Origin of the sequence: Rhizobium sp. BR 249, assembly GCF_047445895.1 — a bacterium.
Taxonomy (GTDB): Bacteria; Pseudomonadota; Alphaproteobacteria; order Rhizobiales; family Rhizobiaceae; genus Rhizobium.
In genome coordinates this window covers 56,147-113,817 of sequence record NZ_JARWKX010000011.1, presented here as the reverse complement: position 1 = coordinate 113,817, position 57,671 = coordinate 56,147, and the positions used below count along the sequence as shown (strand labels likewise).

At 58.1% G+C, this 57,671-nt stretch carries 51 protein-coding genes and 1 pseudogene (2 of these 52 running past the window's edge); 22 read left to right on the top strand and 30 right to left on the bottom strand.

What is annotated here, in order from left to right; translation table 11 throughout:
* The 7 genes from QD408_RS12780 to QD408_RS12750 all read left to right on the top strand — a co-directional run.
* Positions 1 to 92, top strand: partial view of an ABC transporter substrate-binding protein gene (locus tag QD408_RS12780; protein WP_245313560.1) — the final stretch only. It extends 1,489 nt beyond the left edge of the window; the window shows 92 of its 1,581 coding nt (coding positions 1,490–1,581); the start codon falls outside the window, past its left edge; it ends in the stop codon at positions 90 to 92.
* 68 nt (positions 93 to 160) lie between these two features.
* On the top strand, positions 161 to 1,132 hold the full coding sequence (locus QD408_RS12775) for an ABC transporter permease (protein WP_414139543.1): 972 nt from the start codon (positions 161 to 163) through the stop codon (positions 1,130 to 1,132).
* 17 nt (positions 1,133 to 1,149) lie between these two features.
* Complete coding sequence (locus QD408_RS12770) at positions 1,150 to 1,986, top strand: ABC transporter permease (RefSeq protein WP_088682538.1); 837 nt, start codon at positions 1,150 to 1,152, stop codon at positions 1,984 to 1,986.
* Positions 1,979 to 3,589: an ABC transporter ATP-binding protein gene (locus QD408_RS12765; protein WP_088682539.1), complete on the top strand. Its 1,611-nt coding sequence runs from the start codon at positions 1,979 to 1,981 to the stop codon at positions 3,587 to 3,589. The genes QD408_RS12770 and QD408_RS12765 overlap by 8 nt, the downstream gene beginning before the upstream one ends.
* A 13-nt stretch (positions 3,590 to 3,602) precedes the next feature.
* The gene (locus QD408_RS12760) at positions 3,603 to 4,406 is read left to right on the top strand and encodes an IclR family transcriptional regulator (RefSeq protein ID WP_088682540.1); all 804 of its coding nucleotides are present in this window, start codon (positions 3,603 to 3,605) and stop codon (positions 4,404 to 4,406) included.
* Positions 4,403 to 5,347, top strand: a complete 945-nt coding sequence (locus QD408_RS12755) for a Gfo/Idh/MocA family protein (RefSeq protein ID WP_414139542.1) — start codon at positions 4,403 to 4,405, stop codon at positions 5,345 to 5,347. The genes QD408_RS12760 and QD408_RS12755 overlap by 4 nt, the downstream gene beginning before the upstream one ends.
* Positions 5,348 to 5,494: 147 nt before the next feature.
* The gene (locus QD408_RS12750; RefSeq protein WP_414139541.1) at positions 5,495 to 6,412 is read left to right on the top strand and encodes a hypothetical protein; all 918 of its coding nucleotides are present in this window, start codon (positions 5,495 to 5,497) and stop codon (positions 6,410 to 6,412) included.
* 17 nt (positions 6,413 to 6,429) lie between these two features.
* Here QD408_RS12750 and QD408_RS12745 read toward each other — a convergent pair whose 3' ends face one another.
* The gene (locus QD408_RS12745) at positions 6,430 to 7,254 is read right to left on the bottom strand and encodes a helix-turn-helix domain-containing protein (protein ID WP_088682542.1); all 825 of its coding nucleotides are present in this window, start codon (positions 7,252 to 7,254) and stop codon (positions 6,430 to 6,432) included.
* 130 nt (positions 7,255 to 7,384) lie between these two features.
* Between QD408_RS12745 and QD408_RS12740 the strand changes: the two genes are divergently transcribed.
* The gene (locus QD408_RS12740; protein WP_245313562.1) at positions 7,385 to 8,392 is read left to right on the top strand and encodes a Gfo/Idh/MocA family protein; all 1,008 of its coding nucleotides are present in this window, start codon (positions 7,385 to 7,387) and stop codon (positions 8,390 to 8,392) included.
* 15 nt (positions 8,393 to 8,407) lie between these two features.
* Positions 8,408 to 9,289, top strand: a complete 882-nt coding sequence (locus tag QD408_RS12735; RefSeq protein ID WP_414139540.1) for a sugar phosphate isomerase/epimerase family protein — start codon at positions 8,408 to 8,410, stop codon at positions 9,287 to 9,289.
* Positions 9,290 to 9,390: 101 nt separating this feature from the next.
* On the opposite strand, the pseudogene QD408_RS12730 reads toward QD408_RS12735, so the two are convergent.
* The 9 genes and pseudogenes from QD408_RS12730 to QD408_RS12690 all read right to left on the bottom strand — a co-directional run.
* A pseudogene (locus QD408_RS12730) lies at positions 9,391 to 10,262 on the bottom strand (integrase core domain-containing protein); the annotation flags it as partial.
* 836 nt (positions 10,263 to 11,098) lie between these two features.
* A complete protein-coding gene (locus QD408_RS12725; RefSeq protein ID WP_414139579.1) occupies positions 11,099 to 12,742 on the bottom strand; it encodes a GMC family oxidoreductase in 1,644 nt (547 codons plus the stop codon).
* Positions 12,743 to 12,747: 5 nt separating this feature from the next.
* Complete coding sequence (locus QD408_RS12720) at positions 12,748 to 14,244, bottom strand: FAD-dependent oxidoreductase (RefSeq protein WP_414139539.1); 1,497 nt, start codon at positions 14,242 to 14,244, stop codon at positions 12,748 to 12,750.
* Positions 14,245 to 14,258: 14 nt separating this feature from the next.
* Complete coding sequence (locus tag QD408_RS12715; RefSeq protein WP_088682547.1) at positions 14,259 to 15,359, bottom strand: ABC transporter ATP-binding protein; 1,101 nt, start codon at positions 15,357 to 15,359, stop codon at positions 14,259 to 14,261.
* Between the two features lie 4 nt (positions 15,360 to 15,363).
* A complete protein-coding gene (locus QD408_RS12710) occupies positions 15,364 to 16,242 on the bottom strand; it encodes a carbohydrate ABC transporter permease (protein WP_414139538.1) in 879 nt (292 codons plus the stop codon).
* Complete coding sequence (locus QD408_RS12705; RefSeq protein ID WP_088682549.1) at positions 16,232 to 17,128, bottom strand: carbohydrate ABC transporter permease; 897 nt, start codon at positions 17,126 to 17,128, stop codon at positions 16,232 to 16,234. The genes QD408_RS12710 and QD408_RS12705 overlap by 11 nt, the downstream gene beginning before the upstream one ends.
* Before the next feature lie 73 nt (positions 17,129 to 17,201).
* Positions 17,202 to 18,452 carry an ABC transporter substrate-binding protein gene (locus QD408_RS12700; protein WP_088682550.1) on the bottom strand — a complete coding sequence of 417 codons (1,251 nt, stop codon included), beginning with the start codon at positions 18,450 to 18,452 and terminating at the stop codon, positions 17,202 to 17,204.
* A 70-nt stretch (positions 18,453 to 18,522) separates the two neighbouring features.
* Entirely contained in the window at positions 18,523 to 19,839 is a 1,317-nt protein-coding gene (gene hisD, locus QD408_RS12695) for a histidinol dehydrogenase (protein WP_088682551.1), read from the bottom strand.
* A 101-nt stretch (positions 19,840 to 19,940) separates the two neighbouring features.
* Entirely contained in the window at positions 19,941 to 21,743 is a 1,803-nt protein-coding gene (locus tag QD408_RS12690) for a thiamine pyrophosphate-binding protein (protein WP_088682552.1), read from the bottom strand.
* A 551-nt stretch (positions 21,744 to 22,294) separates the two neighbouring features.
* Between QD408_RS12690 and QD408_RS12685 the strand changes: the two genes are divergently transcribed.
* The 5 genes from QD408_RS12685 (at position 22,295) to QD408_RS12665 (ending at position 27,346) form a co-directional block, all read left to right on the top strand.
* The gene (locus tag QD408_RS12685) at positions 22,295 to 23,758 is read left to right on the top strand and encodes a glucoamylase family protein (RefSeq protein ID WP_348626691.1); all 1,464 of its coding nucleotides are present in this window, start codon (positions 22,295 to 22,297) and stop codon (positions 23,756 to 23,758) included.
* A complete protein-coding gene (locus tag QD408_RS12680; protein WP_414139537.1) occupies positions 23,755 to 24,741 on the top strand; it encodes an aminotransferase class IV in 987 nt (328 codons plus the stop codon). The genes QD408_RS12685 and QD408_RS12680 overlap by 4 nt, the downstream gene beginning before the upstream one ends.
* 146 nt (positions 24,742 to 24,887) lie before the next feature.
* Entirely contained in the window at positions 24,888 to 26,093 is a 1,206-nt protein-coding gene (locus QD408_RS12675) for an MFS transporter (protein WP_414139536.1), read from the top strand.
* Positions 26,094 to 26,136: 43 nt separating this feature from the next.
* Complete coding sequence (locus tag QD408_RS12670; protein WP_245313564.1) at positions 26,137 to 26,919, top strand: sugar phosphate isomerase/epimerase family protein; 783 nt, start codon at positions 26,137 to 26,139, stop codon at positions 26,917 to 26,919.
* Between the two features lie 40 nt (positions 26,920 to 26,959).
* On the top strand, positions 26,960 to 27,346 hold the full coding sequence (locus tag QD408_RS12665) for a VOC family protein (RefSeq protein ID WP_414139535.1): 387 nt from the start codon (positions 26,960 to 26,962) through the stop codon (positions 27,344 to 27,346).
* 262 nt (positions 27,347 to 27,608) lie between these two features.
* Here QD408_RS12665 and QD408_RS12660 read toward each other — a convergent pair whose 3' ends face one another.
* The 5 genes from QD408_RS12660 to QD408_RS12640 all read right to left on the bottom strand — a co-directional run bounded on the left by QD408_RS12660 (position 27,609) and on the right by QD408_RS12640 (position 31,832).
* Positions 27,609 to 28,658 carry a glycoside hydrolase family 3 N-terminal domain-containing protein gene (locus tag QD408_RS12660; protein WP_414139534.1) on the bottom strand — a complete coding sequence of 350 codons (1,050 nt, stop codon included), beginning with the start codon at positions 28,656 to 28,658 and terminating at the stop codon, positions 27,609 to 27,611.
* 103 nt (positions 28,659 to 28,761) lie between these two features.
* Complete coding sequence (hisN, locus tag QD408_RS12655; protein ID WP_088682558.1) at positions 28,762 to 29,547, bottom strand: histidinol-phosphatase; 786 nt, start codon at positions 29,545 to 29,547, stop codon at positions 28,762 to 28,764.
* 273 nt (positions 29,548 to 29,820) lie between these two features.
* Positions 29,821 to 30,411, bottom strand: coding sequence for a DUF1349 domain-containing protein (locus QD408_RS12650; RefSeq protein WP_088682559.1), 591 nt, complete (start codon positions 30,409 to 30,411; stop codon positions 29,821 to 29,823).
* A gap of 259 nt (positions 30,412 to 30,670) precedes the next feature.
* The gene (locus tag QD408_RS12645; protein WP_210191800.1) at positions 30,671 to 31,492 is read right to left on the bottom strand and encodes an alpha/beta fold hydrolase; all 822 of its coding nucleotides are present in this window, start codon (positions 31,490 to 31,492) and stop codon (positions 30,671 to 30,673) included.
* A 49-nt stretch (positions 31,493 to 31,541) separates the two neighbouring features.
* Positions 31,542 to 31,832: a DUF1330 domain-containing protein gene (locus QD408_RS12640; protein ID WP_414139533.1), complete on the bottom strand. Its 291-nt coding sequence runs from the start codon at positions 31,830 to 31,832 to the stop codon at positions 31,542 to 31,544.
* Positions 31,833 to 31,936: 104 nt separating this feature from the next.
* On the opposite strand from QD408_RS12640, the gene QD408_RS12635 reads away from it, so the two are divergent.
* Positions 31,937 to 32,560 carry a TetR/AcrR family transcriptional regulator gene (locus QD408_RS12635; protein WP_190237447.1) on the top strand — a complete coding sequence of 208 codons (624 nt, stop codon included), beginning with the start codon at positions 31,937 to 31,939 and terminating at the stop codon, positions 32,558 to 32,560.
* 80 nt (positions 32,561 to 32,640) lie between these two features.
* On the opposite strand, the gene QD408_RS12630 is transcribed toward QD408_RS12635, so the two are convergent.
* From QD408_RS12630 to QD408_RS12585, 10 genes are all read right to left on the bottom strand, one after another.
* Positions 32,641 to 33,534 carry an amidohydrolase family protein gene (locus QD408_RS12630; protein ID WP_088682562.1) on the bottom strand — a complete coding sequence of 298 codons (894 nt, stop codon included), beginning with the start codon at positions 33,532 to 33,534 and terminating at the stop codon, positions 32,641 to 32,643.
* 70 nt (positions 33,535 to 33,604) lie between these two features.
* A complete protein-coding gene (locus QD408_RS12625; RefSeq protein WP_088682563.1) occupies positions 33,605 to 34,582 on the bottom strand; it encodes a substrate-binding domain-containing protein in 978 nt (325 codons plus the stop codon).
* A 43-nt stretch (positions 34,583 to 34,625) separates the two neighbouring features.
* Complete coding sequence (locus QD408_RS12620; RefSeq protein ID WP_088682564.1) at positions 34,626 to 35,636, bottom strand: ABC transporter permease; 1,011 nt, start codon at positions 35,634 to 35,636, stop codon at positions 34,626 to 34,628.
* A complete protein-coding gene (locus QD408_RS12615) occupies positions 35,633 to 37,135 on the bottom strand; it encodes an ATP-binding cassette domain-containing protein (RefSeq protein WP_088682565.1) in 1,503 nt (500 codons plus the stop codon). The genes QD408_RS12620 and QD408_RS12615 overlap by 4 nt, the downstream gene beginning before the upstream one ends.
* Before the next feature lie 10 nt (positions 37,136 to 37,145).
* Positions 37,146 to 38,405: a TRAP transporter large permease subunit gene (locus tag QD408_RS12610; protein ID WP_088682566.1), complete on the bottom strand. Its 1,260-nt coding sequence runs from the start codon at positions 38,403 to 38,405 to the stop codon at positions 37,146 to 37,148.
* Positions 38,402 to 38,932 (bottom strand): TRAP transporter small permease, encoded by a 531-nt coding sequence (locus QD408_RS12605; protein WP_414139532.1) that lies wholly within the window; start codon positions 38,930 to 38,932, stop codon positions 38,402 to 38,404. Before QD408_RS12605 ends, QD408_RS12610 begins: the two co-directional genes overlap by 4 nt.
* 27 nt (positions 38,933 to 38,959) lie before the next feature.
* On the bottom strand, positions 38,960 to 39,967 hold the full coding sequence (locus QD408_RS12600; protein ID WP_414139531.1) for a TRAP transporter substrate-binding protein: 1,008 nt from the start codon (positions 39,965 to 39,967) through the stop codon (positions 38,960 to 38,962).
* A 59-nt stretch (positions 39,968 to 40,026) separates the two neighbouring features.
* Complete coding sequence (locus tag QD408_RS12595; RefSeq protein WP_088682568.1) at positions 40,027 to 41,064, bottom strand: transketolase family protein; 1,038 nt, start codon at positions 41,062 to 41,064, stop codon at positions 40,027 to 40,029.
* The gene (locus QD408_RS12590; protein WP_088682569.1) at positions 41,061 to 41,900 is read right to left on the bottom strand and encodes a transketolase; all 840 of its coding nucleotides are present in this window, start codon (positions 41,898 to 41,900) and stop codon (positions 41,061 to 41,063) included. The genes QD408_RS12595 and QD408_RS12590 overlap by 4 nt, the downstream gene beginning before the upstream one ends.
* A 32-nt stretch (positions 41,901 to 41,932) precedes the next feature.
* On the bottom strand, positions 41,933 to 42,694 hold the full coding sequence (locus QD408_RS12585; RefSeq protein WP_088682570.1) for an SDR family NAD(P)-dependent oxidoreductase: 762 nt from the start codon (positions 42,692 to 42,694) through the stop codon (positions 41,933 to 41,935).
* A 139-nt stretch (positions 42,695 to 42,833) separates the two neighbouring features.
* Between QD408_RS12585 and QD408_RS12580 the strand changes: the two genes are divergently transcribed.
* A complete protein-coding gene (locus QD408_RS12580) occupies positions 42,834 to 43,697 on the top strand; it encodes a LysR substrate-binding domain-containing protein (RefSeq protein ID WP_414139530.1) in 864 nt (287 codons plus the stop codon).
* A 687-nt stretch (positions 43,698 to 44,384) separates the two neighbouring features.
* On the opposite strand, the gene QD408_RS12575 is transcribed toward QD408_RS12580, so the two are convergent.
* The 5 genes from QD408_RS12575 to QD408_RS12555 all read right to left on the bottom strand — a co-directional run bounded on the left by QD408_RS12575 (position 44,385) and on the right by QD408_RS12555 (position 50,780).
* On the bottom strand, positions 44,385 to 45,179 hold the full coding sequence (locus tag QD408_RS12575) for an inositol monophosphatase family protein (protein ID WP_414139529.1): 795 nt from the start codon (positions 45,177 to 45,179) through the stop codon (positions 44,385 to 44,387).
* Between the two features lie 81 nt (positions 45,180 to 45,260).
* Positions 45,261 to 46,322 carry an ABC transporter ATP-binding protein gene (locus QD408_RS12570; protein WP_088682573.1) on the bottom strand — a complete coding sequence of 354 codons (1,062 nt, stop codon included), beginning with the start codon at positions 46,320 to 46,322 and terminating at the stop codon, positions 45,261 to 45,263.
* Positions 46,319 to 48,541 (bottom strand): ABC transporter permease, encoded by a 2,223-nt coding sequence (locus QD408_RS12565; protein WP_414139528.1) that lies wholly within the window; start codon positions 48,539 to 48,541, stop codon positions 46,319 to 46,321. The genes QD408_RS12570 and QD408_RS12565 overlap by 4 nt, the downstream gene beginning before the upstream one ends.
* Before the next feature lie 67 nt (positions 48,542 to 48,608).
* The gene (locus tag QD408_RS12560; protein ID WP_414139527.1) at positions 48,609 to 49,637 is read right to left on the bottom strand and encodes an ABC transporter substrate-binding protein; all 1,029 of its coding nucleotides are present in this window, start codon (positions 49,635 to 49,637) and stop codon (positions 48,609 to 48,611) included.
* 120 nt (positions 49,638 to 49,757) lie between these two features.
* Positions 49,758 to 50,780, bottom strand: a complete 1,023-nt coding sequence (locus QD408_RS12555; protein WP_414139526.1) for an ABC transporter substrate-binding protein — start codon at positions 50,778 to 50,780, stop codon at positions 49,758 to 49,760.
* Between the two features lie 215 nt (positions 50,781 to 50,995).
* Between QD408_RS12555 and QD408_RS12550 the strand changes: the two genes are divergently transcribed.
* From QD408_RS12550 to QD408_RS12525, 6 genes are all read left to right on the top strand, one after another.
* Positions 50,996 to 51,736, top strand: a complete 741-nt coding sequence (locus QD408_RS12550; RefSeq protein ID WP_088682721.1) for a response regulator — start codon at positions 50,996 to 50,998, stop codon at positions 51,734 to 51,736.
* Complete coding sequence (locus QD408_RS12545) at positions 51,733 to 53,826, top strand: two-component system sensor histidine kinase NtrB (RefSeq protein ID WP_414139525.1); 2,094 nt, start codon at positions 51,733 to 51,735, stop codon at positions 53,824 to 53,826. Before QD408_RS12550 ends, QD408_RS12545 begins: the two co-directional genes overlap by 4 nt.
* A 290-nt stretch (positions 53,827 to 54,116) precedes the next feature.
* Positions 54,117 to 55,841 (top strand): putative bifunctional diguanylate cyclase/phosphodiesterase, encoded by a 1,725-nt coding sequence (locus tag QD408_RS12540; protein ID WP_414139524.1) that lies wholly within the window; start codon positions 54,117 to 54,119, stop codon positions 55,839 to 55,841.
* Positions 55,842 to 55,890: 49 nt separating this feature from the next.
* Positions 55,891 to 56,409, top strand: a complete 519-nt coding sequence (locus QD408_RS12535) for a ubiquinone biosynthesis methyltransferase UbiE (RefSeq protein ID WP_088682579.1) — start codon at positions 55,891 to 55,893, stop codon at positions 56,407 to 56,409.
* Positions 56,406 to 57,572 carry a class I SAM-dependent methyltransferase gene (locus tag QD408_RS12530; RefSeq protein ID WP_414139523.1) on the top strand — a complete coding sequence of 389 codons (1,167 nt, stop codon included), beginning with the start codon at positions 56,406 to 56,408 and terminating at the stop codon, positions 57,570 to 57,572. Before QD408_RS12535 ends, QD408_RS12530 begins: the two co-directional genes overlap by 4 nt.
* Positions 57,569 to 57,671: the 5' end (the start) of a SpoIIE family protein phosphatase gene (locus QD408_RS12525; RefSeq protein ID WP_414139522.1), read on the top strand. It continues 2,258 nt past the right edge of the window; the window shows 103 of its 2,361 coding nt (coding positions 1–103); its start codon is at positions 57,569 to 57,571; the stop codon falls past the right edge of the window. The genes QD408_RS12530 and QD408_RS12525 overlap by 4 nt, the downstream gene beginning before the upstream one ends.

The window sequence follows — 57,671 nt, the reverse complement described above, 5'->3', positions numbered from 1 at the left end:
ACGCCGCGAACGTCCGCGTAAAGGGGCTTCTTCCCTCCAGCCAGCGTAATCTTGGCTATTACCGCTTCGAAGGGATTTCCCTGCAAGCCTAGTCAGCTTTTGCCTTGCCTACGATGCTCCGCCTGGCGATGAGGCGGAGCACCAAAAGAAGGGAACACGGATGATTATTGCACGCTTTTCCAAGCTGCTGATCGGAAGACTGGCGCTTTCGATTCTGACACTGGTAGCTGTCTCGGCGGTGGTCTTCACTGCGACGCTCTACCTTCCAGGAGATCCGGCAAGGGCCGCGCTCGGCGCAAAAGCTGATCCTGCCGCCGTTGAGGCGCTGCGTGTTGAGTTCGGCTTGGACCGCCCTGCATTTTCCCAGTACGTTTCTTGGGCGACAGGCGTTGTCTCCGGAGATTTTGGAAAGTCCATTCCGTCGGGTCGTCCGGTCTGGGAGATGATCCGACCGAAGGCGATAAATACCGTGATCCTGACAGCCTCTTCGCTTCTGTTGTTGATTCCTCTGTCGTTTTTACTGGGAATCGCAGCAGCGATATGGAAAGATCGATTTCCTGACCACATCATCACCGTCCCGACCATAGTCCTCGTGGCGCTGCCGGAATTCGTTGTCGGCACTGTGCTGATCGTTGTCTTCGCCGTTGGTCTACACCTGCTCCCGCCGGTATCGCTTATCCAGGGGAACAGAACGCTGCTGTCACAGTCGACCCTCTTTTTTCTGCCGGTCGTCACTCTCCTGTGCACCACGCTGGCCCAAGTCGTCCGTATGGTGCGGGCCGTCGCCATCGAGGTGCTGTCGGCAGAGTATGTATATATGGCTCGTCTCCGTGGCCTTGGCTCAGGCCGCGTGCTCATACGCCATGTCTTCCCCAACGTCGTAACCCCATCAATTCAGACCATTGCACTGAACGCGGCTTGGCTTGCAGGTGGAGTCGTCGTGACGGAGGCGGTATTTCAACTGCCCGGCATCGGCAGTGCGTTCGCAGACGCTGTCATCAACCGGGACATGCCGACAGTATTGGCCGTGACCCTGTTGATCACGGCAACATACGTTCTGATCAATCTGATCTCTGAGATCCTGATCATGTTTCTCAACCCGCGTTTGCGGGCACAGCACGCCGTGCTTTGATTTCGTGAGGAAGATCAATGCTTCGAACTTTGCACCTTATGTTTTCAAATCGTGCCTCATGGATATCTTTGCTCCTCATAGTAGCGGTCGTCGGCGTCGCCGCCGTCGGGCCCTGGCTGGCGCCTTACGCGTACGATGAGATCGTTGGCCCGCCTTTTTCACAGCTATCACGGGACCACATCCTGGGGACGGATTTCCTTGGGAGAGACGCTTTCAGCCGGTTTCTCACCGGCGGCCAAACCATCTTGACGATCGCCGTGCTTGCAACGACCCTGGCATTTATGATCGCAGTGCCGATTGGAATATTATCAGGTCTTCGGCGCGGCTCGTTTGACCACGCTCTCGTAGCGCTGTCGGACATCGTCTATGCCTTGCCGCCCGCCATCTTTCTGCTCGTGCTCCTCGCAGCAACCGGGCCCAGCCTGACCACGGTGATTTTCGGCATTGTGTTTATCCACGTACCCCGTGTCCTGAGGATCGTTCGGCTGATTACGATCGACATATCTCGAAACGAATATGTCGAGGCAGCATTCGTCAGAGGGGAAAGCTGGTCGGCAGTGTGCCTCAAAGACATCCTGCCGAACATCCTTCCTCCGATATTTGCTGACTATGGCGTCCGGCTTTGCGGATCGATCATTCTCTATGCCTCGCTCAGTTACCTTGGCCTGGGACTGCCGCCGCCTGCCGCAGACTGGGGAATGATGATCAGCGAGAATCGCTTGGGCATCACGATCTCCCCCTGGCTTGCGGTAGCACCGGCGGCCGCGATAGCGATCTTCTCCGTCGCAGTGAACGTCCTGACCGACAACTTCGCGCGTTCCATCGGCCATTCGAAGAGGCAGGGAAATGCTTGATTCTCCATTGATCGTTAAGAACTTGTCGATGCGCGACACCGAGGGCCGCATCATAGTAGACGACGCCTCGATAGCTGTCGGCGAGGGCGAAGTGCTCGCTATTATCGGGGAATCGGGGTCCGGGAAAACCTCATTGGCTCTTGGCCTGCTGGGCTTTGCGCGGCCCGGTATGCTGATCAGCGGCGGCGAGGTGATGATCGATAATGAAGATATCCTGAGTGTCTCGGAGCAAAAGCTGCAAACATACAGGGGAAGCAAGGTTTCGTTGGTCCCACAGAATCCGACGACGAGTTTCAGCCCGCGCATGAGAATCGGCGATCAGATCGCAGAACTGCTGAGCGTTCACGGCTACTCAGCGGCGGAGACCCCGGCCTTGAGGCGGGACATGCTCGAGAATGTCGGCTTACCCACAGATGGTGGCTTCCTGCGCCGTTACCCGTTTGAACTCAGCGGCGGCCAGTTGCAAAGGGTCGCGATCGGGATGGCGTTCATTACTCGCCCTCGCGTGATCGTCATGGACGAGCCCACCACGGGGCTCGACGTCTCGACGCAACAAACCATTTTGAACTTGATACGCGAACTGGTCCAGACGTCGAAGGCGAGCTTCGTATATGTGACGCACGACCTTGCAGTCGTGCATAACATCGCCGACAGCGTCGCCGTCATGCTTGGCGGAAAGATCATTGAAACGGGCACGAGAGAGCAAATCTTTGCGGAGCCCGCAACTGACTATACGCGCACGCTGCTCAGCACAATTCCGGAGTTACCCGATCGGTGTAACGTCGTCGAGGAGGTTGGCGCTTCCAACGGGGCTCTCCCCGCTGTGCTTAAGATTGAAGATTTGAGCGTTTCCTATGGTGATGTCAGGGTCGTCCACGGGATTTCATTTTCAATCGATCGTGGAGAATGCCTAGCTCTTGTCGGCGGGAGTGGTAGCGGCAAGACAACGACGGGGCGGTGCATTGCCGGTCTTCATGCAAACGGTCACGGCCGAATGACTTTTCAGAATGCGGCGCTGAGCTTCGGCTACCGTAACCGTTCGCGGGCGCAACTGGCCGCGCTTCAGATCGTGTTTCAGAACCCTGATCGTTCTCTTAATCCGCGTGAATCCATCTATAATGCGGTGGGTCGCGCAGCAAAACTTGCGGGCGCGGACGAAGGCTCAATGGACTCTAAGGTGACACAGCTGCTCGACAGAGTGCGTTTGCCACGACGCGTTTCCACCTTGTATCCGGCGGACCTATCAGGTGGAGAGAGGCAACGTGTTGCGATTGCCCGGGCTCTTGCAATGAGCCCCCACCTGCTGATCTGCGACGAGATCACCTCAGCCCTCGATGTTTCCGTACAAGCAGCCGTTGTCGATCTCCTTATGGAGCTGAAGCGTGACGGGTTATCAATGTTGTTCATAACCCACAACCTTCCATTGGTGTCCGAGATTGCCGAATCTATCATCATAATGAAGAATGGTATGGTGACAGAACGCGGAAGCACGAACCAGGTTTTGCGTTCCCCCCAGGACGAATATACGCGACTTCTCTTGGAGGCAGCTCCGAGGGTTCAGGCGAAATACCTCGCATCTCGCGTGGTTCGGTTTCCTAGTTAATAAGGACGGGCGGATGGAAGTGGAAAGCGGAAAGTCGACACGATTTGATGCTGTCGACCGGGCAGCTGCAATTCTCGCTGCTCTCGGCGCTGCCAACGGACCGAGTTCTTTGTCGCAAATTGCCCGTGAGGTAGGATTGGGGCAGCCGACTACGTCGCGGTATCTAACGAGCCTGGTCGGCCACGGGTACGTCGAACGGGACGGCAATGGGCGATACGTGCTTGGCATCGGGCTTTACCTTCTGGGGCAGAAAGCCCTCCAACATCGTGATGTACGCAATCTGGCGCGTCCCCAGCTCGAAGCGCTTCACCGCCGTTACAACGAGACCGTCAGTCTCGCGCTGTGGGTTCATAATGAACTTGTCGTAATTGATTGTATTGAGGCCACTCAGGCACTTAAACAGGGAGCAACCGTCGGACTGCCGAATCCGTGGCACGCAAGTTCACTTGGCAAATCGATTTTGGCTTGGCTGGACGAGAAGACGCTTAACGTTTTGCTGCCCACGCCAGCGCTGGAAGTATTCACCAAGAATACACTCTCAACCAGATCTCTGCTGCGGGCTCAGTTCCAAACCATCCGTGCGCTGGGCTTTGCGGTCGATGACGAAGAATCGTCACTCGGGGGACGTTGTATCGGCGCGCCTGTATTCGATGCGACGGGGCGCCCAATTGCAGCAATCAGCATGAGCGGCCCCGTTAGTCGCATCGTTTCGGAGGACATTGCATCGATCGGTGATGTTATCTCGGCGGCTGCAAAGGAAGTTTCTCGCGCTTTAGGCTATCAGGAATCGCCGCAGAAGAGGATGCAAACGGCATGAAGATCGGGCTTGTCGGTGCCGCGCACTGGGCATCGGAAATTCACGCCCCCGGGCTCGCCGGTGATCCTGATGTGACCTTCGTTGGAGTTTGGGCGAGAGATCGGGGCAAAGCAACTGCACTGGCCGACACCCACATGGTCGAGGCGTTCGACAATTTTGACGAGCTATTGGACGAAGTGGATGCCGTCAGCTTCGCCGTCGCGCCCGGCGCTCAAGCCACGTTAGCAAAAAGGGCCGCAGAACGGGGAAAACATGTGCTGCTCGAAAAGCCGATAGCGCTCAATCTGGGGGATGGCATCGCGTTGAACGATGCAATACTCAACAGCGGTGTACGCTCTGTTGTTTTTCTGACCCGCCTGTTTCACCCGAGGCTCCGATCGCAGCTTGCATCGGCTGCTCAAGCACACGGTTTGATGCATGGGAGAGTGAGGATCGTGGCGAACTCCATGAGAGTTTCATCGCCATACAACAACTCGCAGTGGCGCCACGATCCGCATGCTGCCCTTTGGGACTTGGGGCCACACGCACTTTCCGTCTTGCAGTCCGTCCTTGGGGGTATCTCAGAGGTTTGCGCTAAGTTTGATGCCAAGGGCCATGTTTTGCTGTTCGCTCGCCACAAAGGCGGCGCTACATCATATTCGGAACTCGCATTAACTGCGCTCGACGCTGACCTCGCAAGTGACACCGCTTTTGTTGGGAGTGAAGGCAAGGTTGAGCTGCCGCAGATCGACATGATCAACGGGGGTGCAGCAGAGGCCTATCGCGAAGCAATTCGTCAGTTGGTCAGCGGAAAAGAGGAAAAACCATATTGCGACGCCACCTATGGTTTGCAGCTTCTGCGGCTTATGGCTGAATGCGATGAACAATTACGCATCCCGAATTCGCATCGCGCTTCAACCCTGACGCTCGGCGGTACGGACTATGGTCACCACGCCGGCTAGCTTATTCTGACGCGCGCCCATGGGCTGACGTTGCAAGCCCTCGAAACTCCACCACTGTCTGCGCAGCCGAATGAGTTCGATCTTGAAGGGTGGCTAACCATCCGGGCGAGCGCATTATAGGGGGCGAACAATTCCCATTGAAGCTCGATGCCCACCGGGCCCGCATCGACCGCAGGCGACGGCGCGGCTCCGCCTTCCAATTGGTATCGCCGCCGGCTCGGACTGTGCAAGCTCGTCCTCATGCCGACTTCTGACGCAATGTGGCGCAAACCAAGCAGCGTGTCACTTCAGAAAAGCGGCGCCCGCGCACTGTTTTCGAGTACCCATCCGTGGCTTCATATGCTTGAGCTTTGGAATTTATGGGATCCGACGACCGTGAAGAACGCAACAAGAGACCTTGCATTCGCAGATGAGTTTATCTCCGCCAAGCTGGTGGAAAACGTTGTCGATTATGACGTGAGCGACGCGGTTGTTGTCAACCTCGGCCCCTCGCCCATGGTAACGGGTACGGAACATCCAGCGATCGTTCCCGCCTGGAAATCGACCTGGCTGAAAGGCGGGAGAATCAAGTCGGCGGAACGCGCAGCATTGATCAAGGTCGTCAAAGCCACGAACCTTGGCGGCGCGCAATTCCGCGGTTGGGATTGGCTCGGAAATCGTATCCGTAGCTTCCCGCGCGACACGCCCCTCTTCATTTCCGCTCAAGACGAGATCGGTCAGGTGAGGGTGGACCCCCGCGTTTTCACCAACGAAACCGCCGAGTCTATCGCCGAGCAAACTTTTACGCTGAAGTTGAACCTGTGGTGGTCCCCTGGCGACACGGACTGCTTCATTCACAATGAACATCCTTTCCTCGAGGTGCACACACAAATCCACGGCCTGGGGCGGATGCAGAAATTCGCCGAACGCGATCAGTTAACGCTCTATGAAGACGTCGTCATGCCGATTGGCTATTCGCACGACCCGTTTTGCAGGGTGACAGGATATAATCAGTGGACCTATCCTTGGCATAGATATTACGCAGACACTGATTCCGTCTGGTTGGCTGTTGAGCTGCATCCTTGATGGCCTTCGGGCGAGTCTCAAGACATCTGGATCATGTCCGAGCCATCTCCTAGATACTGAAGGGCCTCGCGAGGTATTGCGGGGTCATTTTTATCCATTACCGTAATCCCCTTGATTTGCTCCCTCCTAAGCAGCCCAGGCCCTCGATAGTGAAGGGCTACTTTGGTTGAGTAAGGCTGCCGGAAGACGGTTGCGGCAATACCGCTTGAAATCCCGAACATGAACTTTTTGGAGTTTCGCTTCACCTGCGCATAGACACCGAAGGTCAGTTCGTTTGACTGAATTCCTTCAAAGTCTGCGGTAAAGAGGCGATCTGCGATCGGAAAGCAAAACCCATAATATTTGAAGACATACTCCATCTTCTTCGGGTCGTCGAAACTGGGGAACCGTTCGACATAATAATGTTGCAGGAACTGGTTGGATCGGTAGATGCAGAATGCCGACTTCAGCACAAAACCTTTGTAGATCGACGAGAATTGGTATCGATCGTAGACGCCGATCAGGTCGCTATCGGGTACCGAGTTTTCCACCAACATGGTCGATACAAATCGCGAAAACTCAGGCAATTGCCGCGCCGCCGACATAGCGTGGAAAAAGTTGCCATCGACCAGGGTTCTGAACTCTTCGGGGTCGGAGAAAAGAATGGGAACACTGAGGCCGAAGTAGTTTGCGATGATCCTCATGTTCGCCGCCGACGGAACATGAGATCCAGACAGATATTTATTAAACTGCTGCCGATTTACCTTTATTTTCCTGCATACAGCTGCCACTGACCCTTGTTGATTGCAAAGAGTTCGAAGATTGGCAGCGAAGAAGGCCGTATCGCTGATAAGATGGTTCATTGGCCGTCCAGAAAATGACGCGTATTGACGCTATAGCTACGCTATATCGCGAAAGCCTTAGACGCAATGCGAAATTGCTCCGGCCGTCATTCCCCTTACATTTTATTGCGAATATGAAGGGGATCGATCATTGCCAGCAAGCGCCGAAATCGGTTGGGCGATTATGGGCACGGAAACCATTGCTACGGAGCACATGGTATCTGCGATCCGGTCGATCGGCCATTTGCCTCTATGGGTTTTCAGCCGAAACCTTCAATATGCGCAGGCTTTTGCAGGCGATCTAGATATTTCGAACGCTACCAGTGATCTGACAACTGTCTGGGCTGCGCCCCAGGTCCGGTTTGTCTATGTTAGCGCGACGAGAGATCGGCGCCCCTATCACGTGGCTGCAGCAGCGAGAGCCGGAAAGCACATCTTATGCGATGGGCCCCTCTGCGATGATCGCGAGCAAGCCACGGAACTAGTGAAACTCTGCCATGACATGAAGGTCACCTTAGCAGTACATCACGTCGCCCGCGCATCCAATGTGCACCAGACGATGAAGAGGCTAATCCGCGACGGCGACATCGGCCAACTGCAATCTATAATCGTCATTCGTGGCGGTCCCCACGAGCCACCGCCGCAACGGCGCGGTAAGGTCGAACGCGCTGCCGGCGACATCTTCTTCGATGCAGCCATCGAAAGTGTCGACCTTGCCCGATACCTTACCGACGCCGAACCTCGCCAAATCAGCGGTCTCAAAAAGGTACAGGATCAACTCCCGCTGCATCTGGCGTTCTTATTGCGCATGAACGACGGCTGCATCGTTCAGGGGCATGAGAGTTTCGCAACCTCCGAGATCGAGGATATGGTGCTGGTGGCCGGCAACAAAGGCTCGCTCATTGCGAATGGAACGTTGAACGGCCGCGGAGCTGGAACGCTTACGCGACGGATCGCGGGTAAGAACGAACTGATCCCAATACGCGAGCGCGATGTGCACGCCGCTGCGATGCATGATTTCGTTACCGGTTTGCATGGAAGGCCCACATGGCTTTCGACCGGAGAAGACAGCATATCAAATCTTCAAACTATCGAGGCACTGCGAACGTCAGTGAAAACGGGTGAGGTCGTTGATTTGAACAATATATCGGCCAATTAGCGCAGGAGCAGGTTCGTGACTACCACTCAAAAAATCATCCTTCACTCTCTGGTTGCCAGACACTCGACCATGGCGATCGATCTGGAGATTGCGAAGCAGCTTGAATTTGATGGGCTGGAGGCATCGGGGTCGAAAATCAGCGACTGCCTGGCCGCCGGCGTTTCCAAAGCGTCGCTGCGGGAGATGGTCGATGGTATGTTTATCCCCGGGATTGGCTTCCTGATCAACATTGAACGCCAAAACGACGAACGACCCCAGTTGTTCAGTGACGCCGTACGACTTTTCGAGTTGGCGACGGCAGTCGGCGCAAAGGGTGTCGAGGTTATAACGGGGCCGCTCAGCCTTGATGCTGTAAGATCAAAAACTCCGATTCAGGGGCTATATCGCGGTCTGATCGATCGCCCAGAACAGGAGCAGATTGACCTTACTGCAGCGAATTTGCGGGAACTCGCCGACGTGGCCGCATCACATGATCTTACGCTGTACCTTGAATCGCTATCCTGGACACCACTGAATACCATCGACAAGCAGCTCAAGGTCATCGAGAAGGCGGGACGGACCAACATCAAGCTGCTCATAGATTATTGGCACTGCTATACCTCCGGCGATACTCCTGAAAGAGTTGCCAAAATCGACAAGGATCTCATCTATGGTGTGCACGTGTGTGACTCCCTGGAGTTCAAAGGCGGCATACCTGACGAGCCCATTTTGCGCGACGTACCAACCGGTGACGGCGTTTTGAACCTGAAGGAATGGACAGATGCGGTGAAATCAACTGGCTATGAAGGCTGGTGGAGCTGCGAACTTTTCTGCAATCGAAATCACCAGGAAAACAGCTTTGACGTTGCAAGACAGCTTAAATCCCTGATGCAATCGCTCATTGGCCCAGCAGTTTGAGATCAAATCTTGAGCTACTTTTTTCAGGTTTCCTCAAACACGCATCGGTCGCGGCGTGCCCTAAGAGGCGCCTGGGTCGACTATGACCTGCCACTGAACTTTCATCCAGCGGCGATTAGAGCCTCGGCGGTTTTCGATCCGGCAAGTGGCGCAGGGTGAGCAACCGGCGGAAACGCGAAGCTTTCATCTCGCGTAGCGTTGTAGCCGGTTGCGGCAATATCATCGGCAAAAGCCGCCGGGGTCTGTATCCCCGCGATGAATGCGGCCGGAAGTGGTTGTAATCGGTCGGCCCATTAAGCATTGCGCTTCGGGCATGGTCGAGGCCGAAGAACAGGCTTTCGTTGAGCAGTTCGTCGCGCACGCGGTCGTTGAAGGATTCGACATAGCCGTTCTGCATCGGCTTTCCCCGTGCGATGTAATCCCGCTCGACCTTGTGTTCCTTTGACCAGACGAGGATCGCGTTCGACGTGAATTCCGTGCCATGGTCGGAGACAATCATGCGGGGCTTTCCCGCAGCTCGATGAGCGCCGCCAATTCGCGAGCAACGCGACGACCGGAGATCGAGGTGTCAGGTATCGCCGCCAGGGCGCGTGACGCGTCATCGACGACATTGAGCACGCGGAAGCGTCTGCCGCAGGCGAATTGGTCGTGGACGAAATCCAGGCCGGCTCTCCCTCCCACCAAAGCAGGACAAACAGTCGCCGATAACTAAAACGCCGTCTCGGTTGCGAGTTCTCGCAGCCTTGCACGCAGCTCAATCTCCGGCGGTCGGCATGACCGATAGCGCACCGTCTTGCGCTCGGCGGATATGATCTGGCGGGACGGCCGTTCCGAAAGCCCCATGACGGCCTTCAGATGCGCGACGGCTTCACGCTTAGCGGCAGGCCCACCATTTTTTCTGCAGAAGCTCGCGTTGTGCTGTGGCATCCAGCGGTTTCGCCGACGATTCCCATCTTGTACGCGCATTTCGGTCAAAATGGCGCACGACGCCGTCGAACTTCCGAAAATATGGCTCCGCAACAGGGAATTCAGAATTGAATGTACCGACAAAAGTGTTAGCCTGAAAAGAGTTTCGCCAAATCGCGCTTCACGGACGCTAGGCACCCACAAAGGCCTGATGCCTTTTTTTAGGAGCGTTATCATCGTTGCCTGAAAGAGATGCTCGATAGCCACCTGAGAAAAATTTTGTGTTTCAAAGACATCGAGGCAATTCCAGACAAGATTACAAAGCTCTGCCAAATGCGAGCCTCTCGCCGTCGTGAGATCCACGATCGGATCGAATTCCAAATCTCTTGTGACAGGGCCATTCAGCAGTTCACTCGCTTTCTGGACCATTGCCGCCTTTTTGAAAGCCAGGCCGATATAGCTGCAATTTTCGTGAACTGTCGCCTCCTGCAAGCGCATGAGACTGCCTAGAAATCCGGTGGCTTGAGTCGATGGCGCGCTTCTGGCCCCAACAACTGTTCCGCTCAACAAAGGCATGCGAAAAGGGTAAGCGTCGGGCGCGCCGAACGCCGCCATCATATTTGAACTATGGTTTCCCTTCCATGCGCTGAAATTACCAACGATGTAGTGTTGATTTTTCCCTGGAACTCCAATGGACACGGCCCAGCACCTCAGCCGCATGGGCTGCGTCATTCCCGATAAACAAGGAGGGCAACATTCTGCAATCGACCCCGCTAAACCTTGGCAGTCGGTCGCTCAACCGCGACCGACAATGCTCGGTTGCTATGTGGACCTGCAATGTGAGCGGGTAAGCAACGAACTTAATCCACTCAATCGGCCGACCTGGGAGTTCGGGCCAATGCGCTAAGCGCAAGCAAGCATAAAATCCGCGGCTCGCTCCCCAATCATGATACATACCGCGTTGGGATTTCCCGAAATTAAAGTGGGCATGACTGAAGCATCGGCGACCCGAAGTCCTTCGATTCCCCGCACGCGAAGCTTTGGATCGACAACGGCCATTTCGTCCGTGCCTATTCGGCAGGTGCCCGACGGGTGGAGAGCTGCATGTGCGTTACGCTGGCAGAATGCTCTCACCTCATCCCGCGTCAGGACGCTCCGGTCGGGCACGTATCTGGAGTGAAGGTATTTCGCGATGGCAGGTTTGGACATGATATCCATTGCCTTCATCGTGCCATCCGTAATTGCATCCAAGTCGTAAGGATCAGAAAAATAATTGGGAGACACCCGGGGGTCAGCGGCAAAGTCGGAGCTGGTCAATGTAACTTCACCGCGTGACTTTGGCCGAATCTGCCCGAGGTTGATGGTGCATCCATTACCACCCGGAACAGCATCGACTCCTTCCTCGATACCCGCGCCGACCACCATGAAATATTGGATATCCGGAACCTGTTCCTCCTTGTTGCCCCACCAGAAAGCTCCTCCCTCAATGAGGTTTGAGGAGGCAGGCCCCCCCTTAAAGAGCGCGTAATTGAGACCCGCTGCGGCTTTCCAATGCAATTTCTTGTATTTGTCGTAACTGTGGGGTCCATTTAGCTGGTAGATAAGCGATATTTCGACGTGGTCTTGAAGGTTTTTTCCAACGCCGGGGAGATCAGCCTGTACCGCGATGCCATGACGGGACAGTTCTTTTTCTGCACCGATGCCAGATAGCATCAGCAACTTCGGCGTGCCGATCGCGCCGGCCGAAACAATAATCTCTCGTTCAGCCCGAAGCACGTGCTTTTCGCCGTTTCGAACATATTCAACGCCGACCGCTTTGCCGTCTTCGATAATAATACGAGTAACGACGGTACGAGTAACAACCTGCAGATTTGGCCTTTCCCGTGCGGGCTTAAGGTAGGCTACAGCTGCGCTGCTGCGTCGACCGTCCTTCGCTGTGATCTGATAGAGACCGCACCCAGCCTGATTTCCGGAATTGAAATCCGCATTGTAAGGCAAGCCTGCCTGCTGGCAAGCCTGCAGCCAGCTGCGAGTGAGCGGGTGAATGTAGTCAATGTCAGAGACGCCTAGCGGCCCCCCAACGGCATGAACTTCGTTGCAAAAGCGATTGTTGTCCTCTGCGCGAAGAAAATAGGGTAGAACATCATCATATCCCCAGCCCTCAGCGCCGAGCTGAACCCATTGCTCGTAGTCAAACGGTACGCCGCGAATATAGATCATCGCGTTCACAGAGCTGCCGCCGCCCAAGACGCGGGCCTGAACCATTGTCTGCTTTTCGTTTCGGGCCAACTCGGGACCGGCTTCCCAGCTTAACCGCTTGAGCAAGCTACCTTGCGCTGTTTTGTAGTACGCTCCAGGGATGTGTATGTATGGGCTGGCATCAGGCGGCCCCTCTTCGAGAAGAGCCACTTTGACGGATTCGTTTTCAGAAAGGCGCGATGCAATCACGCAACCGGTCGAGCCACCTCCGACAACGATATAGTCATAGCGGCTTTCCTTGCCTGAGATCGGCTTCACGCCGTAACGAGCAGAACCGAGACAGTTCATGAACATTAGCGGCTCCCTATCGATGCGCCTGCCTTAATTGCGAGGGCAGCAATGGTAAGGGCCGGGTTGACGGCTGCCGAGGTCGGCAATACCGACGCGTCAGTGATGTATAGGTTCGAGATATCATGGCTCCGGCAGTTCAGGTCGACAACCGATGTTTTGGGATCACTTCCGAGCCTGGCGGTTCCACACTGATGGGACGTCGTCTTTCTTCCAAATGTATGGGTCAATACGACCGGGAAGCCGGCCTTCCGCATCACCTGCTTCGTCTTTTTGATTAACGCTTGATGCGCGCGCATGTTTGAACGCACCCAGTTGACGACGATCCGATCGTGCCTGACCATAACCCGGCTTTCCGGGTTGGGGAGATCTTCGCTCGTAAGGAACCACCCATATGCGTGCCTTGCGATGATGTTGATGAGCCAGGATGGTGCGGGTACGGGAAAATTCGCTTTCAGGATGTTACCGGTGATGTGACCAAGCAGTTGCACGTTTCCCAAGGGCGCTCCGAATTCGTTGTTCTCATTGTAGAAATCATTGAAAGCCAAGGTCTTCTGATAGACTGAGGCGTTCCGTTTGTAGTCCAGTACGAGCATCGCGGAGGTGTTATGGTTCATGAAATTCCGGCCCAATTGGTCCGAACTGTTTGCCAGGCCCATCGGATGAGCCGCGTTCGCAGACCGAAGAAGCAACGCGGAAGTCTGAACAGCGCCGGCGGCCACAGCGAAGACATCCGCCGTAACAGAATGTACTGCTCCGTCCTTGGTGAACGTCGCTGATATGATGCGCTTACCTGTTTCATCGGTCTCCAGGCGAGATACGCTTGCGCCGGTGATGACACTCACGTTCGGATGCTGAAGGGCGCGAGTTAAAGGTCCGACTTCGGCGTCGATCTTGCCTAACCCGGTATTTGGAAAGGCGTCCCAGCCGGTTTTTGCACGTCCAAGCCACGCCTCGAGGTCGATGGCAAGCGGAAGGCTGGCGGGATGGATCCCCGCCCTTTTTAGACGCGCTCGCACTGATGCGATGGATGGCTCGTCCGGAACGGCCGTGTAGGAATAAGGTCGGCTATGGGGAGGTTCGGTTGGATCCTCCCCAGTGGCACCACGCACGCGAAACACCTCTTCAGCGCGCTCATACCAGGGCTCAAGGTCGTCGTATGCCATAGGCCAGCCTGGTGAGTTCCCGTCGAGGTGGGGACGGGGTAAAAAATCTTCCTTCCGGTAACGGTACATGACCGCCCCGAAAAATTTCGAGTTTCCGCCGACATAGTAGTAGTTGTTGGCCAGAAAGCTCTCACCGTCTGTCCCAAGCCACTCCTCGGCCGGTCGATAGAACCCCTTTTGAAAGATCGCAATGTCGTCCCGAGCTTCGGCGCTGTCCTTGAGGTAGTCGCCGCGCTCCAGGATAGCGATCCGTCGCCCCGATGCGGCCAGGCTATAGGCCAAGGAGCTGCCACCAACTCCGGAACCAATGATCACAATGTCTGCATTGTGTTGCATGGCTGTGTAAATCCTCAATCGATCCGCGCTTCAGTCTGTGCATCGAACAGCACGATTTTCGAGCCGTCGACAGACAAACAAGCTTCAGCTCTTGACCTGGCGCTGTTGGGGGGAAGTCGTGCTGTCACTTCCACACCGGCAAGCTGGAAAACAACAAGCGCGTCCGGCCCGGTGGGCTCGACAACGTCAATATCAACCGTCAGGCAGTTTGCGCCTGCGCTCGGTGCGGGGCTGAAGTTTTCCGGTCTGATCCCGATCAGCACATCCTTGGTTGAATATTTCTTCAGTGCGGATGCGGAGATCGGAATGCCGGAAATGCGAGCCGGTGCCCGGTTCGGAATTTGCACGACTGCGCTCACACCGGAACCGTCGGCTTCAACCCGTGCAGGGACAATGTTCATGGACGGAGAGCCGACGAATTTCGCGACGTAGACGTTGGCCGGCCGATCATAAACCTTTTGAGGCTCATCCAGGTGCTGGACGATACCGTCCTTCATCACGGCAACGCGTGTCGCGAGCGTCATTGCTTCGATCTGATCGTGCGTGACGTAGACAATCGTCGTTCCCAAGCGCTGATGGAGGCGCTTGATCTCCGTTCGCATGTCGACGCGAAGCTTTGCATCAAGGTTCGAGAGAGGCTCGTCAAACAGAAAGAGCTTTGGCTGGCGGACAATGGCACGTCCCATTGCGACGCGCTGACGCTGTCCTCCGGAAAGCTGTGATGGCTTTCGATCCAGCAGGTGGCTGATCTGGAGCAACTCGGCTGCTGATCGCACGGCTTTATCGCGATCGGCGGGGGAGACTTTGCGAATCTTCATGCCGAATTCGATGTTTTCACGCACCGTCATGGTCGGGTAAAGCGCGTAGGACTGAAACACCATCGCGATGTCGCGGTCTTTTGGCGACAGATCATTGACCACGTTGTTGGCGATGCGAATCTGGCCCCCGGTGATCGTTTCGAGACCAGCGATCATATTGAGGAGTGTCGATTTTCCACAGCCGGATGGTCCTAGCAGCACGAGGAAATCGCCGGTGCCAATGGAGATCGAGACCTCCTTCAGCACTTCAAGGTCACCATAGGCTTTGCGAACTCGATCGATTTCAAGAGTAGACATTGTATCAGCCTTTCACGGCACCGGCAGTCAGTCCGCGGACGAAGTAGCGCCCGGCGATGACATAGACGACAAGGGTTGGAATTGCGGCAATCATTGCTGCGGCCATATCGACGTTGTATTGTTTTCTACCCATCGTCACATTGACGATGTTGTTCAGTGCTACGGTGATCGGTGATGACTCACCCGCGGTGAACGACACGCCAAAGAGGAAGTCGTTCCAGATCTGCGTGAACTGCCAGATGCACGAGACCACGATGATCGGAAGAGCAGCTGGCAACATGATAGAGAAGAAGATACGAAAGAATCCGGCACCGTCGATCTGAGCTGCGCGGGTAAGTTCGTCCGGAATTGTGATGAAGTAGTTGCGGAAAAACAGGGTTGTGAAACTGATCCCGTATACCGTGTGAACTAGGACCAGTCCGGGGATGGTGCCGGAAAGTTTCAGTGCCCCAAGCAACTGAGCCATTGGCAGGATCACTGCCTGAAATGGCAAGAAGCAGCCGAACAACAACATTCCAAACACGAAGTTCGAGCCCGGAAATCGCCATTTCGTAAGAATGTAGCCGTTGATTGCGCCTATCATGGTCGAAAGGGTGACCGCAGGGACGACCATGAGGAGCGAGTTGACGAAGTACGGCTTGAGACCGCCGCACGCAGTGCCAATGCACGCCTCACCCCAGGCCTTCTGCCAAGCTTCGAAGGAGATCACCTTGGGAAGTCCAATGAACGAACCGGAATAAATCTCGTCCAGAGACTTCAAAGAGGTGACGATCATCACCCACAGCGGCATCAGATAAAAGGCGGCAAGTGCGATGAGCGAACCGTAGATGAATATCCGGCCAAACTGCAAAGAGCGTCGCGCTGAGCTAGCTTCAGTGTGCATTGCGGCTCTCCTTCAGCTCCGAATACAGGTAAGGCACGATGATTGCCGCGACGGTCATCAACATCATCATCGCGCTGGCCGCTCCGATGCCCATCTGGTTCCGCTTGAACGTGGCAGAGAACATGAACGTTGAGGGCATTTCGGTCGCGCTGCCCGGACCACCGCCCGTCAATGCCAGGACGAGGTCGAAGCTCTTGATCGAGATGTAGCTGAGGAGAACAACGACGCTGAGAAATGCCGGTCGCAGCATGGGGACGATGATGCTCATGTAGATGCGCGGCAGTGTCGCACCCTCGATTTGAGCAGCCTTAATGATCGACGTATCGATACCGCGGAGACCAGCGAGGAAGATCGCCATGGCAAATCCAGTTGACTGCCACACCGCCGCGATTACCACACAATAGATTGCGTATTCCGGCCGAGTGATCCAGTCGAATACGAAGCCTGTCCAGCCGAGTTCATTGACAACCTTCTGAACACCCAGCTCGGGATTGAGAATCCACTTCCATGCCGTGCCCGTTACGATGAACGACAGCGCCATCGGATAGAGATAGACAGCCCGAAGAAAACCCTCTGCCCGCACCTGCTGGTCAAGCAAGATCGCAATGAACAGACCAAGCGCGATGGTGACCGCAAGGAACAGCACCGTGAAGATGAACAGATTTGCGACCGCTGTTTCCCATCGAGGCGTCGCCCATAGACGCATATAATTTTCTAAGCCCACAAAATCGAACCTAGGAACCATTTTTGAGGACGACAAAGAAATTCCGGCCGTCCAGGCGATGAAGAGATAAACCCCGACGAAAACGACGATTAGGCTCGGCGACAACACGAGCCGAGGTAGCCAGCGCGCTAGTTTATCTTTTAGTGAAGGTGTCCTGTGCATCACAGTAATCCGGCGTTGAAGGCGTACTAGTGTTTCAGAGCGCCGGCGCGATAGCCGGCGCTCTGACGATCGGTCAGCGAGCGTTGTCGATCCCGTCTACAAGGGCCTTGACCGCATCCTTCGCAGACATGTCTGTAACGAAGAACTTGCCGACGACATCACTAAACACGCCGGAAAACTGTGGCTGAGTGGCGAAACCTTCTGTCAGGCCGCCAAGCATCGCATTGCTGGCGATAGCCGCTTCTCGATCGGCGAAGCTGCGCTGAGCGCACGCGTCAAAATCGGTAACAGAAATATCGGAACGCGCCGGGATGGAACCCTTGATCTTGTTGAAGTCCTTCTGGACTTCAGGGTCCATGATCGATTCTGCCCACGCGTCCTGACCGGCGGTAATCGCTTCGTTGTCGATCTTGAACATGCCGAACGCATCAATGACGAACTTGTAGTTTGGCGTGGCCGACGGAGTCGGGAAGCACAGGAAGTCCGTACCGGGCTTCATGCCTTTGGCCAGAAACTCGCCCTTGGCCCAGTCACCCATGACCTGCATGGCAGCCTTTCCACTTGCAACCATGCCGGTCGCAACAGCCCAATCGCGGCCGGTGAAGCCGTCGTCGACCAGTCCGCGCACTTTGCGAAGCTTCTCGAAAGCGTCGACCATCTTGTCGCTGCCGAGGGCCTCTTCATCGAGGTCCATTATCGCCTTCTTGTAGAACTCAGGACCGTTTACGTCGACAACGATCGCTTCGAACACCTCGAGAATCTGCCATGGTTCATCGCCCATTGCGAGTGGAACCACCCCTGCAGCCTTGAGCTTGTCGCCATAGGCGATCAACTCATCCCAGCTCTTCGGTTCCGAAAGTCCAACTTTGTCGAATACGGCTTTGTTGGCCCAGACCCAGTTCTGCCGGTGCATATTGATGGGCACCGAGATGAAGTCATCGTCGCTCTTGACGAAAGCAAGCAATTGCGGAGCGAGTGTCTTCTCCCAGCCATTTTTCTCGTACTCGTCATTGAGGGAGCGGAGGACTCCTTCTTTTGCCCAGTCCAGGCCTTCAAAGCCGAGAAATTGCATTGTCGCGGGGGGATTGCCCGCCGCAAGGCGTGTCCGCAGAGCCTGCAGTGCATTGCCCCCAGACAGGCCTCCGACTGCGCTGTCCTGCCAGATATAGCCTTTGGTTGCGAGCTTGTTGGTGATTACCTTGAGCGCGTTCACTTCGCTCTCGGACACCCAATGATGGATGCCCTCGATCTTCGTCTTTTCCTGGGCCGCAGCCGCGACCGGAAGAAATGCTATCGATGCTGCAAGCAGAGTTTTGAGTTTCATGGTAGTTCCCCTTTTTGGTTAGAGATTGTGGCTGGCGGCCCGAGCGCTCAAAGCTGACGCCGCCAGGGAATTATGCTCTGACGGGCGACGCCCCCTCGGCATAAGGAATATTCCGTCCGCCATAGCGACGGACGCGAATGTTTGCTTGTTCCGCATGGCCAGCGAAGCCCTCCATGATGCAAAGCCGTGAGGTGTAGCCGCCGATCAATGCTGATGCTTCGTCGGTCTCGATGCGCTGGTAGGTGCAGGTCTTCAGGAACTTTCCGACCCACAGGCCGCCGGTGTATCGAGCGGCTCGATTTGTTGGCAGCGTGTGGTTGGTGCCGATCACCTTGTCGCCGAAAGCGACGTTCGTGCGAGCGCCTAAGAACAGTGCTCCATAGTTCGTCATGTTGTTCAGGAAATAGTCGGGATCTCGGGTCATGACCTGGACGTGCTCCGAGGCGACGCGGTCAGCTTCCGCAACCATTTCCTCAAGGGAGTCGCACAAGATGATCTCTCCGTAGTCGGCCCATGCCTGACTTGCGATGGCGGAAGTGGGGAGGATCTTGAGAAGGCGTTCGATCTCGTGGAGCGTATCTCGCGCGAGCTTTTCGGAATTCGTTATCAGGACCGCCGGCGAGTTTGCTCCGTGTTCCGCTTGGCCGAGTAGGTCGGTTGCGACAATCTCGCCGTCGACGCTGTCATCAGCGATGACGAGAGTCTCCGTCGGGCCAGCGAAAAGATCGATGCCCACCTTTCCGAAAAGCAGACGCTTTGCCTCGGCCACATAGGCGTTGCCCGGGCCGGCGAGCATATCGACGGGCTGGATGGTCTCAGTCCCGTATGCCATCGCTGCAATCGCCTGAACACCGCCCAGAGAATAGATTTCGTCTGCTCCGGCAAGCGCCTGCGCAGCAACAATCTTGTTTGATATTTGCCCCTTGAACGGCGGTGCGCAGGTTATTACGCGTTCGCATCCTGCCACGCGCGCAGTCAGAACCGTCATGTGGGCAGACGCGAGGAGAGGATATTTTCCACCCGGGACGTAGCAGCCTACATTCTGAACCGGGACATTCCGGTGGCCGAGGACAACACCCGGGATCGTTTCGATCTCAAGATCCTTGAGGGAATCTTTTTGAGCCTGAGCAAAACGGCGGATTTGATCCTGGGCAAAGTCCAGATCCTCACGCTCCTGTTTCGTCAACGAATTGACTGCGGTTGAGATTTCCTCTTTCGACAGGCGATAGGACTCCCGATCAAACTTGTCGAACTGTACCGACAGCTCCCGAACAGCCTTGTCGCCGCCCGACTCCACCTTCGCGAGAAGTGTTTCGACTGCCTTGGTTACCGCGGCGTCACTGCCGCCTCCATTGCTTGCCTTGGCTGTTTTGATGTGTCTGATCATGACATAGCTCTTCGTTCGCGGAAGCAGCACGCTCCGCAGTCGCGATGATTAAAACCTGGGTTTTGGGAGCGCCTGCCCGGCGCCCCGAGGATCAGTGCAGCTTAGAGATGCTGCTCGCGGGCACGCATTTCCGCGTAAGCCGCCTGTTCCTTTTCGTAGTAAGCTGGCGACGGGAAGTCCCACCAACCCGTCGCGAACGGGCCGGCCGCGTCACGCGAAACAATCACTTCGACAAGCGCTGGCCCACCGCATTCGAGAGCGGCTTTGATGCTGGACTCAAGGTCCTCGTTCTTCTCGACACGCCAGGCTTCAAGCCCAAACGCGCGAGCCGACGCGGCAATGTCAGCGGAGTATGGCTCGCCGTTGCCGGCATGATGATTGAATTCCGAGGCAACATGACGGCCCATGAACTTGCGCTGTCCGCCACGGATCGACATGTAGCCCTGATTGTTGAGAACAAGGAACACGACGTTGATACCGTTCATCACGGCAGTACCCATTTCCGGCAACGACATCATGAAATCACCGTCGCCGACGATCGCCACGACCTGCCTGTCAGGGCACGCGAGCTTGGCGCCAAGAGCAGCCGGCACTGCCCAACCCATTGGCGAGTAAGAACCGGACGTCAGATGGGTGCGTGGCTGATAGACAGGGAAGCTTTGCTTGACTGAACCCTGAGTATTGCCGGAGCCGACGACGACGATACCGTCACGATCGAGGACCTTGCGAAGCGCCATCAGCGGACGCTGCGAGGTAAATGGTGTTTCAACGCTGTTTTCACGAGGGCCTACCTGAGCGCGCCAATCGGCTTTCGCTTTCTGAACGTCAGCAAGGAAGTTTTCGCGCCGTGACAGCAATTTTTGCGAGTCACTGTCAGAGATAAGCGACAGGATAGCTTCGAGCGTGACCTTAGCGTCGGCCACGATACCGACTTCCGTTTCGTAGTTTTTGCCGATCTCGCGCGGATCCAGATCAATATGGATCAGCTTCGCAGACGGAATGGAGAAGGACACCCCCTTGGCATAGGAAGATGCAGACCAATCGGTGAAGCGGCAGCCGACCGAGACAACGACGTCTGCTGAAGCAGTGATCTTGTTGCCGCACGTTGTTCCCGTCTGTCCGACAGCACCGATGAAGAGTTCGTGATCCTCTGAAATCGCGCCCTTGCCGTTCCAGGTGATCGAGACAGCCGCACCGAGCTTCTCAGCCAGGCGAGTAAGCTCTGCAGATGCATTCGCTGTGATCGCGCCGCCACCGGCTACGATAACTGGGCGCTCAGCTGTCATAAGGACCTTGACAGCAGCTTCGATTGCTTTTGGGTCCGGATAGGCAATACCGATGGGAAGGCGCTTTTCGAGCGGGTGGATGGCGACATCCGCAGCCTCAACCTGGACATCCATCGGAACTTCAACGTGGACTGGTCCAGGGCGCCCCGTCATCATCGCGTTGAAGGCACGGTGCATGATGCTTGGGAGGACCTGCACCGAATTGGCTTGCCATGCACGTTTCGTGACTTGCTCGGTCACGCGCGGAAATGCGTTGTCTTGATGGCGCTCCAGTTCCTGCATCGTCCCGTGGCCGTGCATGTAAGTCTGGGGGGAGCCGGAAACGTAGAAGAGCGAAGTGGAGTCGCAAAGAGCGGTGGCGAGACCGATGATGGTATTTGCGGCGCCTGGTCCGACGGAGGTCGAGCAAGCCATCGGTTTTCCCGAAGCGCGATAGTATCCATCGGCCATATGGACAGCACTCTGCTCGTGCATGACCTGGATGAATGGGATTTCAGACCCCTCTTCCAAAAAGGCATCGAAGAGCGACCAGATCCCGTGACCGGGTACACCAGCCACATATTCTACACCGTATTCCTTCAAGGCCTTCGCGACGACTTGGCCACCAGTGAGCTTCATTGTTCAACCCTCGTTCCTTGCTTAAGACAGGTTGAAGGCTGCCGGCATTGCTGGCACTGTCCTCCAACAGTTAGGTCAGTGTGCGCCTTTGCTCGACGATTCCGCAACTTCGCAGGCACCGAAACGCTGATGCACAGTGAAGCGCCAAGCGCGATAAGCTGCTTCTGCCGGTCGCTTATGCTGTGAAAACGCTTGTCTTTTCGATTGAACAAGCCTGCGGGATCTGGGCGGAGGAGCCTGCGGGAAAAGCCGGTGGCCGACTTGCATATCTCGCGACAGGCGGACGTTTGAAAGCCGGCCCGCGGGGTTTCTGCACACTATGGCGCTTTGACGGCGTCAGTTTGCGCATGGGTGCGGCGGCTTACCGTTGGTCGCCGATCACTGATGATCGGAGGCGGAGTTCCCACCCTGCCAAGGACAGTTGGGTTGCTGCCTTGGTGCCGCCGACAATCGAAATATCGGAGTCGCAACTTGACGCGAATTCTGCGGCATATCGATGCTCAAAAGTTCGCGTTGCGAAGTGCAAAAACATGGTTGCGGATGCGATTCTCATGACCGCTAAGCGTGTCGCCGATGACGCGTCCTCGAAACACATTTTTCCTGCGAACCCGCACGCAGCTGAGACTGGCTGCAGAGTACGCAATAAAAAGACGCGAACTGAAATGGCGGATGTAATTTCTTTATTGGGAACATACGATGCCGTGAGCCAACCCCGGTCCATGAGTCATCCGCCTCGGCCCCAGCACCTATCGCTTCCTAGTCTCCTTGACACTATTCAACGCCAGCATGCCGCATATTTCTGGGATGGTGCCGACACGGCCACCGGTCTCCCCTATGACAGGCGGGGAACCAAAGGTGAGAAAATATCGGATCTGGTTTCCCTCGGTGGGGTTGGCTTCGGGCTGATGTCGATAATAGTGATGGCTGATCGTGGCTGGGTGGCGAGGCACCACGCCGCTTCACGCGTATTTGCAATACTCGACGCCCTGGCCGGGATGCCGAGATATCGCGGAGCGTTTCCCCACTTCGTAAAAGCCAGCGATCTCACGGTCGTCCCGTTGGTGCCACTGGACGATGGGGCCGACCTCATTGAAACAGCGCTACTCGCCCAGGGGCTTTTATGCGCTCGAGAATATTTCGACGAGAAATCGCCGGCCGAAGACGAGATCCGAGAGCAAATACATCGAATTTTAACGGCGATTGAATGGAGCGGCTTCGTCCGTCCGGGAGCCCGACCATCGCTGTTCTGGCATTGGAGCCCGCAGTATGAGTGGTCCCTCAACGTGCCGATCACAGGATGGAACGAAGGCCTTATTGCCTATGTCCTTGCTGCAGGCTCGCAGGATCATTCTATTGACCCAGAGGTCTTCCATCTCGGATGGAAAAACGAGGGAGCCTATCGCAACGGCGAAAGCTATTATGGCCATACCCTCCCCGCCGGCTCGCCCTACGGCGGCCCGCTTTTCCTTTCTCAGTACTCGTTCTGCGGCTTGGATCCTCGCGGCTTGTTCGATGAACATATCGACTATTGGGATCAGGCCGTCGCTCATTCGGGAATTAACTATGAGCATTGCAGACGAAACCCAAAGGGGCACATTGGGTACGGAGTCTATGGGTGGGGTCTAACCGCATCAGACGGACCCAGGGGTTACCTCGTGAGCTGCCCGATGAATGACGTCGGCGTTCTTGCGCCGACCGCCGCGTTATCGAGCTTTCCATTTCTGCCCGCTCAGGCTGAAGCCGCGGCACGTGCATTTCTTTCTTACGGAAACGGACGTTTGTGGGGAGCGTTCGGTTTTGCTGACGCCTTTGCCCCAGCTGAAAATTGGGTTTCGGATTGCCATCTTGCGATCAACCAGGGACCGATGGTGGCGATGATCGAGAACTATCGCACGGGTTTGCTATGGCGCTTATTCATGAAAGCCCCGGAAGTAATGGTTGGACTGGCGCGCCTGGGAATTGACAGACGGCAACGAAGCCAGGATCCGGAGTCTCTGGGAGAAACACGACCGTGAGCAACAAGCTTGTTTGGCCTGCGCATACGACAAATTTGCCGGATTTCCGCACAGATCCCGCCTACGCGAACGGCTCAGCCTATGTCGATGGGAAAATCGTACCGATTGAGGAAGCGAAGGTGCCCCTCTTGGATTGGGGCTTCCTGCGCTCTGACGCATGTCAGGAGACGATTTCGGTGTGGGACGGCAGTTTCTTCCGATTAAGTGACCACCTTGACCGGTTTCAAAGGTCTATCCAGCGTCTCCGGATGGATACGGCTCCTGTCGAAAGGGCCGATATCCTCAGAGTGGTCCACGAGCTCGTTGCCGTATGCGGGTTCCGTGATGCTTACGTCCAAATCATCATGACGCGGGGACGTCCCCCCATCGGTAGCCGAGACCTGCGCCTCTGCTTAAACCGCTTTCAGGCGTTCTGCATGCCGTATATGTGGGTCGCCAGTCCAGAAAAACAGGAAACGGGCATGGCGCTTCATATAAGCCGACGCGTCAGAGTTCCGCCGCAGTCGGTCGATCCATTGGTGAAGCATTACCATTGGCTCGACTTTGAAATGAGCTTGTTTGAGGCTTATGAGAACGGCGCCGACACAGTGGTTCTGAGTGATCTCGACGGCAACATTACCGAAGGACCCGGGTTCAATATCTTTGCGGTAATTGAGGGGGCACTGCGCACCCCCTCCTCCGGCATGCTGGACGGAATGACAAGAAGGAGCGTCATGGAGCTCTGCAGCGAGCTGAATGTCGGTGTTGTCGAGGAGCGCATTTCCTTCGAGCGGCTTCTGAAGGCCACAGAGATCTTCCTTACGACGACGGCAGGTGGAATCATTCCAGTGTCTTCGGTGAACGGAACCACGGTCGGCTCCGGCGCTGTCGGCGAGCAAACCCGCCGCATCCACCACTCGTACTGGCATAAGCGTAGCAGCGGCTGGTATGGCGAGCCTGTCGCCTATATCCCAGAAGCGTCCTCTGTGCACAGGTCACATTGAATATGTCACGTTTCGACGGAGCTCGCAGTCGTTGAAACTGCCAAGTGGTTAGGCGTCGGTTGTTGCGTCAGCGCTTGAACATTTGAATTCTCTCAGTGCGTTTTGTCCCGCCTTGACTGCGTCTTGGCTCATCGGAAATACAGCAATTGGAAGCTCTCGAAAAACAATCCACACTGAGACAGGTCGCGTCGTCGCCACTTTATTTGGGCGCAGCAATCGCGATGTTCCTATCGGGCCTCGGGACATCCGCTGCAGCTCCGCAGATCGTATTGTTCCTTGTGAAGGAACTCGATACGCCGATGGCGGCTGCCGGCCTGTTTTACCTGACAAACCTGGCGGCGCCGTTAGCCGGTTATGCAATCGGCAGCTTTTCTGATCGCACTGGCGACCGCCTTGGCCTTTTTCGCTTATGTGCTCTCATGGGCTTCATCGGTTGGGCGGGGATTGCGCTGTCGACCAGCAGCTGGCTGCCCTTTATCGTCAATACATTTGTCTTGGCATTTTCCGGAGCGGCCGCCTCGCAACTTTTCGCCGCTATCCACGATGACATTCAGTGCAGAACAACGCTGGCGAGTGACGACATCGTTTCAACGGTCCGAATGGCGCTGACAGCCGGGTGGATCATCGGGCCCGTCGTGGGGACGTGGATAACGGCGCAGTTTGGAATTCGTGAGATGCTTTGGTTTACCTCCCTCTGCTTCCTCGTTCAAATAGCACCTCTAGGCACGCTGGCCACACCTCGGCCCTCCGAAAGGACAGGAGTGGCGGAAAAGCAGCGTAGCCAGCCAAGTCTGGGGAAGATGCTGCCCCTCCTTGCTTTTACTGGTCTGTTCGCCCTGGTCTATGCGGGAGAGTCGATCAAATATGGCTTCCTTCTGTTGTACATGGACGAAAGCCTTGGTCTTGACGCTGCGACACGCGGAGCCGTAATCGGAATTCAGCCTCTCGTCGAGCTGCTGATTATGCCGTTTAGTGTTCTCCTCGCGCGAAGAACAGGTATGCTTTGGCTGATGTCTATTGCCGCAGCACTTGGTGTTTTTGCAAACATCTGCTTTGCGACCTGGAACGGCGTCATGGGCATGTTCGCGGGTCAGATCCTCATGGGCGGCGTATGGGGCGTATTCGCGGCCCTGGGAATTATCGCCGCCCAACGACTGCTCCCGACAGCGGTCGCAACTGCCTCAGCCATATTCATGAGCTCTACGGCGCTTAGCAGCGCACTTGGCGGAGCAGCGGGCGGGTTGGGTATCGCCTTGCTCGGTCTTCCCTATGTATTTTTCCTGCCGGCAGTCTTTTCGACAGTGGCTGTTGTCGGATTGGCGTTCATGGCTAGGTCAATGAAGCTCCTTTGACGCGCTCGAGCGTCGTAGAAAAGTGCAGCAGTGGGATGCGCCCGTGGAAAATGTCGAGGAGACGATGAAGAACGTTATAGCGCTACAGCTGTATTCGCTTAGATCACTGGGGTCTCTTCAAGACCAGGTGCTTGGGGCCGCGAGCGCCGGCTTTAAGGCGGTCGAGCTTTTGGAAGAGCATTTGGACGAGCCTACCATTCTGAAGGCTTTACTCGAGGATCATCAGGTAGCTGCGCCGTCCGCGCATGTAAGCCATTCGGCACTACGAAATCACCTCACGCGACTTATCGATGTATGTGAATTTTGCGAAATCAAGCAGCTCTTTGTTCCCGGCGTTGCATTTCATGCGCCGAAGGGCAGCGTCAGTGACTGGCGCTTTATCGGATGGGAGTTGGCCCGATTGGCCGAGAGGTTGCACGGTGCCGGGATAACACTCGGCTACCACAATATGCGCCAGGACTTTTTGCCCCTCGTAGATGGGCGCTTTGGCTTCGAAGTCTTGGTCGACACTGCCCGAGGAAGCCCACTGAAGTGGCAGGCAGACATTGCGTGGATGAACCGCGCTGGAATGAACGCGGCGGACTGGTTGAAGAGATATCGGGGCATTCTCGTATCTGCCCACATCAAGGACGAGGCACCCGTCGGGACCCATGAGGATGAAGACGGTTGGTCCGATGTTGGTGACGGTACCATTCTTTGGCCGTCGCTCTGGAAAGCCGCCACCGAGTGTGGTGCGTGGTTGCTTGTGGTTGAGCACGACAACCCGAGACAGCCACTGGAATTTGCCAAACGAAGCTTGAGTTACCTTAGTCGATTCAACGCTTAAGAGGCTGTACGCCCATTCTGAGGACGGAGGACTTTCTACAATGGATCTGAAATATCGGATTGATCATTTTTCGCTCCTGGTCGAAGACCTTGCGCGCAGCATCAAATTCTATAACGACGTCTTCGGCTTCGAGATCATTGAGGAAACCAACAACGAGAAGATCCGCTGGCTCAAGATTGGCGGCACTGACACGATTCACCTGAGCGAAGGCGACACAAGCACCACTTCTCTTCGAAAGGATACGCACTTTGCCCTGCGTGTGAGGGATTTCGAAGCATTTCTCGCCGACATGGAAAACCGGAGTATCGCCTATTACGATTGGCCCGGAAACATCAACAGGGTAGGCGAACGGTTCGACGGGCATCGACAGGTCTACATCCAGGATCCCGATGGGTATTGGATCGAAGTCAACAATCACGGCTCCTGATCCCGCCGATTGCGCGCGCGCAGTCCGGCGACGCGGTGGCCGTCTTGGATGGCTTGTCAAAGCCTGCCTTTGCAATGCCAGCAGTTCACCCATGCCACGACCAGCATGCGTGAGACGATCCTGTGGCAAAGGAAGCCCGAACCCTGCTCTAGGCCTGACAACTGCGTCACGCGGATGGCCGTTGCTCGCCATCGGCACGTCCGCCGCTGAAACATGGCCGGCGCCGCCAGGCATCATCGAACAGCATTGAACGCTACGTTTCTTATTCATCCGCCGTATGGTGTGGGCAGGCAGCCAGAGCAGATTCCGGGCTGTGGGACGCGGCATGCCGTACGCGGTTAGCAGCCTCGGTCAACCGCTCTGCGGGCAGTCGCCCCTGGCGGACGGCGTCGACTACACCGTCGCAGAGCTCAGGCAGATGTGGACCACCGGCAACCAGCAGCAGATCGACACCAGCGTTGAGCGCTGCAACGGCGGTATCGATGAGCGATTGCGCGCGCATCGTGGCAGGCGCGTCGAGATCATCGCTGACGATCAGGCCACCGAACCCGAATTCACCGCGCAAGAGCTCGATGACCTTGGCTGATGTACAGGCCGCGTTCTTCGGGTCTATGGCGGCAACGGGGGCTGGTCCAGCCATTACGGCTATCGTCCCGGCGCCCACAGCTTCGCGGAATGGTGACGCATTTTCCAGGATTTCGTCGAGGCTGCGTACCATCGAAACATCGACGAGAGCGGGATCGCTCGCCAGATCAATGAACCCGGGAAAGTGTTTTGTAACCGCGGTGATCCCCGCTCGCTGAATGCCTCTGATAAATGCAGAGACGATACGTCCAACCTCTCGCCTATCTGGTCCAAGGGTTCGACCTTCAAGCCACGGATTTTTTCCGACCACAACGTCCGCGATAGGCGCGAGAAACATTGTTATTCCCAACTCCTTGGCCGCTCGCGCTGTTTCGAAGCAACTGCCTTCGATTTCATCTGCCGGCAATTGCATTGCCTCGCGTAGCGTGGGCAAAGGTGGAGTGAGCCCCTCAAGACGCCTGATACCACCGAGCTCTTGATCAACGGCAACAATCAGCCCCGCTTGACCGCGACGCAAACCATCGATGGCATCAATGACTGCCTGTTTACTCTCCGTGGCGAGGCGCTCTGCGGACATTCGCCTTGCAACGTATTCGGAGCGGGTTTCTCCAATCAGGACCGAGCAGCCGCCGGCTTCAATGAAAGGAGCCATTACGTCATGGAAATCCAATGTATCGAATGCTGGTAGGAACACAGCCCTCGCATCGCGCTGAATTGTCTCACTCACTCGCCATCTCCTCATTTGCTTCGATCAAGGCTATCCGGACATCGCCGTGGCGCTTCGACCAACCTCGTTGCTTGATGCGTTGCGCTGCAGAAGCGGTTATGACTCACCGCCCATGCATCAAAACACTGATCGCAGTTGCATGGAGATCCTTGTTCGCGGAGGCGATGATGCGGCCGCCGTTTTCGGGGCGCGAGCCGTCAAATGTCGTTACCACGCCTCCCGCCGCCTCTATCAGTGGGATCAACGGAACGATATCATAGGGCTGCAGGCTGTATTCGACGCAGATGTCGATGTGGCCCGCTGCCAACATGGCGAAAGCGTAACACTCGCCGCCGTACCGAGTCATTTTGACAGTGTCATCCAGAATATCAAATCGAACGTCAGGGTTCCTGCGAACTCCTTCAGGCGAGTTGGTATGCAACACGGCATCCGATAGCTGCGCGCACGCACTTGTTCTCAGGCGGGCTGTGGCGTTGTCGGTCTTGAGCCAGCTCTCTCCGTTATGAGCCCAAAACCTCTCTCTGGTGATCGGCTGACTCATCATGCCGGCAGTCGCTCGTCCTTGCTCGCAAAAGCCGATCAAAGTCCCCCACACCGGAATTCCAAGCAGGTAAGGACGTGTGCCGTCGATCGGATCGAGGACCCACTGGCAGGCCCCTGTTCCAGTGATCCCGTATTCCTCACCTACAATGCTGTGATCAGGGAATTCGGCGGAGATTAACGCTCGCATTGCCAACTCGGCCTCTCGATCCGCTTCCGTCACAGGATCGAAACGGTATCCCTCTTTCGGTTTGGTCGAGGTCTCAGGCTTTCGCCGGAATCGGGCGATTGTCTCGCGATCGGCGGCGTCGGCCAGTCTGTGCAAAAAGTCCGCGGTGGGAAGTTTCATTGCTTATCCCTGTCTCGTAAAGCGCGCGTCGTAACGACAGTCGCCGCCTGGATTGGTCTGTGATTGTGACGGAGTACGATCGGGGATCGCTCGCATTTTTCGGCCGAGTTTCAGAGACACAGGCTCCTCTCTGACGCTGTCGAACCTCGCACAGCGGCGCCAATTCGTGGATCGGCCGGCGGGGTGATCTTGAGCTTTCTGGGCGCGGAGCACACGGCCCTATACCTAAAGCTCAGCCGGACCTTGTACTTCTACAAGCGCGCTACCCCGAATTTACGTGCCGTTCCGCAGGTCGGCGAGCTTTTCAAAATTTATGTCGATCTGTTCGAAATGCGCCTTGGAGCCTTCCCCCGTCGGCGATTGAACGCCAAAGCCTACTTTGATCGGGCGGTTGCGAATACCGGGAATGGCGAACCAGCGTAGAAACTGCCAGAATTTGCCGTCCTCGGAAAAATGAAACGCGATCGCATCCCCATCGCAGTAGACACGAAGCCAAACAGCTTCTCCAAGGTAATTCGGACCGTCACAATCATCTGAGGTCGTCCTCGTAACGACGCTTACGATTGTTGGCTTCTTGGCCGCCGAGTACTCGAACGCCAACTTTGCCCAGTTGTCTTCATCGACCTGCACAAAAAGCGCGCCGGCGTCGTAGGGGGCCGCGAACTCGACAGAGACCCGGGCAGTGACTGCAAATGTCTCTTCAACGACTTCCGTAGCCAGGGAAAGTACGTCGTTTCGGCGAAAGCTATCTGCAGGATGATGAAACCAATCGGTGCTTCCATTCGCAGTCAGCGTCAAGCTCCTATCGCCGATCACCGCCGTTCCGTGGTTCTCGCCCTTAATCTGCAATCTATTTACGTTCATGTATTCACTTCCGCTCATTATGAAAATGGGCTTGCTGTGGCACCAACAAGACAAGATAAAATCATATGGGCTTCCTCGGCGCCAATTTCGCAATGCCGTTAAACCTGACGCGATGTGACGTTCGCCCAGAGCCTGCTGCGAATGAAAAAAGCGCGTCTGCCAACCGGAACTCCTCAAAATCGTGGACCAATGCACATCGAGCTTGTCGCTGGCGGCGGCTTTGGTCTTTAGCCGGACTCGCGCCGCTCTGCTGGATAACTCAAAGCTGTTGAGCGGCCCGTGCAATGAGATCGGCGACGGCCTCAGGATGCGATATCATAGACATGTGACCTGAGTTGATCGCTGTTGTGGTGGCGCCAATATGCTGCGCGAGCCATTGCTGAACATGGGTGGGAAGCGCGTTGTCACGTTCCGTCACCAGGTACCAGCTTGGTTTGGTGCTCCACGCGGCAGTCGTGATAGGTTCTGAAAAGACTTTAGCGGAAATTGGTTGCTGGGTTGCAGCCAGAACAGCAATGCGGGAAGCTGGGACATCATCAGCCATCACATGCGTGTAAGTCTTCGGATCATCCAGCCAGACAAAGCCTTCGTGATCCGGTGCCAGTGCTCCCATCGACACATTCTGTTTCTGTAACATCTCGGAGACGGATTCCCCAGCATCCGGAACGAGAGCGGACAGATAGACCAGACCCTTGACGTTCTCAGCATTGCCTGCCTCCGTCACCACAGCGCCCGCCCAGGAATGTCCAACCAACAGAACGCTGCCTTCTTGACGCAGCAGCACGCGCCGGGTCGCGGCGACATCATCGGCCAGCGAAGTCAGCGAATTTTGCACAGCGGTGACGTTGTAGCCCCTGCACTGGAGGAGCGGAATGATGTCTTGCCAAGTTGACCCGTCAGAGAAGGCGCCATGGACTAAGACGATATTTCGCACCGCCTTGGGCTGCGTGGCAGCACGGACAGGCGCTGCCGCGACGGCAGACGCTAGGGCCCTGGTTTTCCCGAATGTCGGTAACGGCATCTCGCCCAAACGAACGACGGCGGGTATTGAATGCGCTGATGATGTTCCAGCATCGGCCATCAAACTGCCTTTCGGATCGCCAAATGATCAAGGACTCCAAGCATGCGGATCATCCGGCAACCTCGTACAGGCGAAAGCTCATGTCGGCTGCCTCTTCCCGTAGCGGCACAATCGCCTGATACTCAGGTGACATGAACCAATCTTTTGCCGCTTGGAGGTCCGGAAAACGGATGATGCCGAGGCCATGCCCTGTCGTCGAACCGGAAAGTGCTTCGACGAATTTACCCCGGTGAACGAATTCACCGCCAAATGCCGCAATCGTAGACGCCGCCGCAGCTGAATACTCTCCCAATTTCTCGGCCGCTCTGGGGCGGACCTCAGCGATGACAAGCGCTGGCATTCGGATCTCCTGTAGACAGATTGGAATTTTAAACACATATGAACATAACTAAGGACAATAATTTTGTCCACATGTGACCAAAATAAAAAATGAGGATTTTTCGGATGGCACGACCGATGAAGTTTGACTGTGATCAGGCAATCGAAATCGCGACTGAGGCGATCCGCTCGGAAGGCTACCAGCAAGCTTCCGTGAAGGCGTTGTCGGAGCGTTTGGGAATATCCCGATCCAGTTTTTACAATACGTTTGGGTCACGCGAGGAACTGTTCGCCGAAGTCATCCGTCGCTATGCCCCATCAGCTCCGGATGCGCCGCTTTATGGTCGGGCCGAGGAGGAGGTTCTTGCTCTGATCGAGGGTGTCGTTCGAAATATCTGCCGGGTCCGGAGCAGCGATCAGGAAGGTCACGGCTGCATTATTGTCAATTCGATCTCCGAGCTTTGCCCATCGCCGTCCGGTCCGGGCCAAATGCTGGCAGGTCTGGCCACGGGCTCGGTGGATCGGATTCAGGAGTTGCTTGCAACTGCTCAGGCCCAAAACGAGATTCCCGCGGAGGCCAACCTCCGGGGCTTGGCGCTTGCACTTCAAAACATGATGATCGGATTGAACGTGATGTCGAAGGTGATACGCTCGGAAGAAGAGTTGTGGTTGATAGCTGAGGTTACGTTGAAAGGGCTGGGACTATATCCGAGGCGTGCAAGCGCCCATTCGTCCGATCAAGAGCAGTAAGTAGTGAAGTGCAGGGTATTGATGTCCTGCAGTGACGCTGGGATGCGATAACCTACGCATTTCGGCGGCTGCCGAGACTTCTATATCCGATAGAATCTTGCGGCGTTGTCGTGGAACAGCGCAATTCGTTCGTCGTGTGAATAGCTAGCGGTGATGGACTTGAAACTGTCCATAATCTTGTCATAGCTGCCGAACAGCTTGTCTACTGGGAAATTCGAAGCGAACATGCATCTGTCGACGCCGAATGCCGCGATTGCCTCCTCCACGTAAGGCCTGATGCTATCCACCGTCCACGTCCAATCTCCCATGCCGAGACCGGAGATTTTGCATGCGACATTGGGTGCCCGGGCTAGCATGCGCATTCCCTTTCGCCATCCTTCGAAATGGCTAGGGCCATCGACCTGCATGCCGGTGTGATTGAGAATGATCTGCACGTCGGGAAAATCGCGGGCGAGTTCGAGGAATTCTTCCATCTGCCAGTAATAGAGCTGAAGGTCGAAGCTGAGGCCCCGCCGTGCCAGCTCCTTGAAGCCTTTGCGCCAGTCCGGCGTCCGACTGACTTCCGGTTCGGTCAGATAGGTTTTCGCGACATCGTCATGAAAGTTCATCGACTGTCGGATGCCGCGGAAGTTCGCATAGGACATGTGCTCGTCCAGGAGATCGCCGACGTCGCGCTTGCGCAAGTCGGCGTATCCGACAATCCCATGAGGGAAGCCGTGCTTGTCGGCCATACTTTGCAGCCAACGCGTCTCGCCGGCAGGGTCCTTCGGATCGTATCCGACGTCGAGATGCACTGCCTTCACCAGGTTCTGATTCCTGGCGTCCGCCAGAAAATCGTCGATGAGGTAAGTTTTGTTGATCGCGGTGTAGTCGCCGAAAGCAGACGGTCTCACGCCGTCCGACAGCCATGGATAGTAGTTGTTGTCGAGATCCCACAAATGGAAATGGGGATCGATGATTGGTAGGTCGTCCATGATTGCTGCCCTTGTATATGATCACGCTTGGGAGGGACGCCGGAGATGATCGCCGGCGCCCGATTCCAAGTTAGTAAGCCGGCGGAAACACACGCGCTATGACGGCCTTTGCTTCCGGGGTATCAACCTTGTCCGCGGTTACGAGCGGCATGACGAGAGCGAGATCCTTTTTGACCGGCGCACCGGAGAGCGCGTTGAACACCTGCTGCGTGCCGTCTATTCCCTGCCCGACAGCTTCCTGGAAGAAGATGCCCTGGATTGCGTTCGACTTTAAAAGCGCGATCGTCGTCGGGCTGCCATCAGCAACCGCAATGCCGACCTTGCCGGTGAGACCGCGGGTCTGCAGCACTTTGGCGGCGCCGGTCCCGGCCTCGTCATACATGCCGTAAATGGCCTTGAGATCAGGATGGGCCGTCAACATGTCATTGGCCTGCGTGACCGCTTCGTTGACGGTAAGCCCCCTTGTCTCCAGCATCTGCGCCAATTCGCAACCGCTTGCCTTGAACGCCTCTTCCGCTCCCTTCAGGTATTTTTGCGCATTTTCGCGGTCTTGCGGCAGCGACAACATCCCGACCTGATTACCACCGCGGTCCTTGGCGAGCTTGCAGACGAACTCCCCCTGTGCCTTGCCGGTCTCGTAGTTGTTAGCCGTTACCGATGACGTGTAGTCGGTCTGGCCGGGCTGCGGACCGATGCCCGCGAAGGCGATCGGGATGTTCTGCGATTTCAAATATGCGAGAAGCGGTGGCGTGCTCGTGGAGCTCACCGGGCCGATCACGATGGCGTCGACGCCCTTGGTCACGGCGGTGCGGGCATTGTCCATTTGTTTTGCCGGCGAGTTTTCAGACGTGTATTCGACATAGTCCATGCCGAGTTCATTCGCCTTTTCCTTTACGCCGTAGCCGACCCACTGCCAGTACGAGATGTCGAGCGATGGGGCTAGATAGGCAACCGTTTTCTTGTCTTCCGCCTGCGCTGCCGCAGAAATCGCTAAGGTTGCGATTGCGACACCCGCAGCGAGCCTGAGCCCCTGTTTAAGTTTTTTCATTTTCGTTCCTCCTCTACTTGTCCGGCGACATGCCGGGTTGATGTCAAACGGCCCCTCGCCGCGACTTGCTGAAGCGGTCGATGAGCACCGCAATGAGAATGGCGACACCTGTGACGGACCCTTGCCAGAAGCTGTTGATGCCGATGAGGTTGACGCCGTTCTGGATGACGGTGATCATCAGAGCTCCCAGCACCGCGCCGACCGCAGTGCCCGTGCCGCCCAACAGACTGGCTCCACCGATTACGACCGCCGCTATGGCCTGGAGCATCAGGCTCGACCCCGCCGTGGATTCGGCGTTGAGAATGTAGGAGATCGTCAGGAGGCCGGAGAACGACGCAAGGAGCGACGATGCGACATAGGCCATGAATTTCGTCCGCTTGACCGGGATGCCGAGCAGATAGGCGGCCGTCGAACTGCTGCCGACAGCATAAAACCAGCGCCCCGCCACCATCTTCTTCAGGAAGAGCTCGATCGCGATCAGGAGGATCACGCAGAAGAGAATGTAATTCGGAACGCCCGGTATCAGGTTGCCGCTGTTGAGGAGCCAGAAGTCCGGATCGCCGATCGGCATCGAGCGCCCGTTGGTGACGATGAAGGCCAGCGAGCCGGCAACGGCAAAGGTGATGAGCGTCACGACGAACGGCGCCAGACCGGCGATCGTGACGAGGAAGCCATTGATGGATCCGAAAAGAAGTCCGACGCCGAGACCGATCAGGCTTGCCGAGATGCCGCCAAACCCATTTGCCATCGCCTGCGCCGTCACCATGCCGGTCAATGAGAAGACCGAGCCGACGGATAGGTCGATACCGCCGGTGATGACGACAAGCAGGACGCCCAACGACATGATGATAAGAGGCGCACCGGCCTGTGTGATATTGGCGAAGTTGCCCCAGGTGAGCGCCTGAGGAACCTGCGAGCCGACCGCAAGGGCCAGCAGCACGATGGCCAAAGCGATCGCGATTTCGGTCCTGTAGGCGCTAAAGAGGCTTTCCCGCTGCCTGATTTGTGTTGCCGGCGCCTCAGTCGGCGCGATGTGTGCCCGGGTCCCAGTCATGCGGCCATTCCAGTCAAGGTAACAAGTTTCTCTTCACTGAAGTCATCGCGGTCCATCACACCGGCACACCGTCCCTCGGTGTCGAAGGCGATGACGCGGTCGCAGACTTCCAGCAGTTCGACATTTTCCGTAGACCACCAGACGATCACCGTGCCTGAAGCGGCCATTTGTCTGATAAGCTGATAGATCTCACGCTTGGTTCCGATATCGACGCCTCTGGTCGGTTCCTCGAGGACCAGCAGCCGGGAGGGCACGCCTAGCCAGCGGGCAAGCAGCAGCTTCTGCTGCGTGCCACCGCTCAGCGTGCTCGGCAGATCCCAGACCGAAGCGGCCTTCACCTTCAAGGCCTTCAGCAGATCGAGGCATTCGGCCGCTTCTGAGCCCCCGGCGAGGAGCGCGCCTCTGGTCACGCGGCGGGACGCCATGACGTTATCGATGATCGGAAGACTGTGGAGGATTCCCTTGTGTGCCCGATCGCCGGTCACATATCCCGCTCCCAGGCGGGCGGCTTTGCGCGGCGATTGGAGCCGGTCCGGCCATCCCGCACGCGCAACCGTCCATCGCTTCTTCCGGGCGGCGCCTGTCAGTCCTTCGATCAGAGCTGCCGGTCCAGCCGGTGCGCCAGCCACGCCGAACACTGTGCCTGGCTGCAGTTCCAGACTGAAACCTGCCTCCTCGAGTGTGATGGTGTCCGTCGAAGCGGAGGCGTCCGACCGGTATGCGACCCGCGGCGCCCCTAGCGGTGCATGAGAAGATGCCACCTGCCCCATCTTTTCGATGATGCCGGCGTCCGTCAGCTCTTCCATCGGCTGACGATCGACCACCGTGCGGCCGTCGCGGATGATCGTGCAGACATTGGCAATTTGCCTGATCTCCTTCATTCGGTGCGAGACGAACACAACCGACAGACCGGTATCGCGAGTAAGCCGCCGCAGGACCGCAAATAGCCTCTCCGTCTCAAGAGCTGTGAGATTGGCAGTCGGCTCGTCGAGGAGGATCAATTCCGCACCCGACGAAAGAGCCCTGGCAATTTCAACCATCTGACCTTCGTGGAGGCTGAGGCTCCCAACCAGCCTGTGCAAGGACCTGGCGGCAAAGTCCTGGTCGATCATCCGCAGCGCGTCGTAGGCTTGTGCCGCCGCGGCCGCACGCCGAAACAAGGCCGCGCCTCTCCTGTGATGCGGCAGGGCAATATTTTCGGCGACAGTCAGATGCGGCAGCAGCGCAAGTTCCTGGTGCACGACCGCGACCTTCGCCCTGCCCTCGGCCTCGCTGCGTTTGCTGCCCCCGCTGTCGAAGAAGTGAATCTCTCCATCGTTGCGCGAGGCCGCGCCGGTGATGATCTTGATCATCGTCGACTTGCCGGCGCCATTGCCGCCGAGCAGCGCATGAACCTCCCCCCGCGCAACGGAAAAGTTGACGCCTTTGAGGACCGAGGTCGCACCGTAGGACTTTGTAAGTCCTCGGACGGTGATGACGTTCTTTGACGTTTCGCTCATTGAACGCTCCTCAGTAGATTGTCAGGGCAGGTACAAAGCTGACCGCCAGCAGGAGGAGCATGGCCATGCCGAAAAACGGCCAGAGTTCGTTGGTCGTCGTTCCCAAAGGCGCTTTTGCGATGGACGATGAGATGAACAGCGTCGTCCCGATTGGCGGCGTATAGAGACCAATCCCCAGATTAATCACCATCATCAGGCCGAGTTGGACCCGATCGAGACCGATGGAATCGGCCAGAGGAACGAAGATTGGTCCGAGCAGGAGGATCGCCGGCGGCATGTCGAGCGGCATGCCGACGACCAGCATGATCAGGTTCATCATGAGAATGATGACGATCGGGCTGGAGATGTGCGTCGAGACCCACTCGGCCATGTGCTGCGGAGCCTGATCGAATGTCAGAACCCAGCCGACCGCAGCGCTTCCCATGATCACCAGCATGACCACGCCCGTCGCGACGCCCGCTTCCACCATGTTATCGCAGAAGCGTTTCCAGGTCAGATCACGGTAGAAGAGGATGCTGAGCAGCAGCGAGTAAACGACCGAGAGGACCGAGACCTCTGTCGGCGTCGCCAGGCCGGATCGCAAAAAGACGATGATCAGGATCGGCAGCAGGATTGCCGGGAAACTCTGCAGTGCCAGTCGCGCCAGCTCCCGCTTGCGGACCTTCACGGCTTCGACGGCATACCCCCGCCTCACGGAGACATACCAGCAGACGAACACGAAGCTCGCCGCCATGATCAGCCCGGGAACAATGCCGGAGATGAACAGGTCGCCTACGCTGACGCCGCTGATCAGAGCGTAGAGGATCATCGGGATCGACGGCGGGATGAGGACGTCGATGACAGCAGAGGTCGCATTGTTGGCGGCGCAGAGCGCCGGCGGAAACCCGTGCTTCTTCTGCCAGGGGATGAGAACGGAGCCGAGCGCGCTCGCATTCGCCACAGCCGAGCCGGATACGCCGCCAAAGACGACGGAGGATACGACCGTGGTCGACAAGGGTCCGCCCCGCCACCGTTGCATCGCGCGAGAGGCGAGCTCCAGGAGCTGACGCCCCAGTTCACCGCCAAGCATCAGCGTGCCGGCAAGCATGAAGAACGGGAGCGCCAGCATCGGGAAGGATTGGGTCTGGTCGTAGACCTGCTGGGCGACCACCGAGAGCGGGACGTAACCGTTGAATAGGACTCCAAGCCCCGCTGCGATGATCAGCCCATAGCCGACGGGAACGGCGAGAACCATGAGGACGCAGAAGGAAACGATCATCACGAGTGTCATAGCGCTATCTCCTCGGGCTTGATTTCGAGGCGGTGATCCCAGCCGAGGCGGAGAACGCGGACGGTCGCGGCGATGGTAACGATGGACACGAGCACCGCGCCGATCGACAGCGAGTAATAGCCGATGCTGTTCGGAAGCTGCAGAACGGGGCTATGTTCAGCCCCGGCGATCTCGGCCACCACGGTCGCCTGATATGCCAGCACCAGAAATGCGGCGACGCTGATCGCGTTCGCCACGATGAGGGCCATCGTCCGAGCACTGCCTTCGAGCTTTTCGTAGAGCCATTCGACGGCCATGTGCCCGCCCGCATGGGCTGCAATGATGATCCCGGCGATGATGAACCATGGAAACATCAGCATCGGCAATTCCTGGGCGAACGAAAGTCCGCCGCTCGCCGAAACATATCGAGCGATGACATTGGCCGTGGTGACCGCCGTCAGCGCGATACCGCTGACGATGATGACCGATCTCGCTAAGATAACGATAGTGCCGGCGACCAGCTCGACGGCTGAATAGAACCTGCTCATGAGGCCTCCGTATTTCGGGGAGGAGCCTCAGCCCCTCGCGGCAGCTTCCACCTGGGTGACGAAATCGCCGAACGGCTTCTTCTTCCAATTGTCCGCGACGGAAGCGGTCGCCTTGACGAAAGCATCGCGATCGACTTCCACGACCTCGACCGCAGAGTTCTTCTTGAAGTTCTCCAGCACTTGCGCGGCCTTCTCGCTCGAGAGCTTCCGCTGCAGAGCGCCCGCCTCCTTTGCCGCGGCCTCGACCGCCTCTAAATCAGACCCCAAGCGGGCCTGGGCGATCTTCGACATCAGGAACGGGGTGGATTCCCACTTGTGGGCGGTCAGGCTGATGTACTTGTTGACTTCATGGAGCTTCGAACTTTCGATGTTCGCGAGTGGATTCTCCTGTCCGTCGACAACGCCCTGCTGCAAGGCGATGTAGAGTTCGCCGAAGGCGATCTGTTCGGTCCCTGCACCCAAAGCCTGGAAGATGTCGATCGTCATCGGATCGGCCGGCGTCCTGATTTTCATGCCCGCCAGGTCAGAAGGCGAAGTCACCTCCCGCTTCGAGTTCGTCAGGTGCCGGATGCCGTTGTCCCACCAGTCGAGCGGTACGACTCCGACCGCTTCGAAGCGCCGGTTGAGCTCGGCCCCCACCGGACCATTCAAGACTGCCACAGCCTTGTCGGTGTTTTCGAACAGGAACGGCAGGCCGAGCGCGCTGAGTTCCGGAACGATCGCCGAAGTGGCGCCCTGACTGTTGGCGGTAAAGTCGAGCGCGCCGGTCCGCAGACTGGTCAACATCGCCGAGTCGCTGCCAAGTGTTTCGGAGCCTGCGACGTTGATCTGGATACGACCTTCAGTCTTCTGCTTGACGAGTTCCGCAAACTTATCTGCGGCCACAGTTCTGGGATTGCCGGGAGCGGCGCCATGGCCAAGGGTGAGGGTCGTGGCGGCAGCGCTAGCGGATCGGCTTGAAAGCACGATTGCCGGGGCCGCGAGCGCAGCAGCGGCGGTCGCCAGGAAAAATCTTCGATTGATCTGCAAGCTCATTTCATCCTCCATCACAAGCTTGTTTAAACGGCCGGCATCTCCTCAACCGGCCGACGGCGTCAGGTCGAGAGCCATGCCTTGACCGCTTCCGTCACCTTGAAGGTCGACAGGCCGTATTGGTCATGGAGCGTCGGCAAGGCGCCCGCCTCCAGGAACTGGTCGGGCAGGCCGATCTGCCGAAAGGCCGGCGGTGCGACGCCGGCACGCAACAGCGTTCCGGCGACTGCCTCACCGAGTCCGCCGATGACAGTGTGGTTTTCCGCTACGACCACAAGGCGCCCGCTCTTCCCGCATTCGGCGATGATCGTGGGCTCGTCGAGAGGTTTGATTGTTGGAACGTGCAGTACCGCTGCGTCGACGCCGTCGTTTTGAAGCTGCTTGGCAGCCTCGAGCGCGCGCATCGTCATCAGCCCCGACGAGATAATGAGCGTATCCCGGCCATCGCGTAGCAGCTTCGCCTTGCCGAGCTCGAACTTGTAGCCGTATTCCTCCAGAACCAGTGGAACGTTGCCGCGCAGAAGGCGCATGTAGACCGGACCCTTATGGGCGGCGATCGCCGGAACGGCCTGTTCGATTTCGCTTGCGTCGCAGGGGTCGAGGATCGTCAGGTTCGGCATCCCTCGGAACATTGCGAGATCTTCGGTCGCCTGGTGGCTCGGACCATAACCTGTCGTCAGACCCGGAAGCGCGCACACGATCTTCACGTCCAGCATCTCCTCGGCAATCGCCAAGCAGATGAAGTCGTAGGCTCGTCGGGAGGCGAAGACGGCGTAAGTCGTCACCCACGGCTGAAAGCCTTCGCGCGCCATTCCCGCCGCCGACATCATCAATAGCTGTTCGGCCATGCCCATTTGGTAGAAGCGGTCGGGATGCACCGCGCGGAAAACGTGCAGGTCGGTATATTTTGCCAAGTCGGCGGACATACCGACGACACGCTCATCCTTCCGCGCCAGAGCGGCAAGTGCGTTGCCGAAGGGTGCCGGTCTCGTCGGTTGATCGGGTCCGGCTATCGATGCGATCATCGCCGACGTCGTCAGGCGGGGCTTGTCGCTGCCGTTTTCGAGATGCGCCGGCCGAATGTATTTCGAACGCCTCATGCTTCCACTCCCCCATCGATGATCCTGAGGGCTTCCGCCCATTCGTGAGGTTCCACCCGCAGGAAGTGGTTTCGATCGCGCGCCTCAAGGAAGGGCACCCCCTTCGCCATCTTCGTGTCGCAGATGATGATGCGAGGCTTCTCATCCGTGTGGCTGCGAGCGGCGTCGAATGCCTTCACGAGCGCATTGATGTCGTTCCCGTCCACCCGTTGAACGAACCAGCCGAAGGCTTCGAATTTGGGGCCCAGCGGTTCGAAATTGAGCACGCCGATCGACGGACCGTCGGCTTGCATCTGATTGACGTCGACAATCCCTATCAGGTTGTCGAGCTTGTACGATCCGGCCGACATCGCCGCTTCCCATGTCGAGCCTTCGTCAAGTTCACCGTCGGAAAACAGGTTATAGACGAAGGATGACGACTTCTTTCGCTTCAGAGCGAGAGCCATCCCGACGGCAATGCCAAGACCATGCCCGAGAGATCCTCCGGTGATCTCCATGCCCGGCGTGTAGGCGGACATGCCCGACATCGGGAGACGGCTGTCGTCGGTGCCATAGGTCTCCAGTTCGTCCTCGGGAACGATCTTGGCCTCGATCAGCGCTGCATAGAGCGCGATGGCGTAGTGACCAATCGACAACAGGAACCTGTCGCGACCCTCCCATTCCGGATCCTCCGGCCGGTAATTCGTGGCATGGAAATATGAGACCGCGAGCACGTCGGCGACCCCGAGCGCCTGCGCGATATAGCCCTGCCCCTGAACTTCACCCATGCGCAGCGCATGACGTCGGATGCGGCGGGCCCGCTCGGCCAGGCTGATGTTGTGTCCAATCTGAGTCATGTGGGTGTCCCCTGGTCGGTTGGCGGCGGGTCTCAGTGAATGAGCATGCCGCCGTTGACGTCGATCACCGCACCGGTGACGTAGGCCGACAGGTCCGATGCAAGGAACAGGTAGATGTTGGCGACGTCGGTCGCCTCCCCGAGCCGGCTCAACGGAATGCCCTTGATGATGTCGGCACGCATCTGGTCGGTGAGTTTGCCGCCGGTGATATCCGTCTGGATCAAACCGGGCGTTACCGAGTTGACGCGGATTCCCGCCGGCCCGAATTCGCGGGCCATTGCCTTGGCGAGGCCCAGAACGCCTGCCTTCGCGGCGGAATAATGGGGGCCGCCGAAGATCCCACCGCCACGCTGCGCCGAGACTGAAGACATGCAGGCAATCGATCCGCCGCCGTTGTCGCGCATATAGGGTATGAAAGCCTGACTGAGAAACAGCACGCCCGTCATATTGACGGCGATAATCCGTTGCCAATCGGCATCCGTGATGTCCAACGTTGTGACGGGCTGCGTAATACCAGCGTTGTTGATCAGCGCGTTGACCGCACCGAAAGATGCGATGACCTCGGAGGCGGCCTTCGTGCAGGAGTCCTTAGCGGCGACGTCGCAGCGGAGGCCGATGTGCGCCCCGGTGTTGACGGTTGGCAAGGCCGCAGCGGCTTCTGCGGCGGCATCAGTGTCTATATCAAGGATCGCGACGCGGGCGCCGTGCTCGGCGAAAAGCTGTGCGGTGGCACGACCGATGCCGCGCCTGCTCGCCGCGCCCGAAATGACCGCGGTCTTCCCATTCAGTAGCATGTAATCTCCTCCCGATGCTTCCCGAGCATCTGGCAAATCATCGACAAGTCAGTTGGCTTGCTGGGCGAACCTGACTTAGTCGGCGACGTTCGACAAACGCGAAGTTTACAACGGTAGGTGAATCTGGTTCACTAATCGGATGTTACAGATGGCTTCCCTCTCCGCTGTCCGCATCTTTGAAGCCGCGGCCCGACTTGCTTCCTTCCGTGCTGCCGCGGAAGAATTGCACCTGTCGCCAAGTGCTGTCAGCCACGCGATTGCAAAGCTGGAACGGGACTTAGGCACCTCTCTGTTTGAACGCAGCACACGCAAGGTCAGCCTTACGCTTGCCGGGCAGACGCTCCTCTCCCATGCCTCGAATGCATTCGAAGAGCTTCGGCGTGGTGTTGAGATGATTTCATCGAACAAGGCGCATCTTTTGCGGGTTCATTGCGCCCCTAGCTATGCAGCGCAGGTGCTGTCAGCCCGGCTTCCAGACTTTCTCAGCAAGAACAAAGGGGTAGAAGTCAGAGTGGCGGCGAGCACGAATTACGCACGGTTCGTTGACGGCCTCTTCGACGTTGATATTGTTTACGGCGAGCCTTCCAACCGGGAGGATCTCATCGTCGTGCCTCTTGGCGAGGAAGTCGTATCGCCCCTGTGCAGTCCGAAAATGGCAGAGCGGCTGAAAACGCCGCGCGATCTTGAACACCTGCCACTTATCAGAAGCGATTTAAAGCGCATTCAATGGATCGACTGGTTCGAACTCAACAATCTCGGTCCCCCTCCTTTTCCTGCGATGAGCTTCGACAGAAGTTTTCTCGCGGTTGACGCGGCAGCAAATGGTTTGGGGGTTGCTTTAGAATCCAACACTCTCGCAAATCGGGAACTAGAAAGCGGCCGCCTTGTGCGCCCCTTCACCAACAGTAGAGACAATCGTTACATCGGACATTACTTGGCTTATCCCAAAAGTGGCAGCCAACGTCGGCTCTCGAAAGTCTTTGCGGACTGGGTCACGTCATAATCATCGCTGCGCGGCGACCGTCTGCACCGCTCGTTAGCCTAGTATTGGGCAGCAGGCTAACTCTCGATGAGTTGAGCTGATGGGAGCGGCACCTGAGACACCAACATCCGATGTTTGACTGCAGTTGAAAAGATTCGAACTGGAGATCCCTCGCCGGAGATAGCTATGTGTTCGGAATCGGGGATTTTTCCGTTCGTCCGTACGCAGCCACGTCCTGTCGATCTCTTTATGCGATCTTCTTCGTCCAGAACGTGAACAACATAGCAACATGCTGGGCAATGACTCGAAAGCCCTCACGCGCCAGCGCGCCATAATTGGCGTGAGCAGGATTCCGCTCGGCACCGTCCTTAGCGGAGCGGTTCTCATCCGTCAGCAGCCAGTCCGTCTGGTATGTCGTTCGTGGAAGTGGTCGTGGCGCGTTATGGCCGGCTCAGTGGGACATCGATGTTGCGCAGGAACTTTCCGAGAAGATATCCCGTCGGTATTGAACCGAGTAAATACGCGATAAGCACTCCAATGGCACTGGCGATCCAATGCACGATCTTATCCACTATCCTTGAGCCATTTCGTCATTTTCTGATTTCGTTAGGAGCCCTCCGCTCTGATGAAAGTCAAGGACCTTCGAGAATACGTCTGGCGTGGGAGTTGCTCGCCGGTGACACGACACTCGCTGGGTGTCTGGAAGGTTCAGCCGGTGTGGATTGCCAGCAGATCGGCATAGACCGTCTGATTGCTGGCCAGCACCGGATGGCCCTGCAGCAAGGCTTCGCCCTCAGCCGGGAAGGCTAGATGAGTCCCACCGGCCTCTCTGACGAGGCAGTAGCCGGCCATGCAGTCCCAGGCGCGCATGTGGGGCTCGTAGTAACCAACGAGCCGGCCCGCGGCCACATAGGCCAGCATCAGGGCACCGGAGCCATTGCGGATGAAATTGCCGCCTTTGCCGAGCAAGGCAGCGACAATCGCGCCTACCCGTTCCGGTGTGACATAGGTGTTGCAGCCGATGCCCGTCATTGCATTCTGCAAAGTCCGTGATGGGTCGAGGCTGAGGTTCTTGCCGTTGAGGCTCGCACCCATGCCCGCTGCCGCTGCGTAGAGTTCATCAGCGCATGGAACATGGATGACGCCGATCACCGGCACACCGCGGTGCAGAACGGCAATCGATACACACCATGTCGGCATGCCGTTGACGAAGGGCGCCGTTCCGTCGATCGGATCGACCACCCATGTCAATCCCGACTGCCCTTCCTGATACCCGTATTCCTCGCCGAGAAACCCGTCTGCCCCAAAAGCTTCCGCCACGCGCCGGCGGATGAACGTCTCGACGTTGCGGTCGGCAATGGACACGACATCCTGCAGATCCCGCTTCGTTTCGATGACGAGCGTTTCGCGCCTGTTGAAATAATCGAGCGCCATGGCGCCCGCCTCCTGTGCCACCGCTCTGGCGAAGGCGAAGCGTGTATCAAGTTCCGTCTCTTGCGACATGATGCTGGTACTCCTTGCATTGAGTGTCGTCGCTGCGGGAATTAAGCGCCCGCACCGACCGAATGTTCAGATATTAGAGGCTCATCCGCTGATGAGGGCGATGCCGCGGCCTCGAAAGCCGAGCGTGGCGTCGGAGGCGACCGGCAGGATGCGGTCGACGGCGTGATCGACGATGAAGAGCGTGCCGACGTCGGTTTCAACCTCGTACTCGACATGATCTCCAAGATAGGCGGAATGCAGGATACGGCCGGCAAGCCCCTGCCCGCGTCCCTCGGAAAGCGCGATGGCGCCGGGCCGGACGGCAAGGCTTGCGGCACCCGGCGTCGCCCGACCGGCGGGCACGCGATGCTTGAAACCGCCAATGCGGATTTCAGCATCGGCGCCATCGATGCCGACCACCTCGCAGGGAATGACGTTCGCCTCCCCCATGAAATCGGCGATGAAGGCGGAAGCCGGCGCTTCGTAGAGGTCGCGCGGGGCGCCGGACTGGGCGATTTCGCCATCCTTCATGATGATGATCCGGTCGGACACGGCAAGCGCCTCGTCCTGATCGTGCGTGACGTAGACAGCCGTGAAGCCGAGGCGCTGCTGGAGTTGGCGGATATCCGTGCGCACCTTGCGGCGCAGGCGCGCATCGAGGTTGGAGAGCGGCTCATCGAGCAGCAGCACCTGCGGCTCCAGCACCAGCGCGCGGGCGACGGCGACGCGCTGCTGCTGGCCGCCGGAGAGTTCGGCGGGAAGGCGATGGCCCATGCCGGCAAGACCGACGAGCGCCAGCCCCTCCTCCGCCTTCTCGCGCGCTTGCCTGCGGTTCAGGCCGGAGGATTCCAGGCCATAGGCGACATTGTCGCGCGCATTCATATGCGGAAACAGCGCATAGGACTGGAAGACCATCGAGACGTCGCGCTCGTTGGCCGGCAGCATGGTGACGTCCTTGCCGCCGATCAGGATTTTTCCGGCCGAAGGATGTTCGAGGCCGGCAAGCATGCGCAGCGTCGTCGTCTTGCCGCAGCCGGAAGGGCCAAGCAGGGTGACGAGCGTGCCGGGCTCGATGGTGAGCGAAAGGTCGGCAATGGCGGTGAAGGCGCCGAACGTCTTGCGCACGTTCTGGAAGACGACGGAACCGGCTTTCTGGTTGATCATGCGATTTTCTCCTGACGAGAGGAAGCGGAGGTGGCGAGGCCGGCGACGCGGTTTTCACGGCGCAGGCGCCGCTCGCCCACGATGAGCTGGAAGCCGGCGATGACGGTGATCATCACGACGATCAGCATGGAGGAATAGGCGATCGCTACGCCGTATTCGCCATTCTCGACGAGACCGACGATGTAGGAGGTCGCCATGTTGTACTCGGCGCTGACGAGGAAGATGACGGCGCTGATGGAGGTGATGGCACGCACGAAGGAATAAACGAGCGCGGCGGTGATGGCAGGACGCAGGAGCGGCAAAATGACCTTGCGGATCGTGCGGAAGCTGTTGGCCCGGAGCGTCAGCGAGGCTTCGTCCAGGCTCTTGTCGAGCTGGCTCATCGCAGCGATGCCGCCGCGCACACCGACCGGCATGTTGCGGAAGACGAAGCAGGCGATCAGGATCAGCGCCGAGCCGGTCATCTCGAGCGGCGGCAGGTTGAAGGCCATGATGTAGCTCACGCCGATGACCGTGCCGGGAATGGCAAAGCTCATCATCAGGGCGAATTCAAAGGCATTCTTGCCGGCGAATTTCTGACGCACGATGATATAGGCCGTCAGCAGACCGACGGCGGCGGTCAGCGGGGCGGAGATCAGCGCGATCTCCATCGTCGTCCAGAACGAGTTCCAGGCGACACCCGTCCAGGCGATCCCGTTTTCGAAGCTGATCGAGAAGGCCTTGGCGTAGTGGTCGAGCGTCAGCGAATTGTCGAGGCCCCAGGTCTTCACGAAGCCGCCGATCAGGATCATGCCGTAGATGACGAGCGTGAAGAGGATCCACGGGATGACGACGGCGTGAACGCCGATCGACAGCCCGCGCGGCAGGGCGATATGCGATCCGCTGTCGCCCTTGCCGGTGACGGTGGCAAAATTCTTGCCCGACAGCCAGACGCGCTGGGCGAGGAAGGCGGAGAGCGTGAAGGCGAGCAGCACCATGGCGAGCACGGCGGCGCGTGATGGATCGTTCTGCGAGCCGACGACGGCGAAGAAGATTTCCGTCGAGAGCACGCCATGGCTGCCGCCGAGCACCAGCGGGTTGCCGAAATCGGCCATGCTTTCGATGAAGCCTATGAGGAAGGCGTTGGCGAGGCCAGGCTTCATCAGCGGCAGCGACACCCGCCGGAAGGTGCGCCAGCGGTCGGCGCGCAGCGTCGTGGAGGCCTCCTCCATCGATGGGCTGACGCCTTCGACGACGCCGATCAGCACGAGGAAGGAGATCGGCGTGAAGGACAGCACCTGCGCGATCCAGATGCCGGTGAGGCCGTAGAGCCAGCGGCCGGGCTCTAGGCCGAGCAGTTGCGACAGCCCCTGCGTGACGACACCGGCACGGCCGAAGAGCAGCGTGAGCGCCAGACCGATGACGAAGGGCGGCGTGATGATCGGCAGGATCGTCAGCAGCCGCAGGCCCTTCTTGAAGGGAAAGCGCGTGCGGGTGGCGACGAGCGCGAAGGCAAGCCCGAGCAGGGTCGAGCCGAGGCCGGTCATGATGGCGAGCCATAGCGTGCGCCAGGCGACGCCGCAGCGGCCGGCGCCGATCACACAGTTGAGGCTCCAGATGCTCGGATCCTGGATATTGCGGATAAAGTTATCCGCATTGAACGAGCCGTCGAAATCCTGCACCGAACCGATGAACATGCTGCCGATCGGATAGAAGACGAAGACGGCGACGAGGAAGACCAGCAGCGCGATAGCGCTGACGACGAAGGCATCGCCCTTCATCACGCCGCGGTCGGCAAGGCCGAAGGCGAAGAGCAGCACGAAGGTGATGGAAGAGAGGACCGCGCCCGCCCCCATGGCGGGCTGGCCGTTCGAGAGCGGGCCGAAGAGCGTGTCGCTCACCGTCCAGTTCCAGCCGGAAAAGCCGATGGCGAGGCCCTGGAGCGAGAGGAAGAGAACGCCGATCGCGCCGATCCAGGCGAGCACGGCGCCGCGGCGCATCGGGTCCGCCATGCCGCGAGCCGCGACCGCCAGGAGAAGGAGCACGAGCGCAGCGGCAAGCCACAGCCGGCCATGCGCGAAGATCTGCACGAGACCGGGTGCGGCCTCCGTGGAAAGGGGGAAGCCGGCCAGCCAACCGAACCCGAAGAAGCCGTTCTCGATCCGATACCAGGGCAACAGGGTCAATGCGACCACGCCCAGGAGCAGGACCACGTCCAGCCTGCGATTGCCATGTCTCATGGCTGACCTCGCTGTTTTGAGTGTAGGAAGGCGGCGCCTGTGGAGGCAGGCGCCGCCTGTCAGGACATCAGTTGGCGGCGGCGCCGATTTCGCGATCCCAGCGTTCCAGCAGTGCCTTGCGCTTTGCCGGGTCGCCATAAGTCTTGAAGTCGTAGTCGATCAGCTTGATGTCCTCGAAGCGCGGCGCCTCCTTCGGAATGGTCGCGCTCTTGTTGGAAGGCAGCTGGAAGGATTTTGCATCCTTCATGCGCGACTGGACTTCCGCCGTCAGCGCCCAGTCGTACCAGGTCTTCGCATTGTCGAGGTTGCGCGCGCCCTTGATGATCGACATGGAGCCGATCTCATAGCCGGTGCCTTCGCAGGGCGTGATCGACTTGACCGGGAAGCCTTCCGCCGTCTGCGCCACCGCGTCATGCACGAAGACGATGCCGAGTGCCGTCTCGCCGCGTGCAGCCGCCTTGACGGGCGCCGAGCCGGACTTGGTATATTGCGAGATGTTGCCATTCAGCTTCTTCAGGTAGTCGAAGGCCTGGTCCTCGCCCATGATCTGCACGAGAGACGCGAGCGCGGTGTAGGCCGTGCCGGAAGAATTCGGGTTGGCGATCTGAATTTCGCCCTTCAATTCCGGCGCCAGAAGGTCGGCCCAGCAGACCGGCTCCTTGTAACCCTTGGTTTTGAAGATTTCCGTGTTGTAGCCCCAGCCGAGCGCGCCGGCATAGACGCCGACCGTCTTGTAACCGGAGCTTTCGGCCTGCTTCTTCGCCCAGTCGTTGAGTTCATCGAGCTTCGGCGACTTGTATTCCAGCGTCAGATTTTCCGATGCCGCCTGAAGATGCGGGTCGCCTGTGCCGGCCCACCAGATGTCGGTCTTCGGGTTGCGGGCCTCGGCGCGCACCTTGGCATAGGTCTCGCCGGACGAGAGGCGAACCATGTTCACCTTGATGTCCGCATGCGCCTTCTCGAAATCGCCCTTCATCTGCTCGCAGATGACGACGTCGGCCGAGCAGATGAGGTTGAGTTCGCCAGCCGCCTGCGCCGGCAGCGCCCCGAGCGCCGTGCCGGCGAAGAGCATGAGGGAAAGGGTGTTGATTTTCATGCGGGCATCCTCCTGTTGCCTGGGTTGGATTTTTCCCATGAACGAGACACGGCGGGGCCTTCGGCCTGCCCGCGGCGGCGCGTTCACGATTTCGGATTGCTGTTTGTCTAAAGGGATCGATCAGTTCGTCGCGGCGATTTCCGCATCGAACCTGCGGAGTAGTCGACTTCGTTCTTCCGGTGAGCCGAAGGTGGCGAAGTCATAGTCCACCATCTTGATCATCGAAATGTCAGGCGCTGCGAGCGGCAGGCTGGATTTCGCGTTTGATGGCACCTGGTTCTGGCCGGACGCTGCGCCCGTACCCTGCCCTTCCGGGCTCAGCGCGAAATCGACGAAGCGCTTTGCTTCCTCGATGTTTTTGGCACCTTTGACGATGCTCACGGCACCGATCTCGTAGCCGGTGCCTTCGCAGGGTGCGACGATCACAAGCGGATAGCCCGCCTGCTTCTGCGTGACGGCATCATGCATGAAGGAAATGCCGATGAGCGTTTCTCCGCGCGCCGCCGCCTTGATAGGCGCAGATCCGGAAGGGGTGTAACGCTCGATATTGCGGTTGAGCGCGGCGAGATAACGGAAGGCCTCATCCTCGCCGAAGAGCTGGACGAGCGTCGCAAGCGTGGTGAAGGCGGTGCCGGAAGAATTCGGATTGCCGCTCTGGATGCGGCCGTGATAGGCGGTGTCCGTCAGGTCCTTCCAGCAAGTCGGCGCCGGCAGCTTCAGCTCGCGCAGCAGATCGACATTGTAGGCAAAGCCGAGCGCCCCGGCATAGATGCCGGCCGAGCGGCCGCCGGACATGGCGAAGAAATTCTGCGCCCAGGGCAGCATGTCGCGCTCATGGGCCGGCTGGTAGGGTTCGAGAAGATTTTCAGAACCAGCCTGCAGATGGGTATCGCCCGTGCCACCCCACCAGACGTCGACGGTCGGCGCTGCCTTCTCCGCGCGGATCTGATTGAGGATATCGCCGGTGCTCTTGCGGGTCACCGAAATTTCGTGCCCGCTCTTTGCCTCATAGGCCGTCTTCATCGCGGCGCACCACATCTCGTCCACACCGCACAAAACGGTGAGCGACGAGGCAGCCATGCCGGTGCTGGCGCTCGCCAGCCACAAAGCCGCGACTGCGCCGAAAGCGGTGATGCCTCTCACGATTTCCTCCCATTGGACCTTGTGTCCCAATCTCCGCAGCCAGGATGTCACATCTGCTGCCTTGCGCAATCGAAGAATGGTTACGGTTCTTACAGCTTTGCCCGCGACGAACCCTCAAAAATGACAAAGGTTACAAATGTGACAAAGCGCATAACACGAGCCCGCTTTGAAGATCGTGACGGCCCTGCCTATAATGAACGCGGGAGGACGTGTATGTGTTGAATGAGAGGATCAGCATTCTGATCGTCGAGGACGATCCGGACATGGCGGAGCTTATCTCCGACCTGGTGGAAGCGGAGGGCTGGACGCCGCTCACCGCGCCGTCGGCGGAGGAAGCGGCGATCGTGCTTTCGCGCGAAACGGTGCATCTCGTGCTCGTCGACCATAATCTGCCCGGCACCTCCGGCCGTACCTTCGCGCAGCGCCTGCGGGCACAGACCAATATCGGCATCGTCATGGTGACGGCTGCCGGCAGCGCCGCGGACCGGGTGCTCGGCCTCGAAACGGCGGCCGACGACTATGTCGTCAAACCCTTCGAGCCGATCGAATTGACGGCCCGTATCAAGGCCGTGCTGCGCCGGACCATCCCGTCGCTGAAGCCGGAGCGGGAAAGCGAACGGGAGCACGAGCCTACATCCCTGAAGCTCGGCGACTGGTCGGTGGATCTCAAGAGCCGCCGCGCCATCTGCCGCACCGACCCCGCCAAGTCGCTCACGAGCGCCGAATTCGCGCTGCTCGAAATCCTCGCCGAAACGCCGAACGCACCCGTCAGCCGCGCGCATATCCTCGACCGGCTGGGCGCGGAGAGCGAGCGCTACATCGACCGCAATGTCGACGTGCTCGTGCTGCGTCTGCGTCGCAAGATCGAGCGCAATCCGGACCTGCCGCGTCATATCAAGACGCGCCGCGGCAAGGGCTACGTTCTCGACACCGACGATGGCGAGATCGCACCGTGATCAGCCGTCCCTTCCTCTCCTCCATCGCCTTTCGCCTGCCCTTTGCCATCGCCTTCATCTGCGTGCTTGTCTTCAGCCTGGCGACCATCGCCGTCTACGGCCTGCAGCGGGCGCGCCAGGAGATGGCCGCCTATGGCCTGCAGGCGTTTTCGAGTCTCGCCAAGGCCTCGCTGGTGTCGCGACAGGTTTCCGATCTCGTCTCCAGCGCACCCTTCCTGATGAACGCGACCTCGCCCTACCGGGTGTCCAGCGAAAGCCGCTCGGTCGTCGTGCAGGTCGATACGTTACTGCGCGCCATGCAACCTGAAAACGACGGGGCTGCCGTGAAGGGTTTTGCGAGCAGCCGTATCGTCGAGCTGCTGGAAACGATCCGCACGCAGACGACGGCGCTTGCTGGCGACGCGGAATCCGCCCAGCAGCACAAGGCGGAGGCTGCGGCAGCGCTCGGCGAGATCGCGACCGGCAGCGGTATTGCGGATGCCGACTTCCGCGGTCGGCTGAACGCCGTCGTACAATCCGCCTCCAATTCGGACAGCCTCTTCCAGCTCGGCGAATTGCGCCGGCGCTACGTCTCCGAAACAGCCCCGCGCCTCGAACCCGCCGCGCCGGACGTCCGGATTGCCGCCGCCGAGCTTGCGCCTTACGAACGGGTGTTCGAGGCACAGACACGCTATCTCCTCGAAATGTTTGCCATCCGCGCCGCCGTTTCGCGCCTGCATACGGTCTCGCGCGATCTGTCGCATGAGACGGAAACCCAGAGCGACGCCGTTGCCCGCAGCCTCAGCGACGACCTCGTCTCGACCTCCGATGCCTTGAGCCGCATCCTGGTCATCGTCGCCGTTGCCTCGCTGCTGGTGCTGGCAATGGCCGTGGTCTCGATCCGCTCCGTCATGCGCGTCTCACGCGGCATCGTCGCGCTTTCGAACGGCATGAACGCACTGGCAGAAGGGCGCAAGGATGTCGATGCGCCGCGCTATGACGGCACGGAAACCGAGCTGGTGCGCCTGCTCGAAGCCTTTCGTGCGTTCCGCGAGAGCGTCGAGCGTGTGACGCGGCTGCGGCGCACGGCGGAGGCCGCCGCCCGCACCATCCGCTCCACCTTCCGCAGTATGAACGAGGGCATTGCGCTGTTCGATCCGCGCGGCCGGCCGATCACGATGAACCGCCGTGTCATCGAGCTGGTCGGCTGGTCCGGTTCGGCCAGGAAATTGCCGCTCCGCAGATTCGTGACACCCCTGCCGGAGATCGATCCGGCACTCCTGCCGGCCGAAAACGACGCCGGCCTGCTCTCCGACCGGTCCGTGCTGCGCCACCGCTCCGATGCCGGGCGGGTGACTGAGGTGTCGCTATCGCGCCAACCCGACGGCGGCATCGTGCTGCTGGCACGTGATATCACCGACATGGACCGGCAGGAGGCGGAGGCAGCAAAGATCCAACGGCTCGACGGCATCATGCGCATGACCCATCAGGTGAGCCATGAGGTCGGCAACATGATCGGCATCATCACCGGCAGCCTCGGCCTGCTGGAGCGCGAAACCGGCTTCAATGACCGGCAAAAGCGGCATCTCGCCCGCATCCGTAAGGCTGCCGACCGCGGCAGGTCGTTGGCCGGGAGCATGCTTTCCATCGGCAGCCAGCAGCCGATCCGTCCGGACGCGGTGGAGATGGGCGCGGTGCTGCGCGGCATGGCCGACGTGCTGGAAATCGCCATCGGTGAAAAATGCCGGCTTGCCTTCGAGATCGCCGACGACCTGCCCACCGTTCTCATCGACACGGCGCTCTTCGAGCAATCGATCCTCAATCTCTGCCTCAACGCCGCCGCGGCCATGCCATTGGGCGGAACGATCCTCATCCGTTGCGCCCGTAGCGAGGCCGGGGTGATTGTCAGCGTGACCGATGACGGTATCGGCATGTCGGCCGAAGCGGTCGATAAGGCCTTCGAGCCCTATTTCACAACCCGCGACGCGGAAGGCGGCGCGGGTCTCGGCCTGGCCGTGGTTTATGGCTTCGTCCGCCAGAGCGGCGGCGACGCGCGCATTGCCTCGGCGCCGGGCAAGGGAACGGTCGTTGAATTACTGTTTCCGGGGTGAATTGTGTAACGAAATGCCCAACGACCCGCTTCTTCGCACGTTTCTCTCTCAGCGACCTCGTGCGGGACGAAACCGAACTTCAGGCAGTACATCTGCAAATTTCCATAGCAAGACCGCTGCAATCTGGAAAACCACTATCTCCTCAGTCGAGTGGCATTGACCGCGACACGTTCTGCGATCATTATTCAGAATTATCTAAATTAGATGCGATCTTGGGTCGCATCAAAATCACGTGGGCTGAGATGGATTAGCAGGTGTCCCAAAAGGACTCCACGGAAGGAGAGGAAAGGATGCCGGGCGGCGACGCGACACAGTCTGCTTCTGTCGAAACGTATCTCCTTGCCAATACCGACGAGCTCGTCTCTCTTTATGACGAGAGCTTTCACCTTACCGAGTGCTCAGCCAAGCATCGGCTGACTTACGACGTCGATTCTTTGGTCGACGCTACCTTGTGGCATGTCTATCCCGAACTTTTGGCCCCTTCGACGAAATCCGCAGTCGAACTCGTGCTTTCGAGTGGATTGCCGCGCAACGTCGAGGTGGCAAACGCAAAAACGGGAGATCGGCGCACACTCACGGTTTTCCGCAGCCCTCGCGGCTTAGGCGTCGTCGAGGCGGACGGCAAGTCGAGCTTGCGGGGGACTTATAGCCCGGCTGAAAATGACCGTGCGCTTCTTTTTCACCAGGCGACCCACGACGTTTTGACCGGACTGCCAAACCGACGGCAATTCAGCGATCAATTGCGGAGCGCTCTGCCGGTATCAAAGGGGGTGAAGTTCGCCCTCATGCAAATCGACCTCGACGATTTCAAACCGGTCAATGACACATTGGGCCACGGCGCCGGCGACACCGTTCTGAAAATGGCTGCCGAACGCATCAGAAACGTGCTTGGTGAGCAGGAATTCGCTTATCGATTGGCCGGCGACGAATTCGCCGTCATTCAGCGAAGAAACAACCAGCCTCGGGAGGCGGAGCGCCTGGCGGAAGCGCTCGTCGGTGCTTTCAGGGCGCCGTTCACGGTCGAGGGCATTAATGTTTTCGTCGGCGCCAGTGTCGGGATTGCCGTTGCCCCATCGGATGGGAACGAATTCGAACAGCTCATGAAAGCGGCCGACATTGCGCTCTATGCGGCCAAGGAGGAAGGCAGGCACAGAGCCAGGAAGTTCAACCGCGCCATGCTGATGGTTCTGGAACAGCGGGAGACCCTGCGCCGCAGCTTGCGAACCGCTCTCAAAGATGGCCAGTTCTTCGTCGAATACCAGCCGCTCGTACAGCCACCCTTTTCGATCGCCGGCTTTGAAGCACTGTTGCGATGGCGTCATCCCGTCGTTGGCATCATCCCGCCCAATGTCTTTATTCCCATGGCTGAGACAGACGGTTTGATGAGCGAAATCGGTCAATGGACCCTCGAACAGGCTTGTCGCGAAGCCATGACGTGGCCCTCTCATTTTTCGGTTGCCGTCAATCTTTCACCGGCGGAGTTTCTGCATGCAGGCCTTACCGACCGCATCGCTCAAACCTTGGACCTCGTTGGCATCCGCGCCGAGCGGCTTGAACTCGAGATCACCGAGTCTGTGCTGCTGGAGCGTACGATCAACAATCTCGACACCCTCAATACGTTGAAAATGCTGGGAGTTCAGATTTCGCTCGACGATTTCGGGACCTATTATTCGTCGCTCAGCTACCTGAAGAACTTCCCCTTCGATACGATCAAGATCGACCAGTATTTCATCAAGGATCTCGAGACCGACAGCAAAAGTCAGACGATCGTTCGTTCGGTCATAGCATTGGCCCACGGACTCGGCATGAGCGTCACTGCCGAGGGTGTGGAAACGGCAGAACAAGCCACCTGGCTCAAAAAAGCAAAATGTAACCGGCTGCAAGGATACTTCCTTGGCAAGCCGATGTCCCCCGAAGAGATCGGCGCGTTCCTCAACAAGCTTATGCCGCCGGTCCCCTTCGAAAACTTCCCGATGCCCAGAGCAATGCGGCCTCTGGATCCCAGGCGAGTGTGAGCATCAGTTTTTTGACTTCCTCGGAGTGAGTACGGGAAGGAGGAACGGCATGCAGGCAACCAGCGACAGGTCAACGGAAGCGGCCTTCAAGCCCCTCCTCCGGTTCGAAATGGACATGGCGACATTTCTTTCCGACTGGCAGCATTGCGATCAGCTGTCGACCTTCATGGCGCAGATGATCAGCCACAATCGCGCCGATCCTATTCGGCATTCCAATTTCTTCTCATTTGCCCTGAATGAACTGCTGGAAGTATCGTTCCGCGGTGGTTCTCCGCAGGGTTCGATAGACTGCACGGTCTATCGACGCGATGCGATGGAACGGGTGAGGCTCAGTTTCACGTGCCCTGCCGAACAGCGAGAATTCTATCGCGAGGCGGTGTCGAGAACCCGTCAAAAAGATGCACTCGCGCGTTATCTCGGTGCAATTTCAATGGACCAGACGCCGAACAGGGAGGTCGTTCTTCTCGATCTGGCAATCAACTTCGATGCTCGCCTGCGTCTGGAGGAGCCCGCTCCAGCATCCATAGCGTTGGTCGTCGACCTGCCGCTTGAAGGGAGCATACGTTGAGCACAGTACCCTTCCTTGCGGAATTCGACTCCAACAGCCAGGAATTTTTCCTGGCGGGCGTGATCCGTCCTCATTCCGTCGATGAGATCGGCTCCAGCATCTGCATCTTCAGGAAGGCTATCGATGATGTCCGAGGCGTTCTTTACATCAATATAAAACGCCTCGTTCAGATGAATAACACCGCGTTTCAGGCTTTTGCCCGCGTTGTGCTGGATACCTGCCGAACAAGAACCGATCTTCGTTTCGTGGTGGTGACTTCAAGCGTCGTCGGTTGGACCGAACACATGTTCAAGCACCTCAGCAGCATCGAGCCGCGGGTAACGGTGGAGGTCTATGATTCCGGATTTTACCCCGGCCAGAGCTTCGTCGAGGATCCAAGCTTCATTCCGATATTGCGCACGCAGACCAAGATGACATGGCGCCACGAGCGCACCATCCTCCCTCGTCACGGCATGCGGAGAGGGATCGTGATGGCCGATATCTGCTGCGGCATCGGCGATTTCGCCCTGCTTGTCAAAAAGGAGTTCCGGCCGGGTCGGATCGTCGCACTCGACCATTCCAGAGCAAGTCTTGCCTATGCCCGCGAGATGGCCGCCAGCTTCGATGTCGCCGATATCGAATATACTTACGGCGACGCCTCGGAAATGCTGCTTGAAGGCAACCAGTTCGACTTGGTGACGTGCCGCCATTCGCTTCAGATATTCAATCGGCCGGATATGATTCTGAAGGAGCTCTTCCGGATCTGCAAGCCGGGCGGGCGGGTATACATAACCAACGAGAAAAATTCGCATTGCCTGGGAGAACCCCGCTCACAAAGCATCCAATGGACCTACAATGAAGTCGCAAAGCTGTTCAGCCACTTCGAAATGGACGTGGAACTCGGCCCGAAAAGCCGCCGATACCTCACCGATGCCGGCTTCGACGATATTCTCATCGAGTCTTTCATGGTCACCAATCTCGATGGCGACCCGCAGGATTTTGCCGATGTCATCGCAGCTTGGGAGAATGTTTATGTTGAGGAAATGGCTGTCAGGCGCGGGGGTTCTTCCGACTTCATAGAACGTTTTCGACAGGGTTTCAGGGACCACATTTTTGCAGCCCTTCATCCCAAGGGCTATGCCGGCTGGCCAATCTGGGCGGCGTCAGGACGCAAGCCGTCATGAATGCACCGGCTGGACAGATCGCACGTTTCGGCTTGCACTCGTTTCGTGCAAAGTTCGTTCTCGTCGTCGGCAGCGCCGTGCTGTTCGACCTGCTGGTGA

Coding starts and splice junctions, on each gene's coding strand:
- QD408_RS12560 (WP_414139527.1), bottom strand. CDS start 49,637: ATGAAAATCAACACCCTTTCCCTCATGCTCTTCGCCGGCACGGCGCTC.
- QD408_RS12635 (WP_190237447.1), top strand. CDS start 31,937: ATGGCACGACCGATGAAGTTTGACTGTGATCAGGCAATCGAAATCGCG.
- QD408_RS12540 (WP_414139524.1), top strand. CDS start 54,117: ATGCCGGGCGGCGACGCGACACAGTCTGCTTCTGTCGAAACGTATCTC.
- QD408_RS12745 (WP_088682542.1), bottom strand. CDS start 7,254: ATGAACCATCTTATCAGCGATACGGCCTTCTTCGCTGCCAATCTTCGA.
- QD408_RS12580 (WP_414139530.1), top strand. CDS start 42,834: ATGTTACAGATGGCTTCCCTCTCCGCTGTCCGCATCTTTGAAGCCGCG.
- QD408_RS12755 (WP_414139542.1), top strand. CDS start 4,403: ATGAAGATCGGGCTTGTCGGTGCCGCGCACTGGGCATCGGAAATTCAC.
- QD408_RS12725 (WP_414139579.1), bottom strand. CDS start 12,742: ATGAACTGTCTCGGTTCTGCTCGTTACGGCGTGAAGCCGATCTCAGGC.
- QD408_RS12585 (WP_088682570.1), bottom strand. CDS start 42,694: ATGCTACTGAATGGGAAGACCGCGGTCATTTCGGGCGCGGCGAGCAGG.
- hisD (WP_088682551.1), bottom strand. CDS start 19,839: ATGATCAGACACATCAAAACAGCCAAGGCAAGCAATGGAGGCGGCAGT.
- QD408_RS12575 (WP_414139529.1), bottom strand. CDS start 45,179: ATGTCGCAAGAGACGGAACTTGATACACGCTTCGCCTTCGCCAGAGCG.
- QD408_RS12720 (WP_414139539.1), bottom strand. CDS start 14,244: ATGCAACACAATGCAGACATTGTGATCATTGGTTCCGGAGTTGGTGGC.
- QD408_RS12595 (WP_088682568.1), bottom strand. CDS start 41,064: ATGAGGCGTTCGAAATACATTCGGCCGGCGCATCTCGAAAACGGCAGC.
- QD408_RS12770 (WP_088682538.1), top strand. CDS start 1,150: ATGCTTCGAACTTTGCACCTTATGTTTTCAAATCGTGCCTCATGGATA.
- QD408_RS12605 (WP_414139532.1), bottom strand. CDS start 38,932: ATGAGCAGGTTCTATTCAGCCGTCGAGCTGGTCGCCGGCACTATCGTT.
- QD408_RS12715 (WP_088682547.1), bottom strand. CDS start 15,359: ATGTCTACTCTTGAAATCGATCGAGTTCGCAAAGCCTATGGTGACCTT.
- QD408_RS12690 (WP_088682552.1), bottom strand. CDS start 21,743: ATGAAGCTCACTGGTGGCCAAGTCGTCGCGAAGGCCTTGAAGGAATAC.
- QD408_RS12645 (WP_210191800.1), bottom strand. CDS start 31,492: ATGGCCGATGCTGGAACATCATCAGCGCATTCAATACCCGCCGTCGTT.
- QD408_RS12710 (WP_414139538.1), bottom strand. CDS start 16,242: ATGCACACTGAAGCTAGCTCAGCGCGACGCTCTTTGCAGTTTGGCCGG.
- QD408_RS12625 (WP_088682563.1), bottom strand. CDS start 34,582: ATGAAAAAACTTAAACAGGGGCTCAGGCTCGCTGCGGGTGTCGCAATC.
- QD408_RS12650 (WP_088682559.1), bottom strand. CDS start 30,411: ATGAACGTAAATAGATTGCAGATTAAGGGCGAGAACCACGGAACGGCG.
- QD408_RS12750 (WP_414139541.1), top strand. CDS start 5,495: ATGCCCACCGGGCCCGCATCGACCGCAGGCGACGGCGCGGCTCCGCCT.
- QD408_RS12700 (WP_088682550.1), bottom strand. CDS start 18,452: ATGAAACTCAAAACTCTGCTTGCAGCATCGATAGCATTTCTTCCGGTC.
- QD408_RS12775 (WP_414139543.1), top strand. CDS start 161: ATGATTATTGCACGCTTTTCCAAGCTGCTGATCGGAAGACTGGCGCTT.
- QD408_RS12565 (WP_414139528.1), bottom strand. CDS start 48,541: ATGAGACATGGCAATCGCAGGCTGGACGTGGTCCTGCTCCTGGGCGTG.
- QD408_RS12610 (WP_088682566.1), bottom strand. CDS start 38,405: ATGACACTCGTGATGATCGTTTCCTTCTGCGTCCTCATGGTTCTCGCC.
- QD408_RS12685 (WP_348626691.1), top strand. CDS start 22,295: ATGACCGCTAAGCGTGTCGCCGATGACGCGTCCTCGAAACACATTTTT.
- QD408_RS12640 (WP_414139533.1), bottom strand. CDS start 31,832: ATGCCAGCGCTTGTCATCGCTGAGGTCCGCCCCAGAGCGGCCGAGAAA.
- QD408_RS12665 (WP_414139535.1), top strand. CDS start 26,960: ATGGATCTGAAATATCGGATTGATCATTTTTCGCTCCTGGTCGAAGAC.
- QD408_RS12630 (WP_088682562.1), bottom strand. CDS start 33,534: ATGGACGACCTACCAATCATCGATCCCCATTTCCATTTGTGGGATCTC.
- QD408_RS12765 (WP_088682539.1), top strand. CDS start 1,979: ATGCTTGATTCTCCATTGATCGTTAAGAACTTGTCGATGCGCGACACC.
- QD408_RS12620 (WP_088682564.1), bottom strand. CDS start 35,636: ATGACTGGGACCCGGGCACACATCGCGCCGACTGAGGCGCCGGCAACA.
- QD408_RS12615 (WP_088682565.1), bottom strand. CDS start 37,135: ATGAGCGAAACGTCAAAGAACGTCATCACCGTCCGAGGACTTACAAAG.
- QD408_RS12760 (WP_088682540.1), top strand. CDS start 3,603: ATGGAAGTGGAAAGCGGAAAGTCGACACGATTTGATGCTGTCGACCGG.
- QD408_RS12570 (WP_088682573.1), bottom strand. CDS start 46,322: ATGATCAACCAGAAAGCCGGTTCCGTCGTCTTCCAGAACGTGCGCAAG.
- QD408_RS12535 (WP_088682579.1), top strand. CDS start 55,891: ATGCAGGCAACCAGCGACAGGTCAACGGAAGCGGCCTTCAAGCCCCTC.
- QD408_RS12590 (WP_088682569.1), bottom strand. CDS start 41,900: ATGACTCAGATTGGACACAACATCAGCCTGGCCGAGCGGGCCCGCCGC.
- hisN (WP_088682558.1), bottom strand. CDS start 29,547: ATGAAACTTCCCACCGCGGACTTTTTGCACAGACTGGCCGACGCCGCC.
- QD408_RS12600 (WP_414139531.1), bottom strand. CDS start 39,967: ATGAGCTTGCAGATCAATCGAAGATTTTTCCTGGCGACCGCCGCTGCT.
- QD408_RS12705 (WP_088682549.1), bottom strand. CDS start 17,128: ATGCACAGGACACCTTCACTAAAAGATAAACTAGCGCGCTGGCTACCT.